Origin of the sequence: Allomuricauda sp. MMSF_3307, assembly GCF_030733585.1 — a bacterium.
GTDB lineage: Bacteria > Bacteroidota > Bacteroidia > Flavobacteriales > Flavobacteriaceae > Flagellimonas.
This window is the reverse complement of sequence record NZ_JASHIQ010000001.1, coordinates 807,403-864,881: the sequence shown is the minus strand read 5'-3', so window position 1 is coordinate 864,881 and position 57,479 is coordinate 807,403. Positions and strand designations below refer to the sequence as shown.

The 57,479-nt window shown below is 43.4% G+C and carries 60 protein-coding genes and 1 tRNA gene (2 of these 61 only partly in view); 37 read left to right on the top strand and 24 right to left on the bottom strand.

All coding sequences use genetic code 11. The features are described from left to right. The 5 genes from RBB12_RS03860 to RBB12_RS03840 all read right to left on the bottom strand — a co-directional run. A protein-coding gene (locus RBB12_RS03860) for an efflux RND transporter permease subunit (RefSeq protein ID WP_306012860.1) crosses the window boundary here: on the bottom strand, window positions 1-133 show its start. It extends 3,062 nt beyond the left edge of the window; only the first 133 of its 3,195 coding nucleotides appear in the window; the start codon lies at window positions 131-133; its stop codon lies beyond the left edge, outside the window. Window positions 134-149: 16 nt separating this feature from the next. Next, on the bottom strand, window positions 150-1,238 hold the full coding sequence (locus tag RBB12_RS03855; RefSeq protein WP_306012859.1) for an efflux RND transporter periplasmic adaptor subunit: 1,089 nt from the start codon (window positions 1,236-1,238) through the stop codon (window positions 150-152). Window positions 1,239-1,244: 6 nt separating this feature from the next. Then, complete coding sequence (locus RBB12_RS03850) at window positions 1,245-2,510, bottom strand: TolC family protein (protein ID WP_306026655.1); 1,266 nt, start codon at window positions 2,508-2,510, stop codon at window positions 1,245-1,247. Between the two features lie 214 nt (window positions 2,511-2,724). Continuing rightward, window positions 2,725-2,862, bottom strand: coding sequence for a hypothetical protein (locus RBB12_RS03845; RefSeq protein ID WP_179383471.1), 138 nt, complete (start codon window positions 2,860-2,862; stop codon window positions 2,725-2,727). Between the two features lie 181 nt (window positions 2,863-3,043). Next, a complete protein-coding gene (locus RBB12_RS03840) occupies window positions 3,044-3,250 on the bottom strand; it encodes a DUF2892 domain-containing protein (RefSeq protein WP_179383470.1) in 207 nt (68 codons plus the stop codon). A 204-nt stretch (window positions 3,251-3,454) separates the two neighbouring features. Between RBB12_RS03840 and RBB12_RS03835 the strand changes: the two genes are divergently transcribed. Continuing rightward, window positions 3,455-4,336 (top strand): sterol desaturase family protein, encoded by an 882-nt coding sequence (locus RBB12_RS03835; protein WP_306012857.1) that lies wholly within the window; start codon window positions 3,455-3,457, stop codon window positions 4,334-4,336. Here RBB12_RS03835 and RBB12_RS03830 read toward each other — a convergent pair. The 6 genes from RBB12_RS03830 to RBB12_RS03805 all read right to left on the bottom strand — a co-directional run bounded on the left by RBB12_RS03830 (window position 4,333) and on the right by RBB12_RS03805 (window position 9,964). Then, window positions 4,333-5,334, bottom strand: coding sequence for a DUF3365 domain-containing protein (locus RBB12_RS03830; RefSeq protein ID WP_306012856.1), 1,002 nt, complete (start codon window positions 5,332-5,334; stop codon window positions 4,333-4,335). The genes RBB12_RS03835 and RBB12_RS03830 overlap by 4 nt on opposite strands. Further along, entirely contained in the window at window positions 5,331-5,603 is a 273-nt protein-coding gene (locus RBB12_RS03825; protein WP_293288370.1) for a heavy-metal-associated domain-containing protein, read from the bottom strand. The genes RBB12_RS03830 and RBB12_RS03825 overlap by 4 nt, the downstream gene beginning before the upstream one ends. A 15-nt stretch (window positions 5,604-5,618) precedes the next feature. Further along, a complete protein-coding gene (locus RBB12_RS03820) occupies window positions 5,619-5,963 on the bottom strand; it encodes a rhodanese-like domain-containing protein (RefSeq protein ID WP_293281807.1) in 345 nt (114 codons plus the stop codon). A 105-nt stretch (window positions 5,964-6,068) separates the two neighbouring features. Continuing rightward, on the bottom strand, window positions 6,069-7,478 hold the full coding sequence (locus RBB12_RS03815) for a rhodanese-like domain-containing protein (protein ID WP_306012855.1): 1,410 nt from the start codon (window positions 7,476-7,478) through the stop codon (window positions 6,069-6,071). 56 nt (window positions 7,479-7,534) lie between these two features. Then, window positions 7,535-9,268 carry a SulP family inorganic anion transporter gene (locus tag RBB12_RS03810; RefSeq protein WP_306012854.1) on the bottom strand — a complete coding sequence of 578 codons (1,734 nt, stop codon included), beginning with the start codon at window positions 9,266-9,268 and terminating at the stop codon, window positions 7,535-7,537. A gap of 63 nt (window positions 9,269-9,331) precedes the next feature. Beyond that, window positions 9,332-9,964, bottom strand: a complete 633-nt coding sequence (locus tag RBB12_RS03805) for a Crp/Fnr family transcriptional regulator (RefSeq protein ID WP_179383464.1) — start codon at window positions 9,962-9,964, stop codon at window positions 9,332-9,334. A gap of 152 nt (window positions 9,965-10,116) precedes the next feature. Here RBB12_RS03805 and RBB12_RS03800 point away from each other — a divergent pair, with 152 nt between their 5' ends. From RBB12_RS03800 to RBB12_RS03790, 3 genes are read left to right on the top strand one after another with little or no spacing between them, the layout of a single operon-like run. Continuing rightward, entirely contained in the window at window positions 10,117-11,598 is a 1,482-nt protein-coding gene (locus tag RBB12_RS03800; protein WP_306012940.1) for a xylulokinase, read from the top strand. An 18-nt stretch (window positions 11,599-11,616) separates the two neighbouring features. Beyond that, entirely contained in the window at window positions 11,617-12,942 is a 1,326-nt protein-coding gene (xylA, locus tag RBB12_RS03795; RefSeq protein ID WP_306012853.1) for a xylose isomerase, read from the top strand. 58 nt (window positions 12,943-13,000) lie between these two features. After that, window positions 13,001-14,650 (top strand): solute:sodium symporter family transporter, encoded by a 1,650-nt coding sequence (locus tag RBB12_RS03790; RefSeq protein ID WP_306012852.1) that lies wholly within the window; start codon window positions 13,001-13,003, stop codon window positions 14,648-14,650. 51 nt (window positions 14,651-14,701) lie between these two features. Here RBB12_RS03790 and RBB12_RS03785 read toward each other — a convergent pair whose 3' ends face one another. Together RBB12_RS03785 and RBB12_RS03780 are read right to left on the bottom strand one after the other, a co-directional pair. Beyond that, entirely contained in the window at window positions 14,702-15,394 is a 693-nt protein-coding gene (locus RBB12_RS03785; RefSeq protein WP_293281800.1) for a LytTR family DNA-binding domain-containing protein, read from the bottom strand. A 3-nt stretch (window positions 15,395-15,397) separates the two neighbouring features. Further along, on the bottom strand, window positions 15,398-16,396 hold the full coding sequence (locus RBB12_RS03780) for a sensor histidine kinase (RefSeq protein ID WP_179383460.1): 999 nt from the start codon (window positions 16,394-16,396) through the stop codon (window positions 15,398-15,400). Between the two features lie 263 nt (window positions 16,397-16,659). Here RBB12_RS03780 and RBB12_RS03775 point away from each other — a divergent pair, with 263 nt between their 5' ends. Together RBB12_RS03775 and RBB12_RS03770 are read left to right on the top strand one after the other, a co-directional pair. Further along, entirely contained in the window at window positions 16,660-17,220 is a 561-nt protein-coding gene (locus tag RBB12_RS03775) for a YceI family protein (RefSeq protein WP_306012851.1), read from the top strand. 69 nt (window positions 17,221-17,289) lie between these two features. Further along, on the top strand, window positions 17,290-17,799 hold the full coding sequence (locus RBB12_RS03770; RefSeq protein WP_306012850.1) for a PepSY-associated TM helix domain-containing protein: 510 nt from the start codon (window positions 17,290-17,292) through the stop codon (window positions 17,797-17,799). A 48-nt stretch (window positions 17,800-17,847) separates the two neighbouring features. On the opposite strand, the gene RBB12_RS03765 is transcribed toward RBB12_RS03770, so the two are convergent. Continuing rightward, a complete protein-coding gene (locus tag RBB12_RS03765; RefSeq protein WP_306012849.1) occupies window positions 17,848-18,636 on the bottom strand; it encodes a hypothetical protein in 789 nt (262 codons plus the stop codon). A 257-nt stretch (window positions 18,637-18,893) separates the two neighbouring features. Here RBB12_RS03765 and RBB12_RS03760 point away from each other — a divergent pair, with 257 nt between their 5' ends. Further along, complete coding sequence (locus RBB12_RS03760) at window positions 18,894-19,340, top strand: DUF4174 domain-containing protein (RefSeq protein ID WP_306012848.1); 447 nt, start codon at window positions 18,894-18,896, stop codon at window positions 19,338-19,340. A gap of 56 nt (window positions 19,341-19,396) precedes the next feature. Here the strand turns inward: RBB12_RS03760 and RBB12_RS03755 are convergent, their stop codons facing one another. Continuing rightward, window positions 19,397-19,876 carry a nucleotidyl transferase AbiEii/AbiGii toxin family protein gene (locus tag RBB12_RS03755; RefSeq protein ID WP_179383455.1) on the bottom strand — a complete coding sequence of 160 codons (480 nt, stop codon included), beginning with the start codon at window positions 19,874-19,876 and terminating at the stop codon, window positions 19,397-19,399. Then, on the bottom strand, window positions 19,873-20,055 hold the full coding sequence (locus RBB12_RS03750; RefSeq protein ID WP_306012847.1) for a hypothetical protein: 183 nt from the start codon (window positions 20,053-20,055) through the stop codon (window positions 19,873-19,875). The genes RBB12_RS03755 and RBB12_RS03750 overlap by 4 nt, the downstream gene beginning before the upstream one ends. Before the next feature lie 433 nt (window positions 20,056-20,488). Here RBB12_RS03750 and RBB12_RS03745 point away from each other — a divergent pair, with 433 nt between their 5' ends. From RBB12_RS03745 to RBB12_RS03735, 3 genes are all read left to right on the top strand, one after another. Further along, window positions 20,489-21,283: a hypothetical protein gene (locus RBB12_RS03745; RefSeq protein ID WP_306012846.1), complete on the top strand. Its 795-nt coding sequence runs from the start codon at window positions 20,489-20,491 to the stop codon at window positions 21,281-21,283. A gap of 424 nt (window positions 21,284-21,707) precedes the next feature. Beyond that, window positions 21,708-22,442, top strand: a complete 735-nt coding sequence (locus tag RBB12_RS03740; RefSeq protein WP_306012845.1) for a hypothetical protein — start codon at window positions 21,708-21,710, stop codon at window positions 22,440-22,442. A 75-nt stretch (window positions 22,443-22,517) separates the two neighbouring features. Further along, window positions 22,518-24,341, top strand: a complete 1,824-nt coding sequence (locus tag RBB12_RS03735) for a hypothetical protein (RefSeq protein WP_306012844.1) — start codon at window positions 22,518-22,520, stop codon at window positions 24,339-24,341. Between the two features lie 108 nt (window positions 24,342-24,449). Here RBB12_RS03735 and RBB12_RS03730 read toward each other — a convergent pair. Continuing rightward, a tRNA-Asn gene (locus tag RBB12_RS03730) sits at window positions 24,450-24,523 on the bottom strand. Window positions 24,524-24,592: 69 nt separating this feature from the next. Beyond that, window positions 24,593-25,948, bottom strand: a complete 1,356-nt coding sequence (rseP, locus tag RBB12_RS03725; protein ID WP_306012843.1) for an RIP metalloprotease RseP — start codon at window positions 25,946-25,948, stop codon at window positions 24,593-24,595. A gap of 152 nt (window positions 25,949-26,100) precedes the next feature. Between rseP and RBB12_RS03720 the strand changes: the two genes are divergently transcribed. The 9 genes from RBB12_RS03720 (at window position 26,101) to RBB12_RS03680 (ending at window position 32,859) form a co-directional block, all read left to right on the top strand. Next, window positions 26,101-26,775 carry an SCO family protein gene (locus RBB12_RS03720; protein ID WP_293287454.1) on the top strand — a complete coding sequence of 225 codons (675 nt, stop codon included), beginning with the start codon at window positions 26,101-26,103 and terminating at the stop codon, window positions 26,773-26,775. A gap of 89 nt (window positions 26,776-26,864) precedes the next feature. Then, window positions 26,865-27,107, top strand: coding sequence for a ferrous iron transport protein A (locus RBB12_RS03715; RefSeq protein ID WP_179383434.1), 243 nt, complete (start codon window positions 26,865-26,867; stop codon window positions 27,105-27,107). Continuing rightward, entirely contained in the window at window positions 27,104-29,320 is a 2,217-nt protein-coding gene (gene feoB / locus RBB12_RS03710) for a ferrous iron transport protein B (protein WP_306012842.1), read from the top strand. The genes RBB12_RS03715 and feoB overlap by 4 nt, the downstream gene beginning before the upstream one ends. 7 nt (window positions 29,321-29,327) lie before the next feature. After that, window positions 29,328-29,471, top strand: coding sequence for a hypothetical protein (locus RBB12_RS03705; RefSeq protein ID WP_293281786.1), 144 nt, complete (start codon window positions 29,328-29,330; stop codon window positions 29,469-29,471). 63 nt (window positions 29,472-29,534) lie between these two features. After that, window positions 29,535-29,933, top strand: a complete 399-nt coding sequence (locus RBB12_RS03700; RefSeq protein ID WP_306012841.1) for a Plug domain-containing protein — start codon at window positions 29,535-29,537, stop codon at window positions 29,931-29,933. Window positions 29,934-30,025: 92 nt separating this feature from the next. Then, window positions 30,026-30,550, top strand: coding sequence for an RNA polymerase sigma factor (locus RBB12_RS03695; RefSeq protein WP_306012840.1), 525 nt, complete (start codon window positions 30,026-30,028; stop codon window positions 30,548-30,550). A 2-nt stretch (window positions 30,551-30,552) separates the two neighbouring features. Next, window positions 30,553-31,338, top strand: a complete 786-nt coding sequence (locus tag RBB12_RS03690; RefSeq protein ID WP_306012839.1) for a HEAT repeat domain-containing protein — start codon at window positions 30,553-30,555, stop codon at window positions 31,336-31,338. A gap of 20 nt (window positions 31,339-31,358) precedes the next feature. Next, window positions 31,359-32,111 (top strand): DUF4097 family beta strand repeat-containing protein, encoded by a 753-nt coding sequence (locus tag RBB12_RS03685; protein ID WP_306012838.1) that lies wholly within the window; start codon window positions 31,359-31,361, stop codon window positions 32,109-32,111. A 37-nt stretch (window positions 32,112-32,148) separates the two neighbouring features. Continuing rightward, complete coding sequence (locus tag RBB12_RS03680) at window positions 32,149-32,859, top strand: hypothetical protein (RefSeq protein ID WP_306012837.1); 711 nt, start codon at window positions 32,149-32,151, stop codon at window positions 32,857-32,859. On the opposite strand, the gene RBB12_RS03675 is transcribed toward RBB12_RS03680, so the two are convergent. Genes RBB12_RS03675 through RBB12_RS03665 form a run of 3 tightly spaced genes read right to left on the bottom strand, consistent with a single transcriptional unit; the run spans window position 32,856 to window position 34,111 of the window. Beyond that, the gene (locus RBB12_RS03675) at window positions 32,856-33,248 is read right to left on the bottom strand and encodes a DUF423 domain-containing protein (RefSeq protein WP_306012836.1); all 393 of its coding nucleotides are present in this window, start codon (window positions 33,246-33,248) and stop codon (window positions 32,856-32,858) included. The two genes, RBB12_RS03680 and RBB12_RS03675, sit on opposite strands and share 4 nt — an antisense overlap. Window positions 33,249-33,260: 12 nt before the next feature. After that, a complete protein-coding gene (locus tag RBB12_RS03670; RefSeq protein WP_306012835.1) occupies window positions 33,261-33,665 on the bottom strand; it encodes a DUF2141 domain-containing protein in 405 nt (134 codons plus the stop codon). 2 nt (window positions 33,666-33,667) lie between these two features. Continuing rightward, window positions 33,668-34,111, bottom strand: coding sequence for a hypothetical protein (locus RBB12_RS03665; protein WP_306012834.1), 444 nt, complete (start codon window positions 34,109-34,111; stop codon window positions 33,668-33,670). A gap of 125 nt (window positions 34,112-34,236) precedes the next feature. Here RBB12_RS03665 and RBB12_RS03660 point away from each other — a divergent pair, with 125 nt between their 5' ends. The 8 genes from RBB12_RS03660 to RBB12_RS03625 all read left to right on the top strand — a co-directional run bounded on the left by RBB12_RS03660 (window position 34,237) and on the right by RBB12_RS03625 (window position 45,961). Continuing rightward, window positions 34,237-34,977, top strand: coding sequence for a DUF6090 family protein (locus tag RBB12_RS03660; RefSeq protein WP_306012833.1), 741 nt, complete (start codon window positions 34,237-34,239; stop codon window positions 34,975-34,977). Window positions 34,978-34,992: 15 nt separating this feature from the next. Continuing rightward, window positions 34,993-35,751 carry an SDR family NAD(P)-dependent oxidoreductase gene (locus tag RBB12_RS03655; protein WP_306012832.1) on the top strand — a complete coding sequence of 253 codons (759 nt, stop codon included), beginning with the start codon at window positions 34,993-34,995 and terminating at the stop codon, window positions 35,749-35,751. A gap of 4 nt (window positions 35,752-35,755) precedes the next feature. Beyond that, entirely contained in the window at window positions 35,756-36,232 is a 477-nt protein-coding gene (locus RBB12_RS03650) for a hypothetical protein (protein ID WP_306012939.1), read from the top strand. 3 nt (window positions 36,233-36,235) lie between these two features. Continuing rightward, window positions 36,236-36,727 carry a hypothetical protein gene (locus tag RBB12_RS03645; protein WP_179383422.1) on the top strand — a complete coding sequence of 164 codons (492 nt, stop codon included), beginning with the start codon at window positions 36,236-36,238 and terminating at the stop codon, window positions 36,725-36,727. A gap of 77 nt (window positions 36,728-36,804) precedes the next feature. Further along, on the top strand, window positions 36,805-39,921 hold the full coding sequence (locus RBB12_RS03640) for a VPS10 domain-containing protein (RefSeq protein ID WP_306012831.1): 3,117 nt from the start codon (window positions 36,805-36,807) through the stop codon (window positions 39,919-39,921). Window positions 39,922-40,010: 89 nt separating this feature from the next. Further along, complete coding sequence (locus RBB12_RS03635; RefSeq protein ID WP_293287409.1) at window positions 40,011-40,412, top strand: hypothetical protein; 402 nt, start codon at window positions 40,011-40,013, stop codon at window positions 40,410-40,412. 78 nt (window positions 40,413-40,490) lie between these two features. After that, window positions 40,491-44,837, top strand: a complete 4,347-nt coding sequence (locus RBB12_RS03630; RefSeq protein WP_306012830.1) for a CusA/CzcA family heavy metal efflux RND transporter — start codon at window positions 40,491-40,493, stop codon at window positions 44,835-44,837. 2 nt (window positions 44,838-44,839) lie between these two features. After that, window positions 44,840-45,961, top strand: a complete 1,122-nt coding sequence (locus RBB12_RS03625) for an efflux RND transporter periplasmic adaptor subunit (protein ID WP_306012829.1) — start codon at window positions 44,840-44,842, stop codon at window positions 45,959-45,961. A 1-nt stretch (window position 45,962) separates the two neighbouring features. On the opposite strand, the gene RBB12_RS03620 is transcribed toward RBB12_RS03625, so the two are convergent. Then, window positions 45,963-46,784 carry a ZIP family metal transporter gene (locus RBB12_RS03620; protein WP_179383417.1) on the bottom strand — a complete coding sequence of 274 codons (822 nt, stop codon included), beginning with the start codon at window positions 46,782-46,784 and terminating at the stop codon, window positions 45,963-45,965. Continuing rightward, window positions 46,784-47,440, bottom strand: coding sequence for a metal-dependent transcriptional regulator (locus RBB12_RS03615; RefSeq protein ID WP_306012828.1), 657 nt, complete (start codon window positions 47,438-47,440; stop codon window positions 46,784-46,786). The genes RBB12_RS03620 and RBB12_RS03615 overlap by 1 nt, the downstream gene beginning before the upstream one ends. Before the next feature lie 172 nt (window positions 47,441-47,612). Between RBB12_RS03615 and RBB12_RS03610 the strand changes: the two genes are divergently transcribed. The 4 genes from RBB12_RS03610 to RBB12_RS03595 all read left to right on the top strand — a co-directional run bounded on the left by RBB12_RS03610 (window position 47,613) and on the right by RBB12_RS03595 (window position 50,009). Then, window positions 47,613-47,903, top strand: coding sequence for a nucleotidyltransferase family protein (locus RBB12_RS03610; RefSeq protein WP_306012827.1), 291 nt, complete (start codon window positions 47,613-47,615; stop codon window positions 47,901-47,903). Beyond that, window positions 47,896-48,234, top strand: a complete 339-nt coding sequence (locus RBB12_RS03605) for a DUF86 domain-containing protein (RefSeq protein WP_293281757.1) — start codon at window positions 47,896-47,898, stop codon at window positions 48,232-48,234. Before RBB12_RS03610 ends, RBB12_RS03605 begins: the two co-directional genes overlap by 8 nt. An 84-nt stretch (window positions 48,235-48,318) precedes the next feature. Next, window positions 48,319-48,777 carry a hypothetical protein gene (locus tag RBB12_RS03600; protein ID WP_306012826.1) on the top strand — a complete coding sequence of 153 codons (459 nt, stop codon included), beginning with the start codon at window positions 48,319-48,321 and terminating at the stop codon, window positions 48,775-48,777. Between the two features lie 89 nt (window positions 48,778-48,866). Then, window positions 48,867-50,009: a lycopene cyclase family protein gene (locus RBB12_RS03595; protein ID WP_306012825.1), complete on the top strand. Its 1,143-nt coding sequence runs from the start codon at window positions 48,867-48,869 to the stop codon at window positions 50,007-50,009. Here RBB12_RS03595 and RBB12_RS03590 read toward each other — a convergent pair. Continuing rightward, entirely contained in the window at window positions 50,006-50,989 is a 984-nt protein-coding gene (locus RBB12_RS03590; protein ID WP_306012824.1) for a polyprenyl synthetase family protein, read from the bottom strand. The two genes, RBB12_RS03595 and RBB12_RS03590, sit on opposite strands and share 4 nt — an antisense overlap. A 171-nt stretch (window positions 50,990-51,160) precedes the next feature. Here RBB12_RS03590 and RBB12_RS03585 point away from each other — a divergent pair, with 171 nt between their 5' ends. The 6 genes from RBB12_RS03585 to RBB12_RS03560 all read left to right on the top strand — a co-directional run. Beyond that, window positions 51,161-51,709, top strand: a complete 549-nt coding sequence (locus RBB12_RS03585) for an RNA polymerase sigma factor (protein WP_306012823.1) — start codon at window positions 51,161-51,163, stop codon at window positions 51,707-51,709. Beyond that, on the top strand, window positions 51,699-52,130 hold the full coding sequence (locus RBB12_RS03580; protein WP_179383410.1) for a hypothetical protein: 432 nt from the start codon (window positions 51,699-51,701) through the stop codon (window positions 52,128-52,130). Before RBB12_RS03585 ends, RBB12_RS03580 begins: the two co-directional genes overlap by 11 nt. 217 nt (window positions 52,131-52,347) lie before the next feature. Then, window positions 52,348-52,953: a TetR/AcrR family transcriptional regulator gene (locus tag RBB12_RS03575; protein ID WP_179383409.1), complete on the top strand. Its 606-nt coding sequence runs from the start codon at window positions 52,348-52,350 to the stop codon at window positions 52,951-52,953. Beyond that, window positions 52,954-54,285 carry a TolC family protein gene (locus RBB12_RS03570; protein ID WP_179383408.1) on the top strand — a complete coding sequence of 444 codons (1,332 nt, stop codon included), beginning with the start codon at window positions 52,954-52,956 and terminating at the stop codon, window positions 54,283-54,285. Window positions 54,286-54,308: 23 nt separating this feature from the next. Beyond that, window positions 54,309-55,493 carry an efflux RND transporter periplasmic adaptor subunit gene (locus RBB12_RS03565; RefSeq protein WP_306012822.1) on the top strand — a complete coding sequence of 395 codons (1,185 nt, stop codon included), beginning with the start codon at window positions 54,309-54,311 and terminating at the stop codon, window positions 55,491-55,493. Window positions 55,494-55,502: 9 nt separating this feature from the next. Continuing rightward, window positions 55,503-57,479, top strand: partial view of an efflux RND transporter permease subunit gene (locus tag RBB12_RS03560; RefSeq protein WP_306012821.1) — the 5' portion only. The gene runs 1,518 nt beyond the window's last position; only the first 1,977 of its 3,495 coding nucleotides appear in the window; the start codon lies at window positions 55,503-55,505; its stop codon lies off the right edge, out of view.

Below are 57,479 nucleotides of genomic sequence, written 5' to 3'. Positions count from 1 at the left end.
TCTGGGGTTCCTCTTCCCTTGGGATAAGGAAGGAACTGTACACCCCGATGACCATAAACACAATCATGAGGAGCACCGTTAGCTTGGAGCTAATAAACCCTTTGGCTATTTTACCTGCAAGTCCGTCTTTCATTGTTAGCTTTTTTGGGTTATTGAATGCTTACTTTAACTCCGTTGTAGAGTTTTCCTTCGGCCGAAACGATGTACTGATCTCCTGCGGATAGACCGGACAACACTTGCACCTCATCACCATAGGTGTCGCCCAATCGCAACCATCGCAATAAGGCCACATTATCCTGTCCGAGTGTATACACCCCGGTCAATTGTCCCTTATGCACCAAGGCTTTGGACGGAACGGTAACAACTGTTTTACCATTGCTCCCCTCGCTAGCCTCCAGCCTAACGGTGGCAAACATACCTGACAAAATCTTGGCGTCTGTTTTGTCCAATAAAACCTTCATTACATATTGCCCACCCGTATGTTGTGCAGATGCACTCAACTCGGAAACCTTTCCTGTAATCGTGGTATCCAAGGCCTTTATCAGAATGTGGGCTTTGGTACCAACTTCAATTTTCGAGATATTGTTTTCGGCCACTTTGGCCTCCACTTCAAACCCACCGGGGGATTCCACGGAAACCAGCGGAACACCCGGATTGGCCATATCACCCTCATCGATGTAGGTATTGGTCACCACTCCACTGAAAGGCGCACGAATGTTGGCGTAAGCAAACTGGGAGTTTACCTCATTTTTCATTTGATTGGCTGCTTCCAATCTGGCCTTGGCCATTTCATAGCGCGCGGTCATATCATCCAGCTCTTTTTGGGAAGCGCTGTTTTCCTTAAAAAGATTTTGGAACCTTTCATAATCTTTCTTGGCATTGTTAAAAGCCACCTGTGCTTCCGTAATGGAGGCTTCCACCTGTGCTTTTTTAGCCCGTAGGTCCACGTTGTTAATGGAGACCAGTACATCTCCCTTGTTTACTTTCTGACCTATTTTTACAGGAATGGATTCCACATGACCCATCATTCGGGTACTTAGGGTGGCGCTGTTCACGGCCGTAATCTGACCACTTCCGGCCAAAATGGTGGAGCTATCGTCCATAGCCACTTCGGCAACGGTTACCGGTACTGCTTCGGAATTGTCGACCGACTGTTTTTCATCGCTTCCACAGCCTACCAGAAAAAGGCCAAAGGATGCGGTTAGCAGTAAACTTTTATATATCGTAGTGTTTTTCATCTTGAATTATTCTTTGGTTAAAAATGTCAATAAGTATTGTGCTTGATTATATTCAAAAATGGTTTGATAGTACGCCAATTGCTTTTCGGCAAAGGTGGCTTCGGCCATCAATAAATCGGTTGTTTTTTCGAGTCCTTCCTTGAATCTGTTGGTGCGTATCCGCAGTGCTTCTTCGGATTGCTCCATAGCCAATTTTGAGGTCTGGAGACGGCTCTCGGCATCTTCGACCATCCGTTTGGTGCGTTGAAGCTCCATAGTACTTTTGGCAACGTACTGTTCGTATTCCTGTTTCGCCTTTTCATAGCTAGTTTTGCTCTTTCCTGCTTTGGCAAATCGTTGGGATCCCTTAAACACATCCCAGCTCAAACTTGCCCCAATAATGTATCCTTTGGCATCGGCTTGAAAAATTTGATCATCGTACATTTCGTAACTGGCAAAAGCGTTCAGTCGCGGTAGAAAGGTCATGTTGTCCGCCTTCATGTTGGCCTTGTAGGCTTCCGACACCAAATCCATAGCTTTCACATCTGCCCTGTTTTCCAGAGAGCCTTCCAAGGTTTCTCCTAGCCTGTCCGGTACCAGTTCTTCGGATGGTTCGTAAACCACGGTTCCTTCTTCGTTCATCAAAAATGCTAGATAATCCGACGCATTTTGCACGTTGCTCTTGGCTGTTTTCAATTGGTCGGCAACCTCGGTGACCCTGACTTTTACCTCCAACAAATCCGATTTTTGAAGTAAGCCTTGATCATAGCTGTTCTGAGCCATGTTCAAGTTGGCATTGGCAGCTTCAAAAGCTTTTTCCATAACCGCTACGGCTCTGTGGGCCAATTGTAATTGCCCAAAGGCCTTCCTAGCTTCAAAGTCTAAATAATCCCGAGTTCTGATGGCTTGGAGTTCTTTGGCTTGCATCGTGGTCTTTGCCGCTTTGCGCTGGTAAAAGCCATCCAGATTGATCAAGGGTTGTTCCACCGAAACTATGGTGGCGTAGTTTTCTACCTGATCGGGGTCGTTTAAAAGCACAGGGTTAAAATCTGCTTGCGTCAATATGGCTTGGTTGAGTTTGGAACCAAAGGCCATCAAAGGGTTGGTAGTCGCCAATCCAGTGTGCGATACAGCAATCTGTGGTAAAAAGATGGAATTGGAAAACCTATAATCGTATTTGGCCATTTGGGCTTCCTGCTCAGAAACCTTTATGCTGCTGTTGGACTCCTGTACCTTGGCCAATACGTCTTCCAGAGAAATATTGATATGGTCCTGAGCGAGTGTCAGCTGCATAAAACCGAATGCAATAATACATGTGAATATATGCCTCATTGTTTTTTTATTTTGAGGCAAAATTAGAGTGGCAACACCGCTTTCACAGTAACATTAGTTACCTTGGCTTATATATAAAATTAGGAGGCACAATGGCCTCCCTATTTCTTTTACTATCAGAAGAATAACTGGTTCAAACCCATTTAATAATGGGTTTGGACAAACATGGACACCCTTAGGACGGTTTGTTTTTGTCGCTGTTCATCAGGGCAAAAACTGCAATTACCAGAACTACGACCACCAGTGCGAACACACCTATCATCCAAATGCCGTTTTCCCAGGATACCAGTGGAATATTGATTAACGATTTCACGATGTATTGGTTTTAAGTTTGGTTCAAATGTACAGGCTTCGTTCTTTTGATAATATGATAATTCTCATAATTGCCACACCTAGGCTTACCTTTTTGAGAATTAATGAATGTACCGCAGTCTGTTTACTAAAAAAGCCGCCCTTTTTAGGAGCGGCTTCTTTTATCAACCAACCAAAAAAACCTAGTTCTTGACCTTGCACGTATTAATCCCAAACAGGGTATACAACGGGCAAAAACTAATAAAGCTTGTTAATACGAATATGGCCGCCAACGCTAATAGCACATAGGCCAATGTTCCTGTTATCACATTAAAGTAATACAACGCCCCTACACCTAGTGCAAGGAGAATCCGGATTGTACGGTCTGCACCGCCCATGTTTTTTTTCATAATGGATAGTTTAATATTAGTACCATACAAATTACCAAAAATTGGCTCAGCTTGCATATCCTTTTTTTGATTATCAAAGGATTACCTCAAAAATAAGGTTTCATGGAATCAACCATAGTAACCTTGGTTACACAGACGGTATTATTTTTAAAGTATTTTTGATATTGAATAAGTTTGATGCTGTTTGCTCGACAAATTTGGAGTATGTTCGATTATTTGGATGCCCTTATCAATGGATTTTTGGGAACGGTTCGCTGGACATGGAGGTCCGTTATTTTTGATGTTCCCTGGTACACCAATTATTTCTGGGGATTGATCATTATCTCTTTGTTGGTCTGGGGATTGGAGATTCTTTTCCCTTGGCGCAAGCAACAGTCCATTTTTAGAAAGGACTTTTGGCTGGATGCCTTTTACATGTTTTTCAACTTTTTTGTGTTTGCCATTGTCATCAGTGGGGTCTACAAACTATTGGGTGTTCTGTTTTCCGACATGGGCATCAGTTCACGAGCTTTGGCCATCGTAGATATGGGCGATTGGCCGCAGTGGATGCAATTGCTCCTCTTTTTTGTGGTTCTCGATTTTGTACAGTGGTTTACGCATGTTTTGTTGCACAGGTATCCGGTTTTATGGGAATTCCACAAAGTGCACCATAGCGTAAAGGAAATGGGGTTCGCGGCCCATCTGCGTTTTCATTGGATGGAAAATATCCTTTACAAACCACTAAAAACTTTGGGCGTGATGGTTCTGGGCGGTTTTGAGCCCGAACAGGCCTATATTGTGCATTTTGCCGCCATCGCCATCGGACATTTTAACCATGCGAACATAAAACTGACCTATGGTCCGCTCAAATATATTTTGAACAATCCGGTGATGCACCTATATCACCATGCCTACACCATTCCCAAAGGTTCCCACGGGGTAAATTTTGGCATTAGTCTTAGCATTTGGGATTATATTTTCAGAACCAATTATATTCCGGAAAGCGGTGGTCAAATCCAATTGGGTTTCCCTGGGGATGAAGCCCTGCCCAAAGGGTTTTGGGGACAATTGATTTATGGTTTCAAAAAACCGAAAAAAAAGGACTAATCCATTTTCTTCGGGGCATCAAAAACAATGCTCCAGATTCCCCGTACTTCGTCGGGTCCATATCCTGTGGCTCTATCTTGGGGATACAGCTCGGTTAGACTTGCGTGTACTTTTGGGGTTATGTGTTGTTCTGGAACTCCGTGGCAGTTCAAACACATGGTATTGGTTACGATGGGATAGTAGAAAAATACTTTTCCGTTCTCTTCCCTCAAAATAGGTTCAACGGAATTGCCTGCTGAAACCTGGGCCTTAAACGTTTCGATGTGAGTCAATTCTATATCATTTGCTTGATTGTTTGGGTTTCGAGGTTTATCCGATACCCTTTTGATGCGCGCATGGAAGTTGGTAGACATACTATCGGTCAGCGGGTAGGCCCTTTCATTACAAAAAGCTAAGGCCGCTTCTACCCCCTCATTTTGAATGGTGCCCATTAGGTTTTTACCAAGGACTTTTTTGGTCTCCATCGCATAATGCATTCCCAATTCCTTTGCGCCCGTTTCGGCTTGGGACGTTTCCGGCTTTTTACCTCGGTTGTAACGGGAGTCCCCTTTGCGGTCCATCCAATGTGCTTTGAACCATTCGGGCTCCTCAATTTGGTAATCGAACATGTACTCGGCAATCTTTCTTACCTCATTTTCTGGAAATTGTTGGGCTGGCATCAATCCAAACCTTCTGACGGCACCACGCATTTGGGTCTTATCTTCTGATGGTGATTTTACGAAGGCCATAATAGCATTCACAAAAGCCTCCCTTTCCTGATAACTTTCCAAATAATGAGCCTTAATGGCCACCATTGGCGGCCCAATTCTTTGACCTTTCTGTGCTGCGGACGAATTATGGCATAGATAACATTGATTTTCCATCAGCACTTTCCCTTCCTCTTTTTTAGGGGCGGTTTGTGCGATTGGTTCAGGCACTTCTCCATCCGAAGTTTTTGGTCCCTGTTTACAGGATAGCACCAGAAAAAAGACCGATATGGAAATCAAGGAGAATCTCATCCGTTGGACATTTTACCACTAGCGCAGCTCACAAACGATTTTGCCTTGTCCATAAAACCGTTTTCATCGTCTATTGTGGGATAGCCCATGCGCTTGAGGGCCTCTTTAACTAAGGAAGCTTCATCGGCGCTTTGATGGTCAAAGCTAACCGATGAGCTGTCCTTCTCCACAATCACCTCTTTAATTTCCTTTATACCGGAAAGTTTGTTGGATATGGTCTTTGCACATCCGCCACACTTCAGATTTTGTACTTGAAAAGTTGTTCTCATCTGCTTTTGTTCCGATTAATAACTCCAAGCGCTATAGCCGCCCCTGAGATCATAGATTTTTGAGAAACCAAGTTCCACCAATCTTTTGGCAGCTCTTTGGCTTCTATTCCCAGATTGACAATAGATATAAAGGGGAGTATCCTTTTTCATTTTGGCAACGGAAGCATCAAAAGCAGAACCTTGGAAAAAATCGATGTTCTTGGCTCCTTTAATGTGCCCGGACGCAAACTCTCTTTTGGTCCTCACATCCACCAGCTGTACTTTACCTTTGGAAATGGCTTCTTTATATGCTTCGCGGTCCAGAATCTTAATTTCATCTGGCAAGGTTTGTTCTTTGAACAAAAAACTGAATATTGACATAGTATCTTTATTTTGAGACACTAAAGTATCCCAAACTATCTATGCCGTCAGTAACGATGGTTACACAACCCGAACTTTTTTGAGATTATTTCCAAGGTAAGCACCTTATTTCAAAGTAGTAGGGCATACATAATCGGTAACCGGTATACCCGCTTTTTTGATGTCGGCAAAACCACCGGCAACATCAACTAAATTGTGGATTCCCCTACTTTTCAATATGGAGGAAGCAATCATACTGCGATATCCTCCGGCGCAGTGCACATAAAAAGTCTCTTTCTCCGGAAATTCCGATAAGTGATCATTGATGTAATCCAAGGGGGTCAAATGTGCATTTTCCACATGCTCGGCTTGGAATTCGGTTTCTTTTCGCACATCGTACACCGGCACCCCGTTTTCAATTCGTTTTTTCAACTCTTCGGCACTAACGCTTTCTACGGTGTCCACTTCCTTCCCGGCTGCCTTCCAAGCATCGATTCCGCCCTTTAGGTAACCCAAGGTGTGGTCAAAACCAACACGTGATAATCGGGTGATGGTCTCCTCTTCCCTTCCTTCTGGTGTTACCAAAAGGATGGGCTGCTTTACATCGGCGACCAATGCGCCTACCCATGGGGCAAAACTACCGTCCAACCCGATGAAAATGGACCGTGGCACATGTCCCTTTGCAAAATCGTCCTGATGACGGACGTCCAGCACAATGGCTCCTGTTTCGTTCGCCGCCACCTCAAAAGCTTCCGGTGTTAGGGACTGGGTTCCCCTTTCCAATATTTTGTCGATATCCTCGTAGCCTTCCTTGTTCATTTTTACATTGAGCGGGAAGTACTGTGGCGGTGGCAACAATCCATCGGTCACCTCTTTGATGAATTCATCCCTGGTCATGTCCGCCCTCAAGGCATAGTTCATTTTTTTCTGATTGCCCAGAGTATCTACCGTTTCTTTCATCATATTTTTTCCGCAAGCGGAACCGGCACCGTGGGCGGGATAAACGATTACGTCATCGGCCAAGGGCATAATTTTGGTTCTGAGGCTATCGAACAGTGTGCCTGCCAACTCTTCCTGTGTCATATGGGCCGCTTTTTGTGCCAAATCTGGCCGACCTACATCACCCAAGAACAAGGTGTCGCCACTAAATATGGCATGGTCTTTCCCCTGCTCGTCCCGCAATAAAAAAGTAGTGCTTTCCATGGTGTGACCCGGTGTATGTAGCGCAACAATGGTAATATTGCCCAACTGGAACTCTTGTCCATCTTCTGCAATAGTGGCATCAAAAGAGGGTTCCGCAGTCGGACCATACACTATGGGTGCTCCCGTTTCTTTGGATAGGGTCAAGTGGCCGCTCACAAAATCGGCATGGAAGTGGGTCTCAAAAATGTATTTGATTTTTGCCCCATTTTCCTTGGCGGTTTTTATGTAAGGGTCAACCTCTCGTAAAGGATCAATTATGGCAGCTTCGCCATTGCTTTCTATGTAGTAGGCACCTTGTGCAAGGCAACCTGTATAAATCTGTTCAATTTTCATCTCTTGTGGTTTTTATCAAAAATACGATTCTACGTCCTAAACTTCAGTGACCAAAGTTACAAAGTCTTGGTTTTTGATTGTAGGGACACTTTTTTCTGTATGTTGCTCAATGCCTTGGGATTATTACAGCAATCCACGGCATCGTAGGTTTGTGCAAATAAGTTTTCCTCTCCCAAAATATCGATTATGCCACTTGAATAGAGGATATCCCTTGTCGGGCCAATGGCTCCGGCAATCAAAAACTCAATTCCCTTCTCGCGAAGTTCCAAAATAATTCGTTCCAGCATTACCGAAGCGCTGCTATCGATATAATTGATAGGCTCCGCATTCAGGATAATAAACTTAAGCTGGGGGCCCTTCTTTTGAATTTGTTGATAGAGTTGCTTTTTGAAATAATCCTTGTTCCCAAAATACAGTTGTGCATCAAAGCGAATGATCAGCTTGTCGTCGTACACTTCCACATCTTCAGAAAAACGGTTCACATTTTTAAAATAGGCAGTGTCCTTGATTCTTCCCAAAACCGCTATGTGGGGGTTGGAAATCCGGTAGACCAACAACAAAAGGGAGAGCAATACTCCCAAGATGATTCCTTCGATAAGGCCAATGGACAAAGTCATCAAAAAGGTGGCGATCAGCAATAGGAACTCATCTTTCCGGTTTTTCCAGAGTTGCAGCGGGTACCTCAAATCGATAAGTCCAAACACCGAAACAATGATAATGGCCCCTAGCACTACGGTAGGAAGATTGTAGAAAAGCGGTGTCAAAAACAATAAAACCCCGGCCACCAAAAGCGCACTGAAAATCAGTGCCATGCCGGTGCGTGCCCCGGAGTGGTCGTTTATGGCGGTTCTTGAAAAGCTTCCTGAAACAGAAAATGACTGAAAGAACGAACCAAGAATGTTGGATAGTCCCAATGCCCGAAGCTCTTGGTTGGGGTCCAACTCATATTCTGGATGGCGTTCCTCCACAGTTTTAGCTATTGAAATGGATTCCATAAACCCAAATAGTGCCACGGTAATGGCTATGGGCAAAAACTGTCCTACCGCGTCCCATTGTATGCCGGGTAGTTGAAAACTGGGTAATCCCCATGGTATTTCACCGACTACTTTTATGCCTTTGGCCTCCAATCCCAACAGGGCTACCGACGCTATTCCTAAAACAACGACCAGTAAGGGTACAGGCAATTTTTTATTGAGTTTTTTTAGTCCAACAATAATCAATATCACCAAAATCCCTATGCCAAAGGTAAGGGGCTGAATATCCGTGAGACTCCCAAAAATACTTCCCAGAAGCACATGAATTTTACCGGATTGGGGCAAATCCACGCCCAGAATGTGCTTTAATTGTCCCAGACCGATTAAAATTGCGGCCGCAGAGGTAAATCCGCTGATAACAGGTTTGGACAAAAAATTGACAAAGAAGCCCATTTTTAAAATACCCAACAGCAGTTGAAAAAGTCCAATGAGAAGCGTCAAAAAGATGACTGCTGCAATATAGTCATGAATGTTGGCCAACTGCATGGCCCCAATCCCTGCTGCCACCAATAAGGAGTCCATTGCCACGGGACCGACGGCCAATTGCCTCGAAGTTCCGGTAAGCGCATACACCAATTGAGGCACCAATGCTGCGTACAGACCATAGATGGGTGGCATCCCCGCAATCATGGCATAGGCCATGCCTTGCGGAATCAATAGAATGCCCACGGTAAATCCGGCCACTAGGTCACCGTACAGGGTTGAACGGTCATAGCGGGTAATCCAGTTTAAAAAAGGGAAAATCCTTTTGAGCATGCAATCGGTTTTATACAAAAATAGGATGCCTGTTGGGTATCCTCAGTAACAAAGGGCACAAACCTACAAATCCACTACGTGGATGTAGTTTCTGTGGAGCACCAGCTTTTTCATCTTCTCCAGTTTCTTCAACAATCTGGAGATCACCACCCGTGAAGTATGCAAATCATAGGCGATTTCTTGGTGCGTATTTCGGATACGGTTATCGTTGGTGACCTCAACCTTCTTTTTAAGATAATCCACCAAACGTTGGTCCAAATTTTTAAAGGCAATGCTATCCACAGTCTGCAATAACTCGTTGAGCCGATTTTGATAGCTATCAAAAACATAGTTGCGCCACCCTTTATAATTCGCCATCCATTCTTCCATTTTTTGAACGGGAACCATCACCAGTCGGGTATCGGTTTCAGTAATGGCCCTGATTTCGCTTTTCGTATGCCCCATGCAGCAAGCCATGGTCACCGAACAGGTTTCCCCTTGTTCCAGATAATACAAGAGCAATTCATCCCCTTCCTCGTCCTCTCGCAAAACCTTTATGGCACCCGATAACAATAATGGCATACTCCTGATGTATTGGCCAATATCCATAATCGTTTCTCCCGCGGGCACTTCCATGAGTTTGCCCGTTTCGAGAATTTCATCGATCAGGGGCTGTTCAAAATAGTTGCCAAATGTGGCTGCAAGCTCTTCTTTCATGTTGTAAAAATACGCTGCTCTAAGGTAACCATTTTAGGAAAAATGAAACTGTACAACGGGCAATCCAACTAAGGAGTTTATGGAATTATGTTGATAACTAAGATGCACTTCACAATAATTGGCTATTTTCAATGCGAGTTTTCCATTGTAATATGTATTGGATAGGTTTCGACATAGGCAGTTCATCCATAAAAGCTGCATTGATCAATGCTGATAACGGGAGTCCTATTGATATGGTTCAATACCCCGAAAAGGAGATGTCCATCGCCTCCGCACAATCTGGCTGGGCAGAACAGGACCCACAAATGTGGTGGCAAAATCTTTGCAAAGCAACCCAAAACCTGATTTCAAAAAGTAACATAAACAAAAGTGAGATAAAAGGCATTGGCATATCTTATCAAATGCACGGATTGGTCATCGTGGACAAAAAGCTAGAACCCATTCGTCCCTCCATTATTTGGTGCGATAGTAGGGCAGTTGAAACCGGGGAGCAGTTGTTCCATAATGCTGGTGAGGAAAAATGCATAGACCATCTATTGAACGCTCCCGGTAACTTTACGCTATCCAAGCTCAAATGGGTAAAGAACAACGAGCCCGAAAACTATCAAAACATATACAAGTTTATGCTCCCGGGGGACTACATCGCTTTGCGACTGTCGGGAGAGTGCACCACCACCCCCTCGGGACTTTCCGAGGGAATCCTTTGGGATTTCAAGGAACATCAAATCGCCAAATGGCTGTTGGAAGAAGCGGGAATCGATACCTCCCTTGTCCCTGAAATCCGTCCCTCGTTCTCCGAACAGGGAAGGGTCAGCAAAAAGGGCGCCGAGGAATCCGGACTGCCCGAAGGCATTCCCATCATGTACCGTGCTGGGGACCAGCCCAACAATGCTTTGGCACTAAATGTTATGGAACCGGGCCAAATTGCCGCAACGGGGGGCACCTCCGGAGTGGTCTATGCCATCTCCGGCCAGCAAAGGACGCAAGAACATACCCGCATCAACAGTTTTGCCCATGTCAACCATTCCAAAGACGCTACCCGAATAGGCAAGCTGCTATGCATTAATGGGACAGGCATACAGTACAGTTGGATGAAAAACGAGCTTACCGATGGGCTTTCTTATAATGATATGAATCAAATAGCTGAAAAAGTAACTATCGGTTCGGATGGCCTTTCCATCCTTCCCTTTGGGAACGGTGCGGAGCGTATGTTGGAAAATCATGGGAAAGGTTCCCGCATCCTGAACCTCAATTTCAATATCCATAAAAAATCCCATCTGTTCCGGGCAGCCTTGGAGGGCATCGCCTTTGCCTTTGTGTACGGCATGGAAATCCTACAGAACGATGGGGTTGACATCGGCTCCATCAAGGCGGGCAACGACAATCTCTTTAGGGCCGGTATTTTTTCCAAGAGTGTGGCCACACTCTCCCAAAGCAAGATCGATATAGTGGAGACCACTGGTGCAGTGGGGGCTGCAAGGGCAGCAGCCTATGCCCATGGGGATTTTGCCAGCATTGGCGAAGCGACCGCTACCGACGCCGTGCAGCTGACCTACGAGCCCGAAAACAATATCAATGAATACCAAGAGGCCTATCAGATCTGGAAAGAGGCCCTGAACGAATATTTGGATTAACAACTGAACAAACATATCATGATCACAACAGGAGATAAAGAATTCTTTAAGGGAATCGGCAAGGTAGCGTTCGAAGGAAAATCCTCGGACAATCCCTTTGCCTTCAAGTACTATGACGAGAACAAAAAAGTGGGCACAAAGACCATGAAGGAGCATTTTAGGTTTGCCATTGCCTACTGGCATACCTTTACGGGCGTTGGAGGGGACCCTTTTGGAGCGCCTACCATGGATTTCCCTTGGCTCCAAAGCACTGATCCCATTCAACAGGCCAAGGACAAAATGGATGCAGCTTTTGAGTTCATCACCAAGATTGGGGCACCCTATTTCTGCTTTCATGATTTTGACTTGATAGACGAAGGTTCCAGCTTGGCGGAATCCGAAAAAAGATTGGAGATCATTACCGACTATGCCCAAGAGAAAATGAAGGCTTCCGGGGTAAAATTGCTATGGGGCACGGCCAACTGTTTCAGTCATCCGCGCTATATGAACGGTGCTGCCACCAATCCCGATTTTGATGTGGTGGCCGCTGCCGGTGCCCAGGTAAAAAATGCCCTTGATGCCACCATCAAACTGGGAGGCGAAAACTATGTTTTTTGGGGTGGTAGGGAAGGTTATATGTCCCTTTTGAACACCGACATGGGACGTGAACAGGACCACATGGCACGTTTTCTTCATATGGCCAAGGATTATGCCCGAAAACAGGGTTTTAAAGGGACCTTCTTCATTGAACCAAAACCTATGGAGCCTACCAAGCACCAGTATGATTTTGATGCGGCGACCGTAATCGGCTTCCTCACCAAATATGATCTTTTGGACGATTTTAAACTCAACATTGAGGTGAACCATGCCACTTTGGCCCAACACACCTTTGAACATGAGCTTCAGGTAGCGGCGGACAACGGCTTGCTGGGCAGCATCGATGCCAACAGGGGGGATTACCAGAACGGTTGGGACACCGACCAATTTCCCGTGGACGTCTACGAACTGACACAGGCCATGTTGGTCATCCTGCAAGCTGGGGGCTTCCAAGGTGGCGGAATCAACTTTGATGCGAAAATACGCAGGAACTCCACTGACCTAGAAGATATTTTCCATGCGCACATCGGGGGTATGGACGCCTTTGCAAGGGCCTTATTGGCCGCAAACGATATTTTGGAAAATTCCAAGTATCTTAGCCTACGTAAGAATCGCTACGCTTCATTTGATACTGGCTCTGGCAAGGCATTCGAGGAAGGTAAACTTTCATTGGAAGACCTTCGTCACTATGCGTTGGAGCATCAGGATATCAAAAAGAGAAGCGGACAACAAGAAATGTTCGAAAATATCATCAATCAATATATTTAATTTTATAACCAACTAAACAAACCGTTTTGGCCCATGCCAAGACATCAAAATCTAATTTATGGCACTTATTTCATTTTTGGGATTCACTCTTTTGGTGGGCATCATCTCGTGGTGGTCCGTTAGAAAAACCGATGAATCATCTTCTGACGGTTATTTTTTAGGAGGCAGAAGCCTTACCGCTGGAGTTATTGCAGGTTCGCTATTATTGACCAATTTGTCCACGGAACAAATCGTTGGGCTCAACGGGAGCGCCTACAAAGATGGGCTTTCCGTTATGGCCTGGGAAACCTTGGCAGCACTTGCCATCGTGGTCACGGCCCTGTTCTTGCTCCCAAGATATTTAAAGGGCGGACTCACCACAGTACCGCAGTTTTTGGCCAAACGTTTTGATGTCAGCACCAAGACCATCACATCCGGCTTGTTCTTAACCGGCTACGTAGTGGTACTGTTACCTGTGATATTGTATTCCGGTTCGGTCGCCATCAGCGGAATGTTCGACGTTCCCCAACTCCTTGGCGTTTCGGACTCCACGGCCCTTGTGATTTGTATTTGGGGCATTGGCATCATAGGTTCCATTTATGCAGTTTTTGGAGGATTGAAAGCCGTTGCGGTATCGGATAGTATCAACGCTGTCGGTCTTATTGTAGGAGGTATATTGATTCCCATTTTTGGTTTGATGGCTATTGGCGACGGAAGTGTTTTTGGGGGACTTGAAACCTTGATGAACGCAAATCCCGAGCGTTTTGATTCCACCGGAAATCCCGGTCAAGAAGTACCTTTTTCTACCATATTTACCGGAATGATGCTGGTACAGCTCTTCTATTGGGGGACCAACCAACAGATCATTCAACGTGGATTGGGCGCCAAAAACCTAGCGGAGGGCCAAAAAGGACTGTTACTGGCCGCTTTTCTAAAGATTTTGGGACCCATCATCCTCGTGCTGCCAGGTATGATCGCCTACTACTATTTTGAGGGCGGACTTGCCAGTAGCGACCTTGCATATCCGGAACTGGTCCGGGCCGTATTGCCCAAACCGTTGATGGGCTTTTTCGCAGCTGTCCTGTTCGGAGCTATTTTGAGCTCATTCAATAGTGTACTCAACAGTTCTGTCACGCTCTTCGGGATAGACATCTATAAACAACATTTAAACAAGGATGCTTCAGAAATGACCGTGGTAAAATATGGGAAGGTCTTTGGCGTTTGTTTGGCCCTAGCAGCCATGTTCATTGCTCCGCTGATCGCAAATGCTGGCAGTTTGTTCAACTATCTACAGGAAATCAACGGAATTTACAGTATTCCGATTTTCACCATTATTGTAGTGGGTTACCTCACAAAAAGAGTTCCTGCCATTGCCGCTAAAATTGGTATTCTTTCGGGGTCTACCCTTTACATCATCAGCCAATTTATCATTGGGCCAAAAATGGTGGCAAATGCACTTGCCGAGGCCAAGGCCAATGGAATCACGGACCCTGCCGAGCTCAATTTGATCGAGGCTGGAGCGTATCCCCATTATTTGCACGTAATGGCGATATTGTTTGTGTCCAACATCATCATTATGCTGCTTATTGGAAAGTTCTATCCGAGAAAGGAGCCGTTCCAACTGGAATACACCAAACAAGTTTCCATAGAACCTTGGAAACACGTAAAATTGGCCAGTGGATGTATCGCTTTTATCGTAATTGCGATCTATATCTATTTTGCCAAGTAAGGTAGATATACAAGCTAACTAAAAAAGGCCGGGGTTCTACCCGGTCTTTTTTTATGGTAAGATGCTTTTCAAAAAATTATCCTTGTACGCCCTGCCCATGGGGATTTTAGCGCCATTGGTAAGCGATACCAAATTTCCCGAGATACGGTCTATCTTTTGGGTATTGATGATGTGGGATTTATGTATTTGGTAAAAATGATTCCCTCCCAAGACGTCGACCCAGTGACGTAGGGATTCATTGGAAAGTATTTTCTTGTCGGCCAAATGAATCTCCGTATAGTCGGAATCCGAAGTAATCGAATAAATATCGTTTATCAGGACCTTGATGTGTTCGTGGCTGGACTTCACGTAGATTTCCGTAAGGGGAACACCTCCACTCTTTGAGCCCTCTTGCTCGTATTTGGCGTTCACCTTGTTCACGGCCTGCAAAAAGCGTTGAAAGGAAAAAGGCTTTAACAGATAGTCCACCACATTAAGGTCATATCCCTCCAAAGCATACTCCGAAAATGCCGTGGTCAAAATAACATTGGGCGGATTGGGAATGCTTTTCAGAAAATCCAACCCATTGATCTTGGGCAGATGGATATCCAAGAACATCAGATCCACAGATTCGGTGTTCAGGAACTCCATTGCCTTTAGTCCATCGGAAAAGACTTCTACCAATTGCAGCGTGGGTACATCTTGGATAAATTTTCGCAATATGCGCTGGGCCGGCGGCTGATCTTCAACAATGATACATCTCATAACCTACACTTTTTCCAATTCCAGCTTCAGGTACACATGGTAGCTGTTATCGGCTTCTTCAATCTGCAAAATATGCTTTTTTGGATAAAGCAGCTCCAATCGCTTTTTTACATTTTTGAGGCCAATGCCCTTGGCCACACTGTCCAAACTAAACCCAGGTTCGTAGTTATTCCTGCAATGGAATTCCAAATAGGAATTTTTCAGTTTTACCGAAATGTCGATTTTAATATCCGATGACTGACCTGACTGGCTGTGCTTAAAGGCATTTTCGATAAATACGATCAAAATTAAAGGCGCTATCCTGTAATCTCCTTTAATGTCATCCACATCAAAATGTACCTCTCCCCTGTCCTCGATCTGTAATTTGTACAATCGGATAAAGTTGCCCAACTGCTCCAGCTCCTTTTTGAGCGGAACCAGCTTTTCCTTGGACTCGTAGAGCATATATCTGAGGACTCCGCTCATCTCCAGAATAATCTCGGGGGTCTTTGGCGATTCCTGAAGCGCATACGAATACAGATTATTCAGGTTGTTGAACAAAAAATGGGGATTGATTTGGCTACGGAGAAACTGTAACTCACTTTCTTGTATGGTGGATTCCAGTTCATCAATTTGGGCTTGTTTTTTTAAGGCGTCCCACCCAAACTTAAAGCCAGATAAAATACACATGACCGGCAATACCCCTAGCAGCGAGATATAGATGCCAGGAAAAGTCCTTCCCCGTTCGGAATCTGGAAATATAATAGGTTCCAGCACCAGTTCCTCTATCAGAATAACAACGGCAACCACAATGGCGGCTCCTACAAAAAACTGCCAGTACTTTTTACGATACAGAAAATGGGGCATTAAATAGTACGTTACAGAGACTGTGGCCAGACTGTAAAAAGTCAAAAAAATGGCCCTGTGCACCATAATGGCACCCGTATTTCTGTTGAACGAAAAGAACAGCAGCACCAAGATGTGCAGTACAATTTGAAAAAGAAGCTCCTTGCGAGAAATCAATACACTTAAATTAGTAAATCCAAAACTAGAGATAAAACTCGGGTAAAAGAAAAGCAGTTTTATCAACAACCAACTTTAGCCTGTCAACGACATTTCTCCCATCACATTTCTTAATTTATTGGTTGATTGGGGGTTAAGCCCCGTTGTTCGCAGAAAATATTTAGATTTTCGCACCAGTTTCTCCATCTTTAGTCCAAATCACAGGAGAAAGTGGCAATCCTTTCCCTATGTGAACATCATTACGAACACTAAAATCATACATTATGAAAAAATTATTTCTTGCAATGGCATTTTTGACCGGCTTGATCGTCAGTGCCCAATCTACATGGAAATCGGACCCAGCACATTCCAAGGTCGGTTTTGGCATTACCCACCTTATGATTTCACAAGTTGAAGGACTTTTTAGCGATTTTGAAGTAACAGCAACGGCCACCGAATCCTTTGATGATGCGACATTCTCTGTGGACATTAAAACGGCAAGTATCGACACCGACAATGAGAGACGCGACAACCATTTGAAGAGCCCAGACTTTTTTGATGCCGAAACATATCCCTCCATCACCTTTGAGAGCACCAGTTTTGAGAAAACAGGAGACAAGACATTTAAGGTCATGGGAGACCTTACCATACACGGAACCACCAAAAAGGTGACCTTGGAAGGAACAGTGAACGGTATCATCACCGATCAACGGAGCAATAAATTAAAGGCAGGACTAAAGCTTACCGGAACCATCAATCGATTGGAGTTTGGTGTCGGGGAAGAGTCGGCTTCCATAGGAAACGAGGTAGACATGACCATTCACTTGGAAATGGCCCAACAATAAACGAAATTTACAACCTATTGACAAGAAAGGCCCAATTGGCCTTTCTTCTTTATTTACAACAAACTTAACATGGGAAGAAAATCAGAAAACACGTTTAGGGAATTCCACCGCTATTTGGGGTTCTTTTTGGCCGGAATTATGGCCGTTTACGCCATTAGTGGCATTGTACTTACGTTCCGAAACACCGATTATTTGAAAACCGAATATCAGGTAGAAAAAACATTGGAACCCAATATGCAGGAAGAGGCTTTGGGCTCCGCTTTGCGCAAAAGAGGCTTCAAGGTGGACAAAACCGAGGGTGATATGGTATATTTTGATGGCGGCACCTACAATATGAAAACAGGTGAGGCATCCTACACGGAAAAACGTTTGCCCGCTATTTTGGAAAGCATGAACAAACTGCACAAGATGCACACTGGAAATCCATTGTTCTGGTTGGGTATCTTTTTTGGGATAGCCCTACTATTTTTTGCGGTTTCAGCGTTTTTTATGTTTCGTCCCTCCGCTCCCATTTATAAAAAGGGACTGTATTTTGCCGCGGCAGGTTTTCTGCTGACGATAGTCCTGCTATTGGTATAAACATAAAAGCCACCGAATTCGGTGGCTTTCTTTTTGTATGCTCCCACGCTAAGGATTGATGCCCAAATAGGCTACTGCCTCTTCATAGGTCATCTTTTTTAGGTTTTCGATGGTGCCTTTGCCCAATGCACCCGATGGGGCCAATACATATCTGAGACTTATTTCAAGTTCCTCATCCTTCCCCATTGAGACTCCCTTGAACACTTCGTTGTTCATGATAATCGATTCCGAATAAATGGATATCAAGATATTTCCTGGAGAGAACGAATAATCAAAAACGTCTTTGCCAATTTCATCTTCATTATAAAAAACGATGACCTGTTGTGGCAGAGAAACGATATTATCCGTATTAGGCACTGTTTCCGTCCCGTTTGATCCATAAATGTAGATCTGGGCATAAACCAACACCACGCCACCATTGGCAATATCCTCTGTTAATTGGGGAACATCCCAATTATAGGTCAGTAAAGGGTGACTATCCGAGTATTCGAACAAATCAAGTACAGCAGGCACATGTAACCAATCACTGGCAATTACGTTCATGTTGCCATCCACCCCATCGACCCCATCGGTGCCCGGAGTGCCTTGCTCTCCTTGCGGACCCTGCTCGCCCTGAGGTCCCTGCTCGCCCTGAGGTCCCTGCTCACCTTGGGGGCCAGGATCTCCTTGTTCCCCTTGAGGTCCTTGTGGCCCGGGATCACCCTGAGGCCCTACCTCGCCTTGTTCGCCTTGAGGTCCCATGAGACCATCGGCCCCATCTTCAACAGAACAGGAAAAATGTAAACAAATGGATGCAGTGACCATGGTAGCGATTGCTAATTTTCTATATAACTTCATAGTACAGTTTGGTTTTTATGTTACGATGCCTACAACGTCCTCATTTTTCAAATTGTTATGAATTATCTTACAATTTGTTGTGTCTTATCCTATAGTTGTTGTGTAAAGGCAAGTTGTATGAAGTATTTTTTTTTAAATCATACACGGGATATGCAAAACCACTTACCTCAAAAAATATGACTAACTTTTAAGGGGTATCCCGAATAGTTGTTATCCACCATAGAAGTAATGCCCCTACATACCAAAAAATGAATTCGATGAAGAATCCACTCATATTAAAAATCCTCATTTTGATGAGTTATTTTGCTACTAAACCGATGTCCGCCCAAAACTTGGACAATCATAAATGGAAACATAGAATCCTTATCGTAAAAACCGCTGTTGACCATTCTGAAAGATTCGCAGACCAGCTATTGGAATTCAAGGACTCGAATAAGGAACTAAGGGAACGAAAACTGGTGCTGTATGCCATTCGGCAAGATGAATTCTCTTTTACGGATTATACCAACAACATGGAGAATTACACCGGAAAACTTCTTGAAAAAGGAATCAAACCCATGCTAAATGCAAACGAAGCGTTTGAGATCATCCTTATTGGCCTGGACGGCGGAATCAAACTTCGAAAAAATGATATCGTTTCCCAAGAAGAGCTATTTAGCACCATAGATGCCATGCCCATGCGAAGAAATGAAATGAGGAATTGAGCAAAGAGATTAGGCAGATAAATCCACCTTTGATTTAAAAGAAGAGCAGGGCTTTTCTAGTTACTTTTATTGTTGATTCGCTTCAGTTGTTGGACATCGGCCAAATCCTTGGGCCTTCCTGATTTTATCTTACTTGTAATCAAATCATCAAGACTCAACACTTTCCACTTAAGATGGGGTTGGTCTTCCAACGAAGCCTCTTCAGCATCTTTATAAGCTTGGTCGAAGCTTTTGATTACGGAAAAATTGGTGATAAGTTCTAGGTTGAGGTCGGCTGGTGAGAATTTAATGGAAATGTTTTGGCGTCCATCCTTCACTTCCTTGGGGAAATCTTCAATCTCATATCCCATCTCATTGAACACTTTTATCAACCTTTTAAAATTTTCTTCCTTGGAATCTATCCAGAAATCAACGTCGGCAGAATGTCTTTGATGCCCGTGAAAATTGACGGCACCACCACCTACCATGAGCATCCGAACCCCATGTTTGTGGGTCATTTCCAAAAAAAGGTCGATATCCTCTTTCCATTGTCTCATTTACCTGTAGTAATTTGGATGGTGAAGTTATTCCCATCGTCTTTGGCCTTTGTCGGAAATCGGTTGATGCGCTGCATCAGATTTAAGAAACGGTAAATCCGCTCAATGGGGGTGAGCTCCAAGAAATTCCTTTCTTGTTCCTGATTGGATTCATTCTTGGTACGAAATTGTACTTCCATTTTTCAATCAATTGGTATTCTGGAATATAAAGATATTACAAATTGATCAGAGCCAAGTTTAAAAACGAATGCGCCTATGAGGTGAAGATTTTTTTGGGGCTAGACTTTAAAAACGATTCCCAAATATCCTGTCTGTCTTCCAATAAAAAAGGCTCCAGAGTAAGATTTTCCCTGAAGCCTTGCTGTCTCTGCTCCCCCTACTTTACTTTTCTCGAACCAATTTTTGGAAGATTCCCGTAAACTCTATGAGTTGAAGGGTTTGATTGATTTAGATAATTTTTCTAATCTCAACGAATCCGCATGATTACATCCCTTAGTAATATTGAACACTAAAAAACACCCTCATTTCCTAAGTCAAGAACCCATAGTGACAGTTTATCCAAATTTTTTTGATTTAATCGGTTTTATACTTTAATTCGTTAAAAATACAATTGTGAGAAATACTTTACTTTTTTTAACCGCATTACTTTTCCTTTCTTGTTCTTCAAATTCAGAGGAAGATGAAAGCTCAAATAAAACATTCGATTTGTCAATTGATTTGGAAAGAAGTGTCTACGGCGTTGACGAAAGAATAACAATCAATGCATTTGCTTCAGTAGAAATGTCTGCTGGATGCATTAAATCCGCATCCTTCTATGAAAGTTCATCACCAGTTAGAACGTGTTTGCTCACTGATGTTGGCAAAAGTTTTCAGTTAAATTTTAGTTTTCAAGAAGGTGGCACTAAAACCTTTGTTATTGAAGGTCAAACCTCGGACGGTAAAATAAGCACACTTGAAAGACAAATAGAAATCGACTCAACAACAAATACAGTAAGAATTTCAAAAATAACACTCAATTCATTTCCAAATATCGGTAAAGCCTGGGATGAGACAGAATCTGATACAGACCCTGAGCGTCTAGCAGATTTATATTTTCAAATCAATAAGAGGTCAATCGATTTGACCGTAGGAGACAATGCCCCCGAGTACAAATTCATTGATTTGTCATTTTCAGAAATACATGAAAACGAAAGCAGTTTAGTATGGGAATTTAATGATAAGGAATTGTTATTCAGCAAAGACAATTTTTTATATTTCAAATTGTTTGAATTTGATGGTGAACAAGGTAGCAATGAAGAATTTGCTAACACCTTGATTACAATGAGCGACTATGCTAATCAAAAGCCCAATCAAATCAATATAGTTGAAGGTCTACTGGACATTACAATGGACGTTGAATGGTATTAAATCAAAATTTCTACCTACATAAAATAATCGGTAATTTATATTGGCGTATCTCGCGTACAGTAACAGATACCCAAATATCAACCATCAAATAGAAACAGAATCATATCTCCCCATCTAATCGCGCGCGGAAAATTCGGACTTACTTAATTCTTTTCAGAATTTGATTAATCAATCTTCTATGGAAAAGCAACCAACAAGCGCGAAGGAAGAATTATAAATAATCTTTTTTTAACTTACCAATTCAGTTAATTAATTTAAACTGAATCCAGAATCATTGATGATTTTTAAAAGTCTTTTTTAAGCACTAAAAAGTGAAACACTACATCTGGGCGAGGCAGGTTTGAAAACCAATAATTATAATTATAACTGTTTCATTTTCTGACACTCATTGAGTTAAATATTTTTATCTTCAGGAAAAATAAATATGGCAAGTTTTGTATGGGATAGAGACCCACAAGAAGCATTAAACCATCCTTTTGAATACCATGCTCAAGAGCAATTTTACAGAGAAGCAACAGCTTTAACAGAGAAATTAGCCCAAAAGCTTTGTGACGACTTTCAATATACCCGCCAAGATAGATCATTGGAAAAGGCAACATGGATGCTGCAAACAGATTGCTTACACGCATTTAAAGATGCTGTACTTCTTCTTAAACAAGAGAAACATCGGGTAGCAAGTAGGTTATTTCGAGACATCCTAGAAACCGTTCACCTAATTGAATTTTTAAACAGTGATAATTTATCTGCTAAAAAATCTTTGTCAATATGGTATGATGACCAACTAATCATGCATCGTGAGTATAGGAAATATATTGAAAAGAATTACGGGCAAGAGCAATCTGAGTTAGCAAAAACTTACCATAGAATTTTTTCAAAGTTTACTCATCGAAGCTACAAAATTCTTCTGTATGGCTATATTTTAGGTTCAGAAGATCGGATAATATATGATGAGAAATGGAAACTCAAACAAACCATTTCAATGTATTATGCTTATTTAGGTCACTTTGGCAGATTGATGGTTAAGAACCTTAAAAACTTTGGAAATTTATCTCCTACACAAGTAGAATCAATTTGGGAGGAATCAATGGAAGCTAAACAAAATCCTAGGGGCTATTTAAGTGACGAAGATTTAAAATTTCTTGGAATTGAGGAAGAATAAAATAGTGATATACTAGGGTTTTTTTACCCAAAATTCAATGCGCTTCAACTTTATATCAAGATTAATATTGGAATTATGTTTTTAAATCCATTTTTAAAACCATTCTCATGGTTAGACCTTAGCAGACAAAAAACATGGCTACAAAGAAATTATAATTGGACTATCCCTCCTGTTTTATATTGTCTTCTTTGGTGGACACCCATTGTTGACAAATTTGGGTTTATTCCTGATTATTTGCAATTAATCAATGTTGATCCAAGAGAATATTTTGGATTGATAATCGGCGCCATCTCTTCAATTTTAGGAATTTTGATGGCTGTTGTTCTTTTGTATGTTGAATTCTCAAATGAGAGATTAGTACAAAACAAACTACTTAATCCAATTGACAATACTCTTACCAGAAACGCACTATTAGCCTCCATAAATCTAATTGTACTATCCTTTGTCTCTTATAGCCACATTTCATCATTTACTGAATCAACTGACTTAACACTTGGTTATCTAATTGGGGTCTTCTTTATATCCTATATAATTCTAGTCTTTCCAACAGTAAAATCAATTGTTTCAAAAAGCAGCAATCTCAAACAGAATTTAGAAATTATTGAGACGCTAAAAATCGACTCATTCAGGGATATATCCACCTACCATGGTGGTTATTTCAACGATGATAATAAATTAAAAAACCTTAGGATGGAAATTGACAATTACATTCTGTCCAATAATATAAATGAGTATACGAGGCTTCATAATGAACTATTGGACAAAGCATTATCAATTATTAACAACAATCCAATTAGGTCAAACTGTTCAACAGTATTTGCCGCATTAAGGCTTATCTGGTTTGAAAATTCAAAAACGGCTATTAGAGTTAATGATTTTTATTTTTTTGAATTAATATGGTCTTTAACTAAAAAGATATTTCACTACTTCGCAATAAATAAATTACCTCTATTAAACTTAAATGAAATAGCATATTTCTTGGAAATGGATTTCTTCGAGTTGCATGAAAAGCTAAATGATCCTATACCATTAACAACATCTATGGATGCCATCGAGTTTGCCTTTTTCCAAAATCTAATAAATAATTGTCCTGATGAAAGCAAAATCTGGAAGATTCAAATGTATTATGACGGTGAAGTTGACGAAATGACAACGGAACTCCGTGAGGCTTCCATTCAATGGGATAAAATAAGTGAAATTGTTTTTCTTATGAATAAGGTCCAAGAAGCGGCTATAAACATAAAAGCACGGACCTTATTTGAGGATTGTACCAGAAGAATTAATTCGATAGTTCAAAGATTAACAGAGCCAAGTATTCAAATTGGTGATAGAGCCCGATCTTTTTTAATTCAACGAATTTTTTCTAGTTCTTTCTATTATTCGGATATGGCTGTGGAAAAAGGACTTTTTGAAACCACCTATCCAAGCTTTGACGTACCCAATTATCTACTTCAGAATATTATTAGATCTAATGAAATTATTGAGAAGGACTTAGGTGCTATTTTATCCTCACTATCGGATTATGTTATTATAAATTATAAAAGATCCACTTTGGACGTATCAGTAGGGGTTGGGACACTTAATGAATATTGTATGATTCCCAATCTTATTATTGAGCAATATAAATCTAACAAGTTGGCTAAAAAAGCAGTGGACTATATTATTAGCGTCATTGAACATCTGAAGAAATATACAGAAGAAAATAACCTAATTGATAAACATGCTCAGGGCTATATGTTACTTAAAATTCACATAAAAAACTATAGTAGAATTGCTGTTGAGAATACTGGTTTTAATCCCAAAAAGAAACCTGTGAAAAAATGGAGGAAAATTCTAAAAAAATTTAAAAAGGTTACTCAAGAGAGGTCCTTTGCTATAGTAAAATGGGGTGAGAAATAAGAGTATTCTTAAACAATAGAACCTCACTATTTGCTTTTAGTGTTACAAATGTGTTACAATAAAAAACAAAAAATGGGCTACGTTTCCGTAACCCATTGACTTACTAAGCTCCCCCTCTTGGGCTCGAACCAAGGACCCTCTGATTAACAGTCAGATGCTCTAACCAACTGAGCTAAGGAGGAATATTTTACCTTAAGCGGGTGCAAATATAATGGATTCTTTTTTACACCACAAACAAAAAAATTGGTTTTCTATTTAAACAACCATTTATACAAATCGTTGCCATTGGCAAACAGCAACAAAGCAATCAATAAAAAGAAGCCGACCATTTGGGCATACTCCAAAAACTTGTCGCTCGGTTTACGACCCGTAACCATTTCGTACAGCAGGAACATTACGTGTCCACCATCCAAGGCAGGAATCGGCAAAATGTTCATAAAGGCCAAAATAATGGAAATAAAGGCCGTTGTTGCCCAAAAAGCTGGCCAGTTCCAAGTGTCGGGGAACATACCGCCAATGGCTGCAAAACCTCCCACACCTTTATAGGCTCCTGTCTCTGGATTAAAAATCTTCTTGAGCTGCTTCATGTAACTGGAAAGTGTAGAAACTCCTTTGTTGATACCCGCTGGAATGGATTCCAAAAACGAATAGGTCTCCGTCTCCACCTTTAAAATCCCTCTTTGTTCCATCTCTTCCATGGTGAAGGGTGCCGTCACAATCCCCAATTTACCATCACTGCTTACCGATGCGGTAACTTGCCCCTCTGAACCATCTTCCCGACGAACCAGTACATTGATATCCTTACCTTTGTTCTGTTCCAATTGATCCATCACTTGGTCCCGATAAACCGCAGGTTCCCCATTGATGGCCAAAAACTCATCCTTTGGTCTAAATCCGGCATTCTTGTTATGTGAAGTATCAGGAACGTTGTTTACCATAAATGGCGACCGATAAAACAAAAACCGAACCTTATCCTCATCCTCGATCATGGTAGAGATAAAGTCAACTGGTATTTCCTTTTCAATGCGCTCTCCGTCCCTTTCTATGGTAATGCGGTTTCCATTGATCAACTCAATAAAAACGCTATTAAACGATTTCAGCTCTTCACCATCCACAGCAATGATCTTGTCCCCTGTTTGGATGCCCACTTCATCGCCTATTTCCTTTTCTAGTACCCACACACCATCTTTTAGACTGTTCATGGGAATATACTGTTCACCATAGGTATAGGCCATACCAATATAAATGATGACGGCCAACACGAAATTTACGGTTACACCCCCCAGCATAATGATCAAACGCTGCCAAGCTGGCTTGCTTCGGAATTCCCAAGGCTTGGGTTCTTGCTTCATCTGTTCCTTGTCCATGCTCTCATCGATCATACCGGATATTTTTACATATCCGCCCAAGGGTAGCCAACCAATACCATAAACCGTTTCGCCTATTTTCTTTTTGAAGAGGGAAAATTTCACGTCAAAAAAGAGGTAAAACTTCTCTACCCTGGTCTTGAACAGCTTCGCTGGGATAAAGTGGCCCAGCTCGTGCAGCACGATCAAAAGCGATAAGCTCAAAAAGAATTGTATGGTCTTTATAACTATAGGGGTCATCCGTCGTGTTTTGTTAAAACCAACAAAAGTAACCTTTTAGGGATTGATAAAAAAACCTCCCCATTTTATCACAATAGGATTTAAGAAAGATTTAGCATCAAAACTTTCCTTTCTCTTTGATGGATAACCGTTTGGGCCTTAATTTTGCATATATGCTGTCATTCTTTGCCAAGTACAAAATGTTCGGGATAGTCATGTTGGTCCTTTCCGCCATCATTGTCTATCTATTCTACAACGCCCTTCAGCCCCAGAAAATGCTTCCGGTGTACCAGCCTTCCATGGTGGATAAGTCCTTGGTGGACAGCACCCTCCATTACACCAAAAAATACCATAAGATTGCCAATTTTTCATTGGTCAACCAAAATGGGGATACCATTACCCAAGAAAATTACAAGGATAAAATATATGTGGCCGATTTCTTTTTTACCACCTGCCCCACCATTTGCCCGATCATGACCAAAAATATGGCCGAGGTGCAAGCAGTGGTGAAGGACGACCCCAACATTATGTTGCTCTCCCACTCCGTTACCCCGGATATTGATAGCGTTGCCCAACTAAAAAAGTATGCAAGGGAAAAAGGGGTTATCGATAGCAAATGGAATTTGGTCACAGGAGATAAAAAACAGATCTACCAGCTTGCTCGAAAATCATATTTGGCCGTTAAAAATGATGGTGACGGAGGTCCGTACGATATGATCCATACCGAAAATTTTATTCTGGTGGATAAGGAAAAAAGGATTCGTGGCTTTTACGATGGCACCGACCGTGAAGAAATCGATAAGCTTTTGAAGGACATTGAAATCCTTAAAGCCAGTTATAACGATTAACGCAAATCTTCTTTCTTCATGATTGCCACCTGTAGTTCCCCATTTTTACTTATTTTTGCCCTTACTTAAAATTGTTCTAAATAAAAACAGTGGCCACAGTAGCAGATTTACGGTACGGACAAAAGGGAATAATCAAAGGATTCACGGAAAACAACCTCCCCATAAAATTAATGGAATTGGGATGCCTGCCCGGCAACAGCGTAGAACTGTTGCGTATTGCCCCACTGAACGATCCCATTTACATCAACCTTAGTGGCAGCCACTTGGCCATACGACGATCCTTGGCGCAGCTCATTGAATTGGAAATCATTGAAGAAACACAGCCCAAATGAGCAAAAACATCAACGTAGCCCTCATCGGGAACCCCAATACGGGAAAAACATCAGTATTCAACCAACTTACAGGTCTCAAGCAAAAAGTAGGCAACTATCCCGGAATCACCGTGGAGAAAAAAGAAGGTATCTGCAAACTTCCCAGAGGCGTAAAAGCGCACATTCTCGATTTACCGGGAACCTATAGTTTGAACACCACCTCCCTCGATGAGAGTTTGGTAGTGGAACTGTTGCTCAACAAAAACGACAAGGATTATCCCGACGTTGCCGTGGTCATTAGCGATGTGGAAAACCTCAAACGGAATCTATTACTCTTTACCCAGATCAAGGATCTAAAAATTCCCACCATTTTGGTGATCAATATGGCCGATAGGATGGACCGAAAAGGGATTTCGTTGGATGTGGAGGCCATGGAGAAAAAATTGGACACCAAAATCGCCTTGGTCAGTACCCGAAAAAACACCGGTATAGAACGCATCAAGGAATTGATTGCCGATTACAAAAATGTCTCGTCCAAACCGCTATTAGATCCAACCCGAATTTCCCCAGCATACTTCGAACGATTAAAAAAGGCATTCCCACAAAACGATGTGTACAAACTATGGCTCGTCATCACTCAAGATGTGAACTTTATGCCCATAGAAAAGAAGCGTATCCAAGATGCTACGGACTTCTCCACAAAGTCGAAGGATGAGTTAAAAAAATTGCAGCACAAGGAAACGGTACTTCGCTACCAGCTCATCAATAACATCTTAAAGGAAACTTACAAGGTCGATTTTTTGGCGGCAAAAGGCCTTCGAGCTTCGTTGGACAAAATCTTAACGCACAAAATATTTGGCTACCTGATCTTCTTTGCCATATTACTGCTGATTTTCCAAGCCATTTTTGAATGGAGCTCCTACCCCATGGACTTTATCGATGAAAATTTTGCCCTAGCGGCTGAATGGATAAAGACCACCTTGCCACCCGGGGTATTTACGGATTTACTTGCTGAAGGAATTGTAGCGGGAATCGGGGGCATTGTTATTTTTATCCCTCAAATTGCCTTTCTGTTCCTGTTTATCTCCCTTCTGGAAGAGTCAGGCTATATGAGCCGTGTCGTTTTTTTAATGGACCGATTGATGCGCCCCTTCGGATTGAGCGGAAAAAGTGTAGTGCCCCTCATTTCGGGGAACGCATGTGCCATACCGGCCATTATGGCCACCCGCACCATTGAAAATTGGAAAGAAAGACTCATCACTATTCTGGTAACCCCATTTACCACCTGCTCCGCTAGATTGCCCGTGTATTTGATTCTAATCGCCTTGGTGATTCCAGAGGGCAGCATTTTGGGTCTGAGCTATCAAGCGTTGACATTGATGCTTCTGTACCTCATCGGCTTTGGAATGGCACTGTTTTCGGCCATGGTGCTCAATAAAATCCTTAAGATAAAGAGCAGGTCCATTTTTATGGTTGAAATGCCAACCTATCGGCTTCCATTGCTCAAAAATGTGGTGTACACGGTAATCGAAAAAACAAAAAGCTTTGTTTGGGGCGCGGGTAAAATCATTTTGGCCATATCCATTGTCCTATGGTTTTTGGGCTCCAATGGGTATTCGGATGATTTCCAAAATGCAGAGACCATAGTAACCGAAAGAATAGAAAACGAGGGATTGAGCACCTACAGCAAAAATTACATTCAAAACAACATTGCTTCCCACAGGGAGAACGCCCTGGCAAAGGGAATCGCACCCAGCTCCATACAAGACTCCCTAAGGACCTTGACAGAAGAACTCACTGAGAGGGCCGTTGCACAGGAGATTGCCAGTTACAAATTGGAACATTCCTATATTGGCCAAGCCGGAAAAGCTTTTGAACCCTTGGTGAAACCCTTGGGCTACGATTGGAAGATCGGCATTGCCGTATTGACCTCCTTTGCCGCCCGGGAAGTTTTTGTGGGCACCTTGGCGACCATTTACAGTGTGGGAAGCGACGAGGAAGAAACCATTAAGAAGCGAATGGCGGCAGAACTGGATGAAGATGGCAAACCATTGTTCAATCTCGCATCCGGAATATCACTGATGTTGTTCTACGCATTTGCCATGCAATGCATGAGCACGCTCGCCATTGTAAAAAGAGAGACCAATTCATGGAAATGGCCCATGATCCAATTGGGCTTTATGAGTGTTTTTGCCTATATTATAGCTTTACTCGCTTACCAAATCCTAATTTAATCGCATTATGATCCAACAAATCTTGGTTTATGCCACCTTATTGATTGCTGCAGGGTATTTGGTGTGGAAATTTCTACTTCCCAAATCAATCTTCGGAAAAGGCAAGAACAATTCTGGTTCCTGCGGTTCCGATGACTGCGGTTGTGGTTGATGAACAAAATGTTTTTAGGTTCATTTGTATTAAAATCCATAGATTGTGGGACATTTTGTTCTCATGAAAAACCTCACATCCATTTTCTTGCTCATCATCTTGATGCCTTTTGCAAGTTGTTCCTCAACTAAGAATCCATCCTATAGCAAGTACGCTGCCCAGGAAATCCAGACACAAAACAACAAAACCATCGACTTGATCGATAGAATCAGGCGTTTGCCCGGAATAACGCTCAGGGGCGGTATCCCCTATTTTATGAAATCGGCCAATCAGATTACTGGAAGGGCCACCGAGCCATTGTACGTCCTGAACGGATATATACTGGGCAATTCGTTTGAATCGGTAAATCAATTGGTGGACAGTGCCACCGTAAAGGATATCGAAGCACTGAGCGGTTCGGATGCAGGATCCTATGGCTCCAGAGGTGCTAGCGGGGTCATAAAAATCACTACTTTCCAATAAAGCATCACTCTTAGAATAAAAAAATCACTTTCCGTGTAACCTTTCCCAATTTCTTGACTATATAAGATAAACGCCAACTAAAACAACAGCATTTGGAAACACTTTCAGATGAGATGATCATGCAAAAGGTATCTGAGGGAAACCTAGACCTGCTGAAGGTACTTTTTGACCGGCATCATAAACACGTGTACAATTTTCTGTACAAAATGTCGGGTGATCGAATGTTGGCGGAAGATCTTACACAAGATGTTTTTTACAAACTGATCAAGTATAGGGGCACCTACAACAATGGGTCGTTTATGTCTTGGATGTTCACCATTGCAAGGAACAATCTCAAGACCCATTACACCAGAAACCATAAATCACACGACGATATCGAGGTTTTGGCCTACAAAGCGGTGGAAGAGGAGAATGAGGTGTCGGAAAACAATGCCCACTTACAATATGCCCTGAGCCAATTGGATCCGTACGACCGGGAATTGGTCATCTTAAACCGATATCAAGAGATCAAGTACGAGGATCTTGCCGAAATTATGGGCAGTACCCCCGGAGCTGTAAAAACAAGAGTGTGCAGGATTTTAAAAAAATTGAAGAATATCTATTTAGAACGTAGTTGACCATGGAAAAAGAGCATGTTTTTGACCAAATACCAGAGTATCTGGATGGTCATTTGAGCAAAACGGAGACTGCCAAGCTAGAAAAGCATTTGGAACAATGTGCTGAATGCCAAAAAGAAGTGGAGGAGATGAAAATTCTTTTCACTGGGTTTGACAATGAGGTGTCCGCACCCACCGATAGGCTCAGAGCCAAATTCGAAACGGCCCTTGAACAAGAAAAGATGCAGCAGGGAAAAGTGGTTCGCATGGAGAGCAGAAAATCATCCAACTGGGCAGGGAACCTATTAAAAATTGCGGCAAGCATCGCCCTTTTGGTAGCAGCATTTCAGATGGGCAGCCTTTTTCAACAACGAAAAGTGAACGAGGACCTTGCACAACTGCAAGATGAAACCCATAAAATGAAACAAACGGCCATGCTGTCTTTAATGGAGAACCAATCGGCGAGCAAACGCATTCAGGGAGTGAACTATATCGAAGAATTTGAGGAGCCCGACGAGGCCATCATCCAAGCACTCGCCAACCGATTGTTGTACGATGAGAATGATAATGTGCGGATGACCGCCTTTGAAGCACTAGTAAAATTTACCGCATCAGAAACCGTAAAAACCACCTTTATCGAAGCCTTGGAGCACGAAAAGAACCCAAGCATACAAGTAGCCATTATTCAGGCCTTGGTCCAGATTCAGGAAAAGAAAGCGGCCGAACCCATGAAAAAATTATTGGAAAAAGAAGACACACAACCCTTTATCAAGGATCAAATCAGGGCAGTATTGCCAAGTATATCATAAACATCAAAAAAGCGAATATCATGAGAAAATTCACAATTATTGCTGTGGCCCTTTTTATGGGTACCATGGCCAAAGCACAAAACGATTACACCAAATCCCTCAACGGAATCCAATGGGTAAAAATCGAATCAAAGACGGATATTGTGGTAAAAACCCACAATACCAACGAATTGCTGATCAAGTCCGGCCCTCAAATAAAAACGCCAGAGCGTGCCAAAGGACTCAAATTGGTGGGTGAAGGCGGCACGGACAATACCAACGTTGGATTCTCGGTAGTGCAAGACGGGAATACCCTGATCGTGTACAACCTGCGCAAAAACAAGGGAGCCGAAATCTATTTACCGGCTTCACAGAACCTTGCCGTAAAAAGCACTTGGAACGGGGATATTGAAATCGACGGTTTTTCGGGTGAAATTGAAGCCGATGCCCAACTCAATGGAGGGGTACGCATCACCAATGTGAACGGCCCTGTTACCGCCAACTCCTTGAACGGGCAACTGGAAGTGGTTTTTGGAAAAGTCACTCAAGACTCCCCTATCTCCTTGTATTCCACCAATGGTGCGGTAGATGTCAGCCTTCCAGCGAACACCCCGGCCAATCTTGCCTTGAGTACGCTCAACGGAAATGTATACACGGATTTTGACGTTAAAGCCGAGGACAAAAATGGATTAAAGTCCGTTTTGGGAAGGGATATCAAGGCATCCATTAACGGAGGTGGCGTCAAAATCTCCATGAAATCCACAAACGGAAACATGTATCTCAGAAAAAAATAAACATCAATTAACGTTTAAAATCAAAAATCGAACAGTCATGAAAAATATCATTATCACCGCATTTTTAGGGTTGGTTACACTTACCCTGAGTGCACAGAAAGTCATCGAAAAAAACTTTGACTACTCCGGTCAGTCCATAGATTTGGATGTCAAATTTGCAAACAACATCGAAGTAAAAACATGGGACAAAAACACCGTCTATTTTAAGGCCGACATTACTATTGAGGATGGAAAGTACTTGGACAAGTTTAAACTCGACATTGCGGAAAGCAATAGTTCCCTCAGTATCGCTTCCAACGTAAAGGATGTTTTTGACGCCTTTAAGGCCGAGTGGGAGAAAACACGCCCAAATAAAAAGGGATATTATTTTGAAGGGGACAGCTACGAGTTCAACTATGTGCTTTACGTACCCAAGGGAGCCACCTTCGCCGTAAGCAGCATTAACGGTGACCTTGCCTCGGATTATATTGAAGGAGATTTTACAGCAGATTTGATCAATGGCGATATCGAAATCAAAAAGTACAATGGCGATATGGACCTTAAAACCATCAACGGCGAAATAGATCTGGTGATGAAGGATTCCAGATTGGTGGCCGAGACCATCCATGGCAACATTTATGCGGATGAAGGCCTAAACCTTACTGTGAGTGACCGCTACGTGGGCCAAAAGGTGGAAGGAAGGTTTGACAATGCCACGCACCGCCTGCAACTCAATACGATTAATGGGAATATGTACCTGCGCCTCTAGATCAAATTGGCAACAAAGGAATAAAGCAAAAGGGCCCAACCAACGACCAGCAACAATCCCCCGATGGGGGTCACCGGGCCTAAAAAACGAGGTTTGCTGCCTTTTGCCTCACCCAAACAAAGGGCATAAATACTGAAGGAAAACAACAAGGTACCAAAAATAAAGCAGTTGACTATCCAAGAGTCCAATGGCTTATCAAAATTAAGATTAAAGCCTAAGATCAACAGTATAATGGCATGGTACATTTGATATTTGACCCCTGTCTCAAAACTTTGTAGCAGTTCGGGGGTCAATTTCTTTTTAAGGGCGTGGGCACCAAATGCGCCAAAAACCACTGCCAAAAGACCATACAAAGCGCCCATAAGTTGGGCCATAAAAATTGTTCCCATAGTGCTGTTAGATTAAAGGTCAATATGGATTTCGTAATCCGAAATCATCTTAAAAGCGCACTCGTGATATTTGGGCGGACCAAAGGTCTTCATTTTGGCATTGGAAAATGCCACTTTTTCCTTGGGTATGCCCAACCAATTGGTATCGAGTTTGCCATTGTTGTTTTCATCATGGAATACGGCCAAGGCATATTCTCCAGGAGGAAGGTCGAGAATATTGAATTCCACGCTTCCTTCGTTTGCGGCGACACTGTCCGTCTTCAAAACACGGTCAAAAGATAAAAAGGATTCGTCGGAATCATACACTGCAACATTGACACTTCCTTTTTGAGTGGCCACATTGTTCACCCGAACGCTCAATGTATTCTGTGAGAAGCCCACAATGGGCAATAAGAGAAAAAAGAGAAATGCCTTCATACCTATTGGACTTCTTTTTCAGTTTCCATGTTGTTCAACAATTCAGTCTGCAAAATTGCAAATAATTCGGCAGTTTTAAGACTGTCCCTCAAATTCACATACATTTTTAGCGAATCGTGGTGCACCAATTTGATTTTTTGCTGGTAGAGATCATCCACAAAAACATAGACTTTGGTGTTGGTTATGGAATCATTAAACACCCCTTTCTCCCTTTCCATCCAGGAAAACCCGCTAGAACGCTCCATCTCGGGTAATTTTTCCACAAAAACCACACTGTCCAATGCTGTCAAAGGTATGTTTTGATAATAGATACCCGAGTAGATCTTAAGGTGTCCCTCCTCGATCTTATGCCAGTTTTTGTAGTGCTCCACAAAGGCAAGAACGCAAAGTATCAAGGTGATGACAATCAGCATATTCCATAACCAGTGTCTCTTTTTTGATTTCATAGTATGTCTCGAAAATTCCTGTGTAAGAACCAACAGTTCCTACAAAGAAAAGTAATTATTAGAACAACATGGGAATCCGTAGAATATTGTGCGCTAACTTATTATCTTTAAACAAACCACTGACCATGCCGACCATTTTTAGAAAACTCAGAAAATCCCTGTTGACCGAGAACAAATTCTCAAAGTATCTTTTTTATGCCGCAGGGGAAATTGTGCTAGTCGTCATTGGAATACTATTGGCCTTGCAAATCAACACCTGTAACAATCAAAAGATACAGCGCAACAAGGAACAATTCTATTTACAGGAAATTAAATCGAGCCTGGTTCAAGACTCTTTGGCCATACATGTGGTGTTGGACTACAATCGGCAAAAACAAGCGACTATTTCCGATATGATGGGAATCTTTGCCGACACCTTGAACAACCAACAACGCTATGCCATTTTTGATGCCGCTACGGACGTTTTTGTAGACTATCGACTTTTTGAACCCAGCACCACCACTTTCAACAACATGTTGGCCGCAGAGACCATTACCGTAATTCGTGACAATGGTCTTAAAAAGCTATTGACCAATTATTATGAATACCCCTATTCCGAAGGAATTCAAGAACGATTGGTCCAAATGAACCGTAAAGTGGTAGATGAGGCCTTCCCGGAATTCTTTACCAAGGAATTTGCAAAGGCCAAACTGAATCTGGATACCGAACTAAAATCCATCCAAAATGTAGAGCTACACAAAAATCCCGTTTTTCTTTCCGATCTTTACGGTATCAGTTATCTTATGACCATGCAGGACAGTTTTCTTGGCAAAACTTTGTCCGACATCAGTAAACTGATTACCACAATTGATCAAAATTTAGAATAACAGCAACACAACTTTATGGATTTTAAAGGAAAAAATGTACTGGTTACCGGTGCTTCGCGAGGCATCGGGAAAGCAACCGCATTGGCCTTCGCCAAAAAAGGGGCCAAGGTAGGGCTCAATTATAGAAGTAATGATGAAGTAGCCAAACAGACATTAGCGGAGCTGCCCGGGGAAGGCCATCAACTTTTTAAAAGGGACATTTCCCAAAAACAAGAGACCCGATCCCTCATTGAGGACTTTGTGAATCATTATGGTCAATTGGACATTTTGGTGAACAACGCGGGCATTTCCATTTTTCATGAAATTGACCAAGTGGATTTTGATCATTGGACCCATGCTTGGGAAAAGACGTTCGAGACCAACCTATTTGCTGTGGCCAACTTGTGCTATTGGGGGGCTAAGGCCATGATGAAAACCGGAGGTGGACACATTGTAAGCGTGTCCTCACGAGGTGCCTTCCGGGGCGAGCCCACCAAACCGGCCTACGGAGCCAGTAAAGCGGCACTGAACTCCATGAGCCAATCCCTGGCCAAAAAACTGGCACCACACCACATTTATGTGGGAGTGGTCGCCCCTGGATTTACCGAAACCGAAATGGCCAAAGAAACCCTTACCCCTGCCGAAAGGGAAAACCTGCTCCGTGAATCACCCTTTAAACGTATGGCCCAACCCGAAGAGGTAGCGCACGCCATTCTTTTTTTGGCATCTTCCGAGGCGGCATATTCCTCAGGGACGATCATCGATGTAAATGGCGCATCTTACCTTAGAAGTTAAGGGTATGAAGGCCGCTACGATTGCACAACTCAAAAAAGAACTCCAATTCAAATCGCAGGAAGAAACCCTCCAGCTCTGCCTGCGCTTGGCCCGCTTCAAAAAAGAGAACAAGGAATTGCTTACCTATTTGCTTTTTGAATCCGATAGCGAGGAAGGCTATATTGAATCCGTAAAAGAGGAGGTCGATGCCATGTTTGAAGACATCAATACCAGCAGTTATTTCTACATCAAAAAGAGCGTTCGGAAAATACTTCGGACCATTAAAAAATACATCCGATACTCTGGGAACAAAGCCACCGAAGTGGAACTGTTGCTCCACTTTTGTGAGCGGATGAAATCCTTACGACCGTCCTTTCACAGAAATACTACCCTCACCAATTTGTACAATCGACAATTGGAATACATCAAAAAGAAAATTTCCCTGCTCCATGAAGACCTACAATATGATTATGGGGTTATCTTGGAACACTTAAATCATTGAGACATGTTCGAAGACGATGATGATCTAAACAAAAATAGGGATGAATTTGAAAAAATGCCTCTTTACAAAAAAGGGTGGGTCATTTTCGATTTGGCCGATAAAATAGCCTCCCTGGCCAATGACGAAGAAGAATATGCATCCCTTCCGGAAACCGAGTTGCGCCTCTTACGGCACCATGCAGAGCAACTGCGCAATGATGCCATGCTCATTTGCCCGAAAATAGCAGGCGCCGAAGGAGGTGACCTGTATGGCATCCGAATGGAGAATGCAACCATTATTCGAAAAGCTGGCCGCGAGATCCAAACAGGATGCTCAGGTTTGGAAATGTGGGGATTCAAACACACGGAATATCTGGAGTTACTACGACAGGAAATTGAGGAATTCCGAATCTTGTTTGCCGAATGGGTACAGACTTTTGACCCATGGAACTACACCTTGGACCGCTGGGGCCTATTTAATCCTCCCGGGGTCAACTTTGATGATCCAGAACTCTAATCCATCTCGCAGCCATGTCAAAAAGTTTGAGTACATTGTAGACTAATTCAAACTACTCACAACCAACCTTTGACATCATGAGAATGCCAACAACCTCGATGAAAACATGGATGCTACTTTCCATGTTCCTTTCAACACTATTTATTTACGCACAGAATGCATCCCCTAGTATCGTTGACACCAGCTTTTACAGCGGTTTTGAATGGCGGAACATAGGTCCAAACCGGGGCGGACGTTCCTTAGGGGCCGCCGGAAGCCCATCCAGACCCAACGAATATTATTTTGGTGCCACCGGGGGAGGACTTTGGAAAACCATTGACGGCGGAAACACTTGGAAATGTGTAACCGATGGCCAAGTAACGAGTTCCTCTGTTGGGGCTGTGGCCGTGGCAGAAACCAATCCGGACGTGGTGTATATCGGGATGGGCGAAACCCAACTTCGTGGTAGCATCACACAGGGAGACGGCGTCTACAAATCAACCGATGGCGGTGAAACCTGGACACATCTTGGACTGGAGGAAACCCAAGCCATTTCCCGAGTCCGTATTGACCCGACCAATGAAAATATTGTTTATGTTGCCGCATTGGGCCATCCCTACGGTGAAAATGAGGAACGCGGTGTTTTTAAATCCGTGGACGGAGGCAAAACATGGAAAAAAGTCCTTTACGTGAGCGATAGGGCAGGTGCCGCCGACCTGATCATAGACCGAAACAATCCCAATACGCTCTACGCCACTACGTGGCAAGTCTATCGCAAGGCATGGAAAATGTGGGGCGGCGGTCCAGATAGCAAGTTATGGAAATCCACCGACGGTGGGGAAACTTGGACGGACCTGACCGAAAATAAGGGCATGCCCGAAGGTCCCATTGGTAAAATTGGGGTGACCGTTTCCCCTGTCGACTCCAATCGCGTTTGGGCCATAGTGGAAGCCAATGAAGGCGGTGTTTTTCGCTCTGATGATGGAGGTAACACTTGGGAGCTCACCAACAACGAACGGAAATTACGGCAACGTGCCTTTTACTACTCCAGAATCTATGCCGACCCTAAGGATAAGGATGTGGTATATGGTTTAAATGTAGGTTTTTACAAGTCAACCGATGGTGGAAAGACTTTTGATGAACGCATAAATACGCCCCATAGCGACAACCATGATTTATGGATAGACCCCAATAATCCAGATAGAATGATAAGCTCCAATGATGGAGGTGGTGTGGTGAGCATCAACGGCGGTAAAACATGGACCGAACAGGACTATCCGACCTCGCAATTTTATCATGTGATGGCAACCAGCGATGTCCCTTATCATGTGGCCGGTGCCCAGCAAGACAATTCTACTTTGGCCATGCCCAGCGATGGTTGGGACTTTATGCAGGCGAGAGGACCGAGCTCCGAATGGTACTACGCTGTGGGCGGCGGGGAAAGTGGTTGGATTACACAAAGCCCGACCAACCCCGATATTTTTTACGCAGGAAGCCAAGGAGCCCTCTTGACTAGATATGACCGAAGCAATGGACAAACACGCGACATTCAAGTGTATCCAAGATTTTTCTCGGGAGAACCTGCAAGTGCACTTCCAGAACGTTGGCAATGGACTTTCCCCATTATGTTCGCTCCCAAAGACCCGAACGTGATGTATACCTGCTCCCAACACGTTTGGAAAACTACAAACGATGGACAGACCTGGGAAAAAATCAGTCCAGATTTGACCTATGCCGACCCAGAAACCTTGGGCAAAACGGGTGGAGTCATCACCATGGACATGAACGGCCCCGAGATCTATGCTACGGTCTTTGCCCTGGCACCTTCCAATCACGATATCAATACCATTTGGGCCGGATCGGACGATGGTAAAATACACATCACCCGTGATGGCGGCAAAAACTGGGAGGACATTACGCCGGAGAACCTTCCCAAATATTCCAGGGTAAGTATTATTGAGGAATCCATACACCATCCTGGCACCTTATATGTGGCCGCGAACCGATACCAAGTGGACGACAGGGCTCCTTACGTTTTTAAAACACACGATTACGGAAAAACCTGGACGAAAATCATTAATGGAATAGAAGACGGTCACTTTGCTAGAGCGATTCGCGAAGACCATATCAAGGAAGGCCTATTGTTCTTGGCTACCGAGCATGGGGTTTATTTCTCCATAAACGATGGCGCCGAATGGCAATCCCTTCAATTGAACTTGCCCGATACCCCGATCAGGGATTTGGTGATCAAGGACAACGATGTGGTATTGGGCTCCCACGGTCGTGGATTTTGGATTTTGGACGACATTCAGCCGTTCAGGGAATACTCCGAAGACCTTAAAGAGCAAAAAAATGTTCTTTTTAAGCCTACGAATGCCATCAGGGGCATCTACAATGCCAATTTCCAATACTACTTGGAAGAAGAGGTGGACACCATCACCTTTTCCATTTTTGACGCCAACAATAACCTCATCGAATCTTTCGGGGGTAATCAACCCAAATATGAGGATTCAGGTGAATCTTCATGGTGGAGCCGTTTCAGCAGCACCAAACCTACAACGGCAAAAGGCATCAACACCTTTACATGGAACTTGCGCTATCCCGGTCCCACTACTTTTGATGGTATCATTATTTGGGGAGCATCGGCCGAGGTAGGACCAAAAGCACCGCTTGGCACCTATACCGTACAAATGAAAGTTGGCCCCGAGGTCATCAAAAGCTATCCGTTTGAAATTGAAATGGACCCCAACCTGAAGGGAATTACTGCGGAGGATCTCCAAAAACAGTTCGAATTGGCTTCTAAAATTACCCAAAAAGCTACCATTGCGAATGAAGCGGTCATACAAATACGAAGCATCCGCAAACAATTGGATAGTTTGGGGAAGGGGATTTCCAGCAGAAAGTTCACTAAACTCTCAGAAGATTTTATGGGAACCTTGACGGAAATTGAGGAAGATCTTTATCAGACCAAAAATCAATCAGGACAAGACCCATTGAACTTCCCCATCAAACTGAACAACAGGTTCAACGCTTTGCAACGAAGTATCGAAACTGGGGATGCACGACCCACGGATGCCGCCTACGTGGTGTACGATGAATTATCCGCAGAACTGGAAAAACATATGGCCAAACTACATACAGCCTTGGAAAAAGAGCTCCCAAGGGTGAATGCCATTTTACAGGATAATGGAATTTCAACCATAGAGGCCCGATAAGGGCCTCATGGTTGTAAAATCAGATTAATTCTAAATTAAGTCCGAATTGATGTCCTCCTGCTTATTATTCTTAATTTTATGGTGTCAGGATGAACAAAATAGTTACCATAGGCATATCGTTGCTCATTTTACTCCAAAGTGCCAATATCCATTTGAAGGATTTGGTGGAACTTGGACAACTGGTTGAGCACTACCAATTCCACAATGAGGAATATGGTGATGACTTTATGGTGTTTGTATCCAAACATTATGGGGACCTTAAAGCTTCCCATAGCGAAAAGCATCAAGAGGAGCGGAAAGAACACGAAAAACTTCCGTTCCAACATCATCAAGCTCCCTGTGCCCAACCTTTAGTGTTTGTTTTAGGACAAGATAGCTTCATCAATTCCTATCCAGAAATTCCATTGGCAGCGAAGGGTAATTTTCATTATCAGATATCCTATTCGCACATTTGGGGGGACAATCTTTTCCAGCCGCCCAAACAGGCATAATTCATAGCACTTCAGCCTTGCTGAACACTTCTCACAAGCTTTATTCCATTTTAATAATGCTATTATTTTCTATGAATCATGTTTTCAAAAATTATCAACTTTAGTATAAAGAACAAGTTTATTGTTCTTCTTTTCACAGTGGCAATAGCCTTGGTGGGGCTATACTCACTATCACAAATACCCATCGGGGCCGTTCCCGATGTCACCAACAATCAAGTGCAGGTCATCACTACCTCAAGGAGCCTCTCCACACAGGATATGGAAAAATTTGTAACCTATCCCGTGGAGTTGGAAATGGCAAATCTCCCTGGCGTTAAGGAAATTCGGTCCGTTTCCAAGTTCGGTCTTTCCGTGGTTACGATAGTATTTGAGGACGATTTGGGCACCTTTCTGCCACGACAGCTCATTGCGGAAAAAATCAAATCTGCATCCAGTCGAATACCCGAAGGCTTTGGAACCCCGGAGATGGGACCAATTACCACCGGATTGGGAGAGATTTACCAATATATTTTGGATGTAAAGCCCAAATACAGGGACCAATATTCTTCCACGGAGCTGCGTACCATCCAAGATTGGATCGTGAGACGGCAGCTTTCCGGAATTCCAGGAGTAGTGGAGGTCAATACATGGGGTGGGCACCTCAAACAATACGAGGTGGCCATTCAGACCCAAAAATTGAACGCTTTCAATATCACCGCTAGAGAAGTGTTCACCGCCTTGGAAAAAAACAATAGTGTTACGGGCGGTGGCTATATCGAGAAAGTAAACCAAGCGTATTTTATCCGAGGTGAAGGTTTGGTGGGCAACCTTAAGGACATCGAAAACATTGTGGTAACCGCAAGGGACGGAATTCCAATCTATATCAAAGACGTGGCCAAAGTCGGATTTGGAAGTGCTCCACGTTTTGGGGCGATCACCGGAAATGGCGAGGGCGAAAAGGTCCTCGGGCAAATTATGATGCTCAAGGATGCTGACTCCAAACGTGTTATCGAAGCCGTCAAGGAACGAGTCGCCGCAATCTCCAAATCCTTGCCAGAGGGGGTGTACATCAACCCCTTCTTGGACCGTAGTGAACTCATCGGAAGAACAACCTTTACCGTTACGGAAAACCTCGTACTGGGTTGCCTCATCGTAATTTTTGTGGTCGTATTGCTCTTGGGCAACTGGCGCTCAGGGCTTGTGGTCGCCTCGGTTATCCCACTCTGCCTATTGTTTGCCCTTACCTTAATGAACATTTTTGGTGTGGACGCCAATTTATTGAGTTTGGGTGCCATTGACTTCGGAATCATCATTGATGGTGCCGTAATCATTGTGGAATATATTGCATTTCAAATTACACGAAGGCAGGGAGAGTTGGTGGACTTGGGCAAAGACGCCACACAGTCCATCAAGGATAAAATAACGGTTGAAGGTGCTACCAAAATGATGAACTCCGCCGTGTTCGGCCAGCTGATCATTTTGATCGTATTCATCCCAATCCTGTCCCTGAGCGGTGTAGAAGGGAAAATGTTCAAACCAATGGCGTTGACATTCAGCTTTGCCCTTTTGGGAGCCATTTTACTATGCTTTACCTATGTTCCCGTCGCCTCCTCCTTGTTTTTAAAACCATCCAAGGAGTCCTCCAAAAACGTTTCCGCTCGTTTGGTAAACTGGATCAACAAACAATATGAACCCGTTATTGAATGGGCCATGAAAAGCAAAAAACTCGTGCTTTCCATAGCTGCTGCACTATTGGTAGGAGCCATAATTTTATTCTCTTCCATGGGAGGTGAATTTGTGCCCACTTTGGACGAAGGAGACTTTGTGATCCAACCTGTGCTAAAAACAGGGACTTCCTTGGCCAAAACCGTAGAAACGACCACTAAAATTGAAAAAATCCTAATGGAACAATTTCCAGAGGTCAATCAGGTAGTAAGCCGTATCGGGGCTGCCGAGGTGCCCACCGATCCTATGTCGATGGAAGAAAGTGACGTTATCATTTCCTTGAAACCAAAAAGCGAATGGACCTCTGCCGAAACCAAGGACGAACTGGCCGATAAATTTAAAGAGGCCCTTTCCGTGATCCCGGGCATGGAAGTGGAATTTACCCAGCCCATTGAAATGCGCTTTAATGAACTGATTACCGGGGTACGGGCCGATATTGCCATCAAGATATTTGGTGAAAACTTGGAAACCTTGAACAAAAAGGCCAATGAAATAAAGGATCTCATCCAAGATGTGGAAGGAGCGTCGGACATTATCGTAGAGAAGGTGGAGGGTCTTCCCCAAATGAACGTTGCCTTTGACCGCGCCAAAATTGCACGTCATGGGCTCAACATTGCCGACCTGAACGAAATGATTTCCATGGGTTTTGCCGGTAAGGTGGTTGGCAGCGTTTTCGAGGGGGAACGACAATTTGATCTGGCCGTCCGCTTGGATTCCGAGAACCGTCAAGATATTTCCAACCTTCGGAATCTTTATGTGGATATTCCCAATGGAGGAAAAATCCCGATGAGCGAACTGGCTGAGATTACCTATCAAAAAGGTGCCGCCAAAATCTCCCGTGATGATACCAAAAGACGAATCGTAGTGGGCATCAACGTTAGGAACCGGGATCTTCAATCTGTGGTCGATGATATCCAGTTATTGGTCAGGGACAACATCACACTGCCCCCAGGCTATCTGATTACCTATGGTGGACAGTTCGAAAACCTTCAAAATGCCAAGGCCCGGTTGATGATAGCCGTACCCATTGCTTTGTTGCTCATATTTATTATGCTCTATTTCGCTTTTGGGTCGGTAAAAGAAGCTTTGTTGATTTTTTCCGCCATCCCGTTATCAGCGGTCGGCGGGGTTCTCTTGCTCTGGTTAAGGGACATGCCCTTTAGTATTTCTGCCGGGGTTGGATTTATTGCCCTTTTTGGGATAGCCGTGCTCAACGGCATCGTATTGATAGAGCATTTCAAGGAACTCAAGGGAAAAGACTTTGATTCCATGGAAGATTTGATCAAACAGGGCACCAAGGACAGGCTTCGTGCGGTTTTATTGACCGCTTCTGCGGCAGCATTGGGCTTTTTGCCCATGGCGGTATCCACCAATGCGGGTGCCGAGGTACAGCGACCCTTGGCCACCGTGGTCATTGGCGGACTGGTAACGGCAACTATGTTGACATTGGTTGTACTGCCCGTTTTATATGCGTATTCACATCACATAAAATTCCGTGGAATGGGAAAAAGACGAAGAGCGCGAAAAATGAAAAAGAAAGGCCTTACCATTATATTGTTCATGGTTAGCCTTTCAGGTTTCTCCCAAGAAAAGTTGAACCTGGAGGACCTTATGGCCTTATCCTTGGAAAATAACAAAGGTATCCAGGCAGGTTCCATGATGGTAGATCAAGCAGAAACCCTAAAGGGAACCGCTTTTGAGTTTGACAAAACGGATATTTACTATCAATATGATGAGAACAACTTGGCCATCAACAATCAGCCCATACGGGTTTTTGGGGTACAACAGCAATTTGAGTTCCCTACGGTTTATGGAGCAAAGAACAGGCTTCAACAATCGAACTACGAGCTGCAAAAATCATCCTTTGAAATTCAAAAGAAGCAATTATACCAAGCCCTGAGCAATGCGTACTACCAATATCAGACCTTGAACCAAAAAGCAAAGCTTTACAAGACATTGGACAGTATTTATAGCAAATTTGCACACGCGGCCGACAGACGTTTTGAACTCGGCGAGACCAATTATCTGGAAAAGGTAACGGCAACGGCCAAGCAACGACAGATTGCGAACACCTTTGCCAAGATCAATCAGCAGTTGTTGACCACTTATGGTCAGATCGCAAGTTTGGTCCAGACGGGAGACAGTCTAAAAATAGTGACCGAAATGCCAGAAAAGCTTACCGTGGTCAATCTGCAAGGGATGATGCCAACGGAGACCTCTTTTTTGGACCATCGCCAACAGCTGAGCAATGCCCAAAAGAGCTTAGAGGAAAATCGATTGCTGCCCGACCTCAACCTTGAGTATTTTCAAGGAACCAACAGTGGTCTGGGCGCATCCCTTTACGGTCTTCAAGTGGGCGTTCGCGTTCCCATTTTCTTCTTTGGCCACAGTAGTAAGGTGAAATCATCCAAAATACAGACGAAGATCACGGAAATGGAAAATACAGAGATCAGCGTAGCCATGAACCAGCGCTATAAAACCCTAATGGGCCAACTGGAACAACAGGCCAAGGAACTCTCCTATTATGAGGACGAAGGTGGTCTACTTTCCGATCAAATTTTGAAAGCAGCCTCCGGGAATTTTCAAAATGGGGAAATTGACTTTTTCCAATATATCCAAAGCTTGGAAAATGCCTACGAGATTCAACTCAATTATTTGGATGTGCTCAACCAGTACAATCAAACCGTAATCGCCATTAATTATTTGACCATAACATTATAATCATGAAACATATACTTCAAATAACCGCTGTTTTCCTCCTAATGATGGGCTGCGGCAATAAGAACAATCAAGCATCCACCGAACAAGAACAAGAAGAAACAGGTATTGTGGTGACGCAGGATCAATTCGATACCAATGATCTGATGATAGGAAGCTTGGAGAAACGAACCTTTCCCAAAATTGTGGAGACCTCTGGAATGATAGACGTTCCTCCAGAAAACCGGGCCAGTATCACCGCATTTATGGGAGGTTTTGTGAAGCAGACTTCCCTTTTGGTGGGTGACCGGGTCAAAAAAGGACAACTCTTGATAGTACTCGAAAACCAAGAATTCGTGCAGATGCAACAGGACTATCTCGAAGTATTCAACCAGTTGGATTACCTGAGGGCAGAGTTTGAGCGAAACCAGACGCTTTTTAAGGAGAAAATCGCCTCACAAAAGAATTTTCTTCAAGCCAAGAGCAATTATGAAACAGCCAAAGCACGCTATCAAGGTTTGAGGGAACAATTACAAATGCTCAATATTTCCCCAAGCCAAGTGGAGCAAGGCAAAATCTCTTCACAGGCTGCCATTTATGCCCCTATTGCGGGCAGTATCACCAAAATGAACGTGGCCAAGGGAAGTTATGTGTCACCTGCTACGGAAATATTGGAAATTGTAAACAATGACCACATCCACCTAGAACTTACCGTTTTTGAGAAAGACATTTTAAAGGTAAAGAAAGGACAAAAGATCCTGTTCAAGATTCCAGAGGCGGCCAAATCCAATTTCAATGCAGAGGTATACCTAGTGGGGACATCGATTGACAGCGATAAGCGAACCATAAAGGTGCACGGACATTTGGAGCACGAAGAGAATACCCATTTTCTACCTGGGATGTTTGTGGATGCCATGATCATGACCGATACCGTACAAACCTGGGCATTACCCGATGAGGCGGTAATCGAATCGGAAGGAAACCATTACGTGCTAAAACTAATCAACAAGCAAGATGGCTATACCTTTGAACGCATCCCCGTAGCTCAGGGAAATTCGTATGATGGTTATTCGGAAATCATTTCGGATCAACTAACCGAATCTGACGAATTTTTGATCAAGGGGGTATTTGATTTGATCGGGGGATAATTTACCCCAATCCTACATCCAAAATCATCATAATAATAAATCCACCGATAAAACCCATTGTGGCGATATCGGTGTATTTGTCCTGTTGCGTTTCTGGGATTACCTCCTCGACCACCACAAAAATCATGGCTCCTGCCGCAAATGCAAGGGCATATGGCAAAATAGGTTCAAAGGTCAATACGGCCCAAGCGCCAAGCACACCGGCAATAGGTTCCACAATGGCGGATGCCTGACCATACATCCAACTTCTTCTACGGCTGAGTCCATGCCTGCGCATAGGCACCGCAACGGCAAAGCCTTCCGGAAAGTTTTGCAGCCCAATACCCAAAGCCAAGGCCACGGCACCACCAATGGTCGCGCCTTCAAAGCCAGAGGCCACCCCTCCAAAGAGGACACCTACTGCCAACCCTTCGGGAATATTGTGCAAGGTAATGGCCAATACCAAGAGCGTAGTGCGATGCCAAGGTGTTTTTACCCCTTCCGCTTCGTCTATTTTAAAATTGATATGGACATGGGGCAAAATCTTATCCAAACCAAAAATAAAGGCTGCACCCATTAAGAACCCAACGGCAGCCGGAATGACCTTAACAAAGCCTTCCCCTTCACTCATCTCAATGCCCGGTGCCAATAGGCTCCAGAAACTGGCGGCGACCATAACCCCACCGGTAAAGCCCAACATGCCATCCATTAAGGCTCTCTTTGGACTTTTGAACAAAAACACAAGACCCGCCCCGGCAGCGGTCAATCCCCAAGTGAACAGAGTGGCGTAAAGGGCCGCCAAAATCGGGTCGATACTTTCAAAATAGTCGATTACTGCTTCCATTAGCTATTCTTTTTCACAAATAAGTTTGATGCTATTTGATGTGATATTCGCATTTCATTCCCCTCCATTCGAATCCGAAGGGAATTGTCAAAATCCTCTTTATCCAAAACCTGGATGGTATTGCCCAAAGCGATGTTGTTCTTGTCCAAAAACTTCAAAAAGGGAACCGAAGAATCCTTCACTCCTACACAAACCCCTTTGGAGTTGATGGGCATTTCGCTGAGCAATTTCTCATCACGTTCCTGAAACTTCCCATCTTTGGTAGGAATGGGATCGCCATGGGGGTCATACTTGGGAAAATCCAAGAGTTCATCTATTTTGTCTATCAATTTTTCACTTTTGATGTGCTCCAATTGCTCGGCCACTTCGTGTACCTCATCCCAAGTAAAATCCAGCTTTTTTACCAAAAAGACTTCCCACAACCGGTGTTTACGAATAATGGACAATGCGGTTTTAACGCCGGCATCCGTCAAAGAAACCCCTTGGTAGCGCACATAATCCACCAATCCTTTTTCGGCCAATTTCTTGGCCATATCCGTAACGGACGAGGGTTTGGTTTCCATCTGTTCCGCTATCGCATTGGTAGTAATGGATTTGGAATCCACACCACCCAAATGAAAAATGGCCTTTAAGTAGTTTTCCTCTGATCGGGTCATCAAAAATGTTTTTTCAAAAATACATTTTTATTTAACAAAATTTATTTTTCGTTATGTCTAAATTCAAGCAGATACCCTGACCCTTGCACCCAATCGTTTGTGACTGAGTATATATTCGTTGGTTCTTTGGAATATGCTGCACGGATTTTGAGTGGATTGATTAACTTTGAGTGTGGAAACAACCCAAAACATAACGAATCAACTCTCTCAGCTAAAGGTGCGTTTAAAAGAACGCTATCCAATTGCTTCCATGGCTTTATTTGGCTCATACGCACGCAATGAGCAGACGGCTAGCAGTGATGTTGATATCATGGTAGAGTTTGATGGAAAAATTGGTATCAAGTTTATCGATTTGGCAAATGAACTAGAAAAAGCCCTGGGTCTAAAAGTGGATTTGGTTTCCAAAAAAGGAATAAAGGAACAATACCTTAACAACATCCTATCCGACTTGATTTATGTCTAAAAGAGATAATGTCCTTTTGATCCATGATATGATTGAGTCAGTGCAAAAAATCATGACTTATACACGGGATATGTCGTTTGACCAATTTAAAAGCGATAGTAAGACTGTGGATGCTGTGATAAGAAACTTTGAAGTCATTGGAGAGGCGGCCAATCGATTGACCGAGAACTACAAGAACAATAACCCAGAAATTGAATGGTCCCATCTAAGGGGTTTTCGAAATCGTATTGTGCATGAATATTTTGGGATTGATTTGGAAATAGTTTGGCACATTATTGAGGAAAATTTACCTGAACTGTTGACTGTGCTAAAAAATAAGTATCCTAGTTGATAGCTGTTATTAATGGTTCAACCTAGGCAATATGGCTTTTGACAAAAGAACAAAAATTACCTTGCCAACATTTAAAGTTAAAAAATGACCAAGCCTTCGTTGTACTTTTTTGCCTGCCTTTTGATTTTCATTATTGTCCTGTCACTTTTGATTACAGGCTCCTCCATTTTGACCGTCCCGATATATGAAGGAAGTTCCATTCCGATGGGAACGCCCATAACCTGGACGGGTCTAATTGCGTTGCCCTTGACAATCTCTTTTGGTGTGGGAGAATTTAGGAATCCTAAGAAACGGCCCAAACTGTTCAACCAACTTCTTAAGTTTTCCGTAGGTTTTGCAGTTCTTTGGGTACCCGTGTCCTATTTACTTGCTGGAAATTTATCGTTTTCATTTTCGGGAGCGGCGACAGGTTTTCAAGGAGGCCAACTGGCCATGAAATTATTCTGGGGATATACCTATGGCATCGCTATTTTGCCTTTGGTATTATTTATCATTTATTGCATTTTGATACTTGTCAAAAAAAGGGGCAAAAGAAATATCTAGATATTATGACCCTTGCAGATTTATTCGTTACGGATAGCTATTGAAAGTTTTACCATCAATTATCCGCACCCTTTTCTATCTTTGACACCATGCCCAACTACGACTACATCATTATAGGTGCGGGAGCCGCTGGTCTGCTTTTGGCCGATACCTTGGGAAAAGATCCTTTCTTTGCTTCCAAATCCATTTTGGTGTTGGACAAGGACGATAAATCCAAAAACGACCGCACATGGTGCTTTTGGGAACGGGGAGCAGGGCAATTTGATGAACTGGTCCATAAAACATGGAACCATATTTATGTGGGGGGGAAATCACTTCAAAAATCCACTTCCATTGCCCCCTATACCTATAAAATGTTGAGAGGGATTGATTTCTACGATCACTTTGTGCCAAGAGTGAAAGCCTATCCCAACATCACTTGGGTACACGAAGAAGTAGAAAATTTTGAAGAACTTGAAAATGAGGTTGTGATAATCACCCCTAGCCAAAAATTTACCGGACAAACGGTATTTTCCAGTTTGTACGACGCTTCCCTACCCCTAAAACAAACGGATTACCCCGTTTTACAGCAACATTTTGTAGGGTGGCACATTAAAACAGACCGGTCGGTTTTTAACCCGAACGAGGCAACATTCATGGATTTTTCCGTACCCCAAAAGGGCAATACTCGATTTATGTACATCCTCCCCTTTTCGGAAACCGAAGCCCTGTTGGAATACACTCTCTTTTCCGAGCATCTGTTGGAAAAACAGGAATACGAAGAAGCCATTAAAACCTACATCAGCAAAAACTTCGGTGATATAACCTACTCCATCCAAGACACCGAATTCGGAAGTATTCCCATGACATGCTATCCCTTTCATCAACTTAATTCCAATAAATTGTTCCATATTGGGATTGCCGGCGGGTGGGCCAAACCCAGCACGGGCTATACTTTTTACAATACAAGTAGAGAAGTGCCCAAACTGGTAGCACATCTTAAAACGGGCAAACCCTTGATCCAATTTCATCAAAAGAGCCGGTTTCTGTTCTACGATATGTTATTATTGGACATTTTGTACAAAAACAATCACTTGGGACACGAAATTTTTGAATCCATGTTCAAAAGAAGAAAGGCTTCCTTGATCTTAAAATTCTTAGAAAACGAGACCAATCTTTGGGAAGAACTTCAAATTGTGACCGCTCCCAAACCCATGCCGTTCGTCAACGCATTGCTCAATCGCCTGTTCTAAACGGTACGCTCCATCAAATTTTTTCCAAACTGCTTTAGCAAAGCTTTTTTGTTCTCTGGCAGGTTGGTGTCTGTCAAGGCATCAAAGGCCTTTTGGGTGAAGTCTTGTATCGCTTTTTTGGTTGCTTCCACTGCTCCACTTTCATTAAAAATTGCTTTTACCGCAGCGACCTTAGCTGTAGAATCTTCAGGTTTGATGGAATACAGGTGCAACAGCCCTTCTTGATTGTCTTTGGAGGCATTTTCCAATGATTTGAGGTAGAGATAGGTCTTTTTGTTCTCCATAATATCACCTCCCACTTGCTTGCCAAAGGTTTTGGGGTCGCCAAAGGCGTCCAAATAATCATCCTGCAATTGAAATGCAATGCCCAGATTCCGGCCAAACTCATAAATGGCATTGGCATCCCTGTCGGAGGCTTTTGCCACAATCGCACCCATCTTCATGGCAGCTGCCACGAGAACGGAGGTTTTGTACTCAATCATTTTCAGGTATTCGGGGATGGTCACATCGTCCCGGGTCTCAAAATCCACATCATATTGCTGCCCTTCGCAAACCTCCAAAGCGGTCTTGCTGAACAATTTGGTCAGCTCCGCATAGATTTCAGGAGGGTAGCTTTCAAAACATTGATAGGAAAGAATCAACATGGCGTCGCCGGATAGAATTCCCGTGTTCACATCCCATTTTTCATGAACGGTCACCTTACCTCTTCGCAAGGGAGCGTCATCCATAATATCATCATGTACCAAGGAAAAATTGTGGAACATTTCCACGGCCAAGGCCGCATCCATGGCATCCGCTACCTTTCCGCCAAAGGCCTCGGCCGTCATCAAGGTAAGTATGGGCCGCATGCGTTTGCCTCCCAATCCCAAAATATACTGTACGGGCTCGTACAGATTTTTGGGTTCCCCTAATTGGGTTCTTTGTTCGAGGTACGTAACAAACTGAGCTCTGTACTGACTAATGATATCGATATCTGACATGGAGTCAAAAATACATTCAAATATTGAATTTGAGGATGGGCTACTTTTAAAATCAGTTGTTATCCACACCAAACATCTAAAAGTCAATCCTTTGAAAAAAAGTTTCCAAAAAAGTGCAATAGAATCCTTTTACTCCGTCTCTATTAGTGAAGAGCAACCCGAAGTAACCAAATGGCAGCCAAAACCGATAACCATAACAACCTGACCAACTTCTTCACGGAGGAGTACGGATCGTTGCGGTCGTATGTGCAGTCGAAGATCAGGGACACATCGGAACGGGATGCCGAAGATATTGTGCAGGATGTTGCCCTACGGATATTCTCCCGATCGGAAGATGCCATTCCTATCCACAACGTAGGTGGATTTGTGTACAACGCCATTCGCAACAGGATTGTGGACATTATGCGCGGGAGAAAAGAGAAAAAAGTGCCCAGCGAGGACATTGACCAACAATGGCGCGAATTTGCAGAGTTCTTTTATGGTGATGCGGACAATAGTTACTCCCCGGAAATGGAACAGGCCCTCAAAAAGGCCGTGCAGGATCTAAAAGCGCCTTACCGGGATATCGTCATTGCCATAGATTTTGAAGGATACCATTACAAACAAATAGCTGAAAAAACAGGAATACCTGCAGGGACCCTTATGTCACGAAGACATAGGGCCATGTCTGAACTATCAAAAAAATTGGAAAACTTAAAAGAAATGAGTCATGGAGCATAAAAAAGAATTTGAAAAAGCTGTAGAAAAGAAGGTGGAGAACACCGTAAAAAAAGTAGTAAAAGTCATTGCCATGGTCGTCTTGGGAATTTTGGTCTTTCTTTTGGCCAACTATCTACTGATGCGCCTCTGGAACTGGCTCATGCCCGATCTGTTCGGAGTTGGAACCGTCACCTATTGGCAGGCACTTGGAGTGTTCATTCTTGCCAAATTGCTGTTCGGTTTTGGCGGCGGTGGCGGAAAAAGCAAGGGCAGCAGTCACAAAAAGAAGATGAAGTCGTCCAACAAATGTGGATCCTGGAGACGGGATTTTGATGAGTGGAAACACTACGATCAATTTTGGAAGGAAGAGGGCGAAGAAGCCTTTAAAGCATATGTTCAAAAAATCAAAAACGATAATCATGATGAATCCAAAGAAGCCTAACCGAAGTAAAAAGTACCTACGCCAATTCCGACCTTTTTTTTGGAGGTTGGGTCCCCTCGAAGAAAATGAGTCCCATCAAAAAACAGCGGTGGTTCCCGTTTATGTCCACGGAAAAAAACGCAGTTAAAACAAAAAATCAATCCTTCGTTAAAAAATTGTAAAACCACGGAAACTTTTTTTGTTTTTAAAGTTTCCGTGGTTACATTTGCCACCGATTATGAGGGAGACGATTATACAAAAAGCAACTGAAATGTTCTTAAACCTAGGCTTTAAGAGCGTAACCATGGACGATTTGGCCCATGAGATGGGGATGTCCAAAAAGACCATCTATTCACATTTTAAGAACAAAACGGAACTGGTGGAGGAGTCGACCATGACCATGTGTGATTTCATTACTTGCGGAATAGACAACATCGTAGAACTGAAAAAAAACCCAATTGAAGAACTGTACGAAATCAAAAGATTTGTGATGGTACATTTAAAGGATGAGAAATCCTCCCCTCTGTACCAATTACAGAAGTATTATCCCAAGGTCCATGCCACCCTTAAGGAGAGGCAGTATAGTTCCATGCACGGCTGCGTCATCGAAAATGTGAAACGAGGCATGCAAATGGGCATCTACCGTGACAACCTCAACGTGGAATTTGTTTCCAGAATTTATTTTTCCGGGGTCATGAGCATTAAGGACAATAACCTTTTCCCTACCAAAATTTTCAACAAAGTGGAGCTGCTGGATTATTATCTGGAATACCACCTCAGGGGCATTGTAACCCCAAAAGGAAGACAAATACTCAACTCAATCATCAATTCAAATCAAGAATAAATGCGACAAACACTAATCACCTTACTATTTATATTGCCCTGGTTGGCATCTGCGCAGGACTCCATACCGAGTTTTAGCTTAGATCAGGCCATCACCTATGCATTGGAGCACAATTATACTGCCCAAAATGCAGAAAGGGATATCCTTGATGCCCAAAAGCAAAAATGGGAGACCATTGCATCGGGATTGCCCCAGATCAATGGAGCGGTAAGCTACCAAAACCAACTAAAGCAACCCGTGGCCCAGATTCCCGCTGAATTTTTTGGTGGAGAACCAGGCACTTTTCAAGAAGTGGTCTTTGGACAGCCGCAATCCATTGCCGCCACTGCAACCTTGACCCAACAGATTTTTGATGGATCGTACATCGTGGGCGTCCAGGCCACCAAAACCTTTTTGGATTATAGTCAGAACAACAAGGAAAAAACCGAACTGGATGTTCGTAAATCGGTGGTAGAAGCCTACGGCAACGTATTGTTGGCCCAAGAAAGCGTGCTGATTTCCGAAAAGAACAAAGCCACTTTGGAGGAGAACCTCTACGAAACCAAACGTATTTACGAGAACGGACTTGGAGATGAGGAGAGCGTGGACCAATTGCAGATTACGTTATCATCGGTTGAAAATCAGCTTAAAAATGCCCGGCGGATGGAGAAAATCACAAGGCAAATGTTGAACCTGGTGCTTGGACTCCCTATTGAGGCCCCAACGGTTCTGACCGAAAATCTGGATGACCTTACCCAAAAGCAAATTGATTTAGGCCTTATCGATTCCGAATTTGACATAGAGAACAACGTAGATTTTAAAATGGCTGCCAACCTCAACGAACAACGCTTCCTTGAGTTAAAATTGGCCAAGAGCAGAGCGCTTCCCACCTTGAACGCTTTTGTCAACTATGGGGGAAACTCCTTCAGCGATCGTTTCAATTTTTTTAGCAGTGGGCAGCAGTGGTTCGGTTCCTCTATTTTAGGGGTAGACCTCAACATTCCTATCTTCAGTTCCCTGCAACGAAGCGCCAGCACCCAACGTGCCAAGATTGCCTTGGAAAAAGCCAAAACCCAATTCACCGAAACCCAATCACGTATTCGTCTTCAACTGGAAACGGCCAAGAGCGATTATATTCTGGCCATTGAACAATATGGCACTTCCAAAGACAATCTGGACCTGGCCGAACGCATCGAAAAAAAGAACCAAATCAAATATTCCGAAGGTCTGGCTACCAGTTTTGAATTGAGACAGGCACAGACGCAGCTATACAACAGTCAACAAGAATATCTACAATCCATGGTCGACGTGATCAATAAGAAAACGGCGTTGGAAAACATTATAAATCAATAAACAAAGGAGAAAACCATTCCATCATGAAAAAAGCTATATATATCACAATAACCACCTTGGTCCTCGCTTCGTGCGGCAGCGGCAGCGGTAATTCTGTAGAAAGTGTAATCGCCAGTAAGGATGTAGAGGCCATACGCGCCAAACGGAATTCCGTCACCGAAGAACTGAAGGCGTTGGAATCACAAGTAAAACAATTGGACGAGGCCATCGGTGAACTCGAGGACAACACAAAATTACCTTTGGTTTCCGCACTAACCGTAGAGCCACAACAGTTTCAACATTATTTGGAATTGCAAGGAGATGTAATGACCGACCAAAACGTTTTGGTATACCCGGAAATGGCCGGTACCCTTTACCGTGTTTATGTAAAAGAAGGCCAACGTGTATCAAAGGGGCAATTGCTGGCCTCCATTGACGATGGTGGACTCTCCAGCCAATTGGCTCAGTTAAGGACCCAGGCCGAGCTGGCGAAGACCACTTTTGAGCGTCAAAAGAGACTTTGGGAACAAAATATTGGTTCGGAAATACAGTACCTACAGGCCAAAACGCAGTATGAGGCCCAACAGAGCGCCGTGAAACAATTGGAAAGCCAAGTAGGGAAATCTTCTATCCGTGCTCCTTTCTCAGGGATTGTGGACGATATTATAAAAGATCAAGGTACCGTGGTAAGCCCAGGACCTGGTTCAGAGATTTTCCGAATTGTCAATCTATCCGATATGTACATTGATGTGGAAGTACCCGAAAGCCACTTACCCAACGTAACCCCAGGCAAAGAGGCAGAGGTCTATTTTCCCGTTTTGGGAGAGAGCATCACTACAAAGGTGCGTCAAACCGGCAACTTCATCAATCCGAGCAACCGATCTTTTAGTGCGGAGATTCCCGTGCCCAACAAGACTGGAAATGTAAAGCCCAATTTGACGGCCAAGGTAAAAATCAACGATTATACCAACGAGAATGCCATTTTAATCCCCCAAAGTGTGGTTTCGGAAAATGCGGAAGGGGAACAATATGTGTACCTGATTAGCGAGGAAAACGGAGAGGTGATGGCCAGAAAATCCATTATAACTCCCGGTAGAACCCAAGGTGATTATTTGGAAGTACTCGAAGGAATCTCATCCGGCAGTCAGGTCATTGTAGAAGGTGCCCGTAGGGTACGAGATGGACAAAAAGTTCAGGTGATCGATTCAACTACAACAGCCAAAAACTAATTCAGGACAATGAAAAAAGCTGAAAAAAACGCAAATAAGGAATTTCGCCTATCATCGTGGGCCATAGACAATCCGTCTGTGATCTATGTGATGATCGGTCTGTTCTTCATCATAGGGCTATCTGCCTATTTTTCCATGCCGCGGGAAGATTTTCCTGAGGTAGAAGAAACGAAGATCTACGTAAGCACCGTTTACCCGGGGAATACGGCGGAGGATATGGAGCGATTGATTACCGACCCTTTGGAAGATGTGTTGAAAAACATCAGTAATGTGGTCGAAATCACCTCGACCTCCCAAGAGGATTATTCCATGATCGTTGTGGAGTTTGATGAAGAAATTGCCGTGGAAACCGCCAAGCAAAAAGTAAAGGACGAAGTGGACTCGGAAAAAGCAGGTGAAGATTGGCCTATTTTCAATGGGGCCAAAGTAGAACCCAATGTGTTCGACCTCAACCTCGCCGAGTCGTTTCCTATCATGAACGTAAACCTTACCGGGGATTATCCGGTGGAAAAACTAAAGGAGTTCGCGGAGTATCTGGAAGACGAAATAGAAGACCTCCCACAGATCAAAGAGGTTGACATTAGGGGCGCACAGGAAAAAGAAGTCGAAGTAGCCGTGGATGTGTACAAAATGATGGCATCCCGTGTAAGCTTTGACGACGTGATCCAAGCCATTGCCAATGGCAACATGACAATGTCCGCAGGTAACTTGATTACCAGCGGCCAGCGAAGGACCATTCGTATTTTGGGTGAAATAGAAAACCCTTCGGAACTGGAAAACTTTGTGGTAAAATCCGAAAACGGGGCCATCTATCTGCGTGATATTGCTACCGTCACTTTCTCGGAAGAAGACAAAACCACCTATGCCCGTGAGCACGGTAGTCCTGTAGTGATGTTGGACATCAAAAAACGTTCTGGAAAAAATACCATCGAGGCTTCGGACCTCATCCGTGACCTTGTTGATGAGGCTAGGGAAAACTACTATCCCAAAGACCTTACGGTAACCATTGCGAATGATTCGTCCAGCAGGACCTTAAATCAAGTGGACGACCTAGTGAACAACATCATCTTCGGGATTATCCTCGTGGTGACCGTTCTCATGTTCTTTTTAGGATTCCGCAATGCACTTTTCGTTGGTTTTGCCATACCCATGTCCATGTTCATGTCCTTCATGATCTTGTCTGCCATGGGCTACACGCTCAATACCATGATTCTGTTTGGTTTGATCATGGGACTGGGTATGCTGGTGGATAATGGTGTAGTGGTGGTCGAGAACGTTTATCGACTCATGGAACAAGAAGGCATGTCCCGCAAGGAAGCTGCCAAAAAAGGGATTGGGGAAATCGCCATCCCGATCATTATTTCTACGGCAACCACAGTGGCGGCCTTTGTGCCACTCGGAACATGGCCAGGTATCATGGGAGAGTTTATGATCTTCTTCCCGATTACGCTCTCCGTGGTTTTGGGTTCCTCCTTGTTCGTGGCCATTTTTATGAACTCCATGCTCGTTTCCCAGTTTATGCAGATTGGGGAAAAAGAGCTCACCAGAAAACAGTTGATTCGATTGAGCATCATTTTGGGAGGATTTGGATTGTTTATCTACTTTGTGGGCGGACAAGTTCGGGGACTCGGTACCTTAATGATCGTTGTGGCCGCCATGTTCTGGATCTATAAGTATTTCCTTAAACCTTCCGCCCGTCGTTTCCAGACCAAGAGTTTGGTGCGATTGGAAAACTTCTATGAAAACCAATTGAAAAAGGCGCTAAGAGGAAGAAATGTGTACTGGTATTTTGGCCTTACCTCCCTTCTTCTGGTTCTTTCTTTTGTGTTCTTTGGGATATCGCTACAAACGCAACGTACCAAAGTGGAGTTCTTCCCAGACAATACACCTAATGAAATTTATGTATACATCGAATATCCACAGGGAACCGATATCGAGAAGACCAATGCCATTACAAAGGATATTGAAAGTAGGGTATATGGGGTA

Excerpts from the sequence above, each read along its gene's own strand:
- RBB12_RS03855 (WP_306012859.1), bottom strand. The coding sequence starts at position 1,238 with ATGAAAAACACTACGATATATAAAAGTTTACTGCTAACCGCATCCTTT.
- RBB12_RS03850 (WP_306026655.1), bottom strand. The coding sequence starts at position 2,510 with ATGCAGCTGACACTCGCTCAGGACCATATCAATATTTCTCTGGAAGAC.
- RBB12_RS03840 (WP_179383470.1), bottom strand. The coding sequence starts at position 3,250 with ATGAAAAAAAACATGGGCGGTGCAGACCGTACAATCCGGATTCTCCTT.
- RBB12_RS03835 (WP_306012857.1), top strand. The coding sequence starts at position 3,455 with ATGTTCGATTATTTGGATGCCCTTATCAATGGATTTTTGGGAACGGTT.
- RBB12_RS03830 (WP_306012856.1), bottom strand. The coding sequence starts at position 5,334 with ATGAGATTCTCCTTGATTTCCATATCGGTCTTTTTTCTGGTGCTATCC.
- RBB12_RS03825 (WP_293288370.1), bottom strand. The coding sequence starts at position 5,603 with ATGAGAACAACTTTTCAAGTACAAAATCTGAAGTGTGGCGGATGTGCA.
- RBB12_RS03820 (WP_293281807.1), bottom strand. The coding sequence starts at position 5,963 with ATGTCAATATTCAGTTTTTTGTTCAAAGAACAAACCTTGCCAGATGAA.
- RBB12_RS03815 (WP_306012855.1), bottom strand. The coding sequence starts at position 7,478 with ATGAAAATTGAACAGATTTATACAGGTTGCCTTGCACAAGGTGCCTAC.
- RBB12_RS03810 (WP_306012854.1), bottom strand. The coding sequence starts at position 9,268 with ATGCTCAAAAGGATTTTCCCTTTTTTAAACTGGATTACCCGCTATGAC.
- RBB12_RS03805 (WP_179383464.1), bottom strand. The coding sequence starts at position 9,964 with ATGAAAGAAGAGCTTGCAGCCACATTTGGCAACTATTTTGAACAGCCC.
- RBB12_RS03800 (WP_306012940.1), top strand. The coding sequence starts at position 10,117 with ATGTATTGGATAGGTTTCGACATAGGCAGTTCATCCATAAAAGCTGCA.
- xylA (WP_306012853.1), top strand. The coding sequence starts at position 11,617 with ATGATCACAACAGGAGATAAAGAATTCTTTAAGGGAATCGGCAAGGTA.
- RBB12_RS03790 (WP_306012852.1), top strand. The coding sequence starts at position 13,001 with ATGGCACTTATTTCATTTTTGGGATTCACTCTTTTGGTGGGCATCATC.
- RBB12_RS03785 (WP_293281800.1), bottom strand. The coding sequence starts at position 15,394 with ATGAGATGTATCATTGTTGAAGATCAGCCGCCGGCCCAGCGCATATTG.
- RBB12_RS03775 (WP_306012851.1), top strand. The coding sequence starts at position 16,660 with ATGAAAAAATTATTTCTTGCAATGGCATTTTTGACCGGCTTGATCGTC.
- RBB12_RS03770 (WP_306012850.1), top strand. The coding sequence starts at position 17,290 with ATGGGAAGAAAATCAGAAAACACGTTTAGGGAATTCCACCGCTATTTG.
- RBB12_RS03765 (WP_306012849.1), bottom strand. The coding sequence starts at position 18,636 with ATGAAGTTATATAGAAAATTAGCAATCGCTACCATGGTCACTGCATCC.
- RBB12_RS03760 (WP_306012848.1), top strand. The coding sequence starts at position 18,894 with ATGAAGAATCCACTCATATTAAAAATCCTCATTTTGATGAGTTATTTT.
- RBB12_RS03755 (WP_179383455.1), bottom strand. The coding sequence starts at position 19,876 with ATGAGACAATGGAAAGAGGATATCGACCTTTTTTTGGAAATGACCCAC.
- RBB12_RS03750 (WP_306012847.1), bottom strand. The coding sequence starts at position 20,055 with ATGGAAGTACAATTTCGTACCAAGAATGAATCCAATCAGGAACAAGAA.
- RBB12_RS03740 (WP_306012845.1), top strand. The coding sequence starts at position 21,708 with ATGGCAAGTTTTGTATGGGATAGAGACCCACAAGAAGCATTAAACCAT.
- RBB12_RS03735 (WP_306012844.1), top strand. The coding sequence starts at position 22,518 with ATGTTTTTAAATCCATTTTTAAAACCATTCTCATGGTTAGACCTTAGC.
- rseP (WP_306012843.1), bottom strand. The coding sequence starts at position 25,948 with ATGACCCCTATAGTTATAAAGACCATACAATTCTTTTTGAGCTTATCG.
- RBB12_RS03720 (WP_293287454.1), top strand. The coding sequence starts at position 26,101 with ATGCTGTCATTCTTTGCCAAGTACAAAATGTTCGGGATAGTCATGTTG.
- feoB (WP_306012842.1), top strand. The coding sequence starts at position 27,104 with ATGAGCAAAAACATCAACGTAGCCCTCATCGGGAACCCCAATACGGGA.
- RBB12_RS03705 (WP_293281786.1), top strand. The coding sequence starts at position 29,328 with ATGATCCAACAAATCTTGGTTTATGCCACCTTATTGATTGCTGCAGGG.
- RBB12_RS03700 (WP_306012841.1), top strand. The coding sequence starts at position 29,535 with ATGAAAAACCTCACATCCATTTTCTTGCTCATCATCTTGATGCCTTTT.
- RBB12_RS03690 (WP_306012839.1), top strand. The coding sequence starts at position 30,553 with ATGGAAAAAGAGCATGTTTTTGACCAAATACCAGAGTATCTGGATGGT.
- RBB12_RS03685 (WP_306012838.1), top strand. The coding sequence starts at position 31,359 with ATGAGAAAATTCACAATTATTGCTGTGGCCCTTTTTATGGGTACCATG.
- RBB12_RS03680 (WP_306012837.1), top strand. The coding sequence starts at position 32,149 with ATGAAAAATATCATTATCACCGCATTTTTAGGGTTGGTTACACTTACC.
- RBB12_RS03675 (WP_306012836.1), bottom strand. The coding sequence starts at position 33,248 with ATGGGAACAATTTTTATGGCCCAACTTATGGGCGCTTTGTATGGTCTT.
- RBB12_RS03670 (WP_306012835.1), bottom strand. The coding sequence starts at position 33,665 with ATGAAGGCATTTCTCTTTTTTCTCTTATTGCCCATTGTGGGCTTCTCA.
- RBB12_RS03665 (WP_306012834.1), bottom strand. The coding sequence starts at position 34,111 with ATGAAATCAAAAAAGAGACACTGGTTATGGAATATGCTGATTGTCATC.
- RBB12_RS03660 (WP_306012833.1), top strand. The coding sequence starts at position 34,237 with ATGCCGACCATTTTTAGAAAACTCAGAAAATCCCTGTTGACCGAGAAC.
- RBB12_RS03655 (WP_306012832.1), top strand. The coding sequence starts at position 34,993 with ATGGATTTTAAAGGAAAAAATGTACTGGTTACCGGTGCTTCGCGAGGC.
- RBB12_RS03650 (WP_306012939.1), top strand. The coding sequence starts at position 35,756 with ATGAAGGCCGCTACGATTGCACAACTCAAAAAAGAACTCCAATTCAAA.
- RBB12_RS03645 (WP_179383422.1), top strand. The coding sequence starts at position 36,236 with ATGTTCGAAGACGATGATGATCTAAACAAAAATAGGGATGAATTTGAA.
- RBB12_RS03640 (WP_306012831.1), top strand. The coding sequence starts at position 36,805 with ATGAGAATGCCAACAACCTCGATGAAAACATGGATGCTACTTTCCATG.
- RBB12_RS03635 (WP_293287409.1), top strand. The coding sequence starts at position 40,011 with ATGAACAAAATAGTTACCATAGGCATATCGTTGCTCATTTTACTCCAA.
- RBB12_RS03630 (WP_306012830.1), top strand. The coding sequence starts at position 40,491 with ATGTTTTCAAAAATTATCAACTTTAGTATAAAGAACAAGTTTATTGTT.
- RBB12_RS03625 (WP_306012829.1), top strand. The coding sequence starts at position 44,840 with ATGAAACATATACTTCAAATAACCGCTGTTTTCCTCCTAATGATGGGC.
- RBB12_RS03620 (WP_179383417.1), bottom strand. The coding sequence starts at position 46,784 with ATGGAAGCAGTAATCGACTATTTTGAAAGTATCGACCCGATTTTGGCG.
- RBB12_RS03615 (WP_306012828.1), bottom strand. The coding sequence starts at position 47,440 with ATGACCCGATCAGAGGAAAACTACTTAAAGGCCATTTTTCATTTGGGT.
- RBB12_RS03605 (WP_293281757.1), top strand. The coding sequence starts at position 47,896 with ATGTCTAAAAGAGATAATGTCCTTTTGATCCATGATATGATTGAGTCA.
- RBB12_RS03600 (WP_306012826.1), top strand. The coding sequence starts at position 48,319 with ATGACCAAGCCTTCGTTGTACTTTTTTGCCTGCCTTTTGATTTTCATT.
- RBB12_RS03595 (WP_306012825.1), top strand. The coding sequence starts at position 48,867 with ATGCCCAACTACGACTACATCATTATAGGTGCGGGAGCCGCTGGTCTG.
- RBB12_RS03590 (WP_306012824.1), bottom strand. The coding sequence starts at position 50,989 with ATGTCAGATATCGATATCATTAGTCAGTACAGAGCTCAGTTTGTTACG.
- RBB12_RS03585 (WP_306012823.1), top strand. The coding sequence starts at position 51,161 with ATGGCAGCCAAAACCGATAACCATAACAACCTGACCAACTTCTTCACG.
- RBB12_RS03580 (WP_179383410.1), top strand. The coding sequence starts at position 51,699 with ATGGAGCATAAAAAAGAATTTGAAAAAGCTGTAGAAAAGAAGGTGGAG.
- RBB12_RS03575 (WP_179383409.1), top strand. The coding sequence starts at position 52,348 with ATGAGGGAGACGATTATACAAAAAGCAACTGAAATGTTCTTAAACCTA.
- RBB12_RS03570 (WP_179383408.1), top strand. The coding sequence starts at position 52,954 with ATGCGACAAACACTAATCACCTTACTATTTATATTGCCCTGGTTGGCA.
- RBB12_RS03565 (WP_306012822.1), top strand. The coding sequence starts at position 54,309 with ATGAAAAAAGCTATATATATCACAATAACCACCTTGGTCCTCGCTTCG.